Source organism: Arthrobacter sp. Ms25, from assembly GCF_059090365.1.
The window spans coordinates 229,116-282,264 of the sequence record NZ_JBNHFP010000001.1; the positions used below are offsets into that span (position 1 = coordinate 229,116).

General features: G+C 64.8%; 62 protein-coding genes, 7 tRNA genes, 3 pseudogenes and 1 riboswitch (2 of these 73 only partly in view). Of the genes and pseudogenes, 42 read left to right on the top strand and 30 right to left on the bottom strand.

The features are described from left to right. Window positions 1–1,027 carry the 3' portion of a cell division protein ZapE gene (gene zapE, locus AC5RT8_RS01035; protein WP_494093855.1) on the top strand. Its footprint begins 11 nt before the window's first position, so only the last 1,027 of its 1,038 coding nucleotides appear in the window; its start codon lies beyond the left edge, outside the window; it ends in the stop codon at window positions 1,025–1,027. A gap of 77 nt (window positions 1,028–1,104) precedes the next feature. Here the strand turns inward: zapE and AC5RT8_RS01040 are convergent, their stop codons facing one another. Together AC5RT8_RS01040 and AC5RT8_RS01045 are read right to left on the bottom strand one after the other, a co-directional pair. Beyond that, window positions 1,105–1,359, bottom strand: coding sequence for an antitoxin (locus tag AC5RT8_RS01040; RefSeq protein WP_494093856.1), 255 nt, complete (start codon window positions 1,357–1,359; stop codon window positions 1,105–1,107). Between the two features lie 106 nt (window positions 1,360–1,465). Then, window positions 1,466–2,731: a ScyD/ScyE family protein gene (locus AC5RT8_RS01045; protein ID WP_494093857.1), complete on the bottom strand. Its 1,266-nt coding sequence runs from the start codon at window positions 2,729–2,731 to the stop codon at window positions 1,466–1,468. A gap of 252 nt (window positions 2,732–2,983) precedes the next feature. Here AC5RT8_RS01045 and AC5RT8_RS01050 point away from each other — a divergent pair, with 252 nt between their 5' ends. From AC5RT8_RS01050 to AC5RT8_RS01065, 4 genes are all read left to right on the top strand, one after another. Continuing rightward, window positions 2,984–4,291, top strand: coding sequence for an MFS transporter (locus AC5RT8_RS01050; protein WP_494093858.1), 1,308 nt, complete (start codon window positions 2,984–2,986; stop codon window positions 4,289–4,291). 4 nt (window positions 4,292–4,295) lie between these two features. After that, on the top strand, window positions 4,296–4,874 hold the full coding sequence (locus AC5RT8_RS01055) for a CGNR zinc finger domain-containing protein (RefSeq protein ID WP_494093859.1): 579 nt from the start codon (window positions 4,296–4,298) through the stop codon (window positions 4,872–4,874). Then, entirely contained in the window at window positions 4,871–5,473 is a 603-nt protein-coding gene (locus AC5RT8_RS01060) for an NAD(P)H-dependent oxidoreductase (protein WP_494093860.1), read from the top strand. The genes AC5RT8_RS01055 and AC5RT8_RS01060 overlap by 4 nt, the downstream gene beginning before the upstream one ends. A 76-nt stretch (window positions 5,474–5,549) precedes the next feature. Further along, window positions 5,550–6,482 carry a CPBP family intramembrane glutamate endopeptidase gene (locus AC5RT8_RS01065; RefSeq protein WP_494093861.1) on the top strand — a complete coding sequence of 311 codons (933 nt, stop codon included), beginning with the start codon at window positions 5,550–5,552 and terminating at the stop codon, window positions 6,480–6,482. Here AC5RT8_RS01065 and AC5RT8_RS01070 read toward each other — a convergent pair. After that, window positions 6,363–7,709 (bottom strand): S41 family peptidase, encoded by a 1,347-nt coding sequence (locus tag AC5RT8_RS01070; protein WP_494093862.1) that lies wholly within the window; start codon window positions 7,707–7,709, stop codon window positions 6,363–6,365. The two genes, AC5RT8_RS01065 and AC5RT8_RS01070, sit on opposite strands and share 120 nt — an antisense overlap. A 102-nt stretch (window positions 7,710–7,811) precedes the next feature. On the opposite strand from AC5RT8_RS01070, the gene AC5RT8_RS01075 reads away from it, so the two are divergent. Both AC5RT8_RS01075 and AC5RT8_RS01080 read left to right on the top strand, forming a co-directional pair. Beyond that, complete coding sequence (locus AC5RT8_RS01075) at window positions 7,812–8,696, top strand: DUF2268 domain-containing putative Zn-dependent protease (RefSeq protein ID WP_494093863.1); 885 nt, start codon at window positions 7,812–7,814, stop codon at window positions 8,694–8,696. Window positions 8,697–8,816: 120 nt separating this feature from the next. Continuing rightward, the gene (locus tag AC5RT8_RS01080) at window positions 8,817–9,008 is read left to right on the top strand and encodes a hypothetical protein (RefSeq protein WP_494093864.1); all 192 of its coding nucleotides are present in this window, start codon (window positions 8,817–8,819) and stop codon (window positions 9,006–9,008) included. Between the two features lie 8 nt (window positions 9,009–9,016). Here AC5RT8_RS01080 and AC5RT8_RS01085 read toward each other — a convergent pair whose 3' ends face one another. Together AC5RT8_RS01085 and AC5RT8_RS01090 are read right to left on the bottom strand one after the other, a co-directional pair. After that, entirely contained in the window at window positions 9,017–9,874 is an 858-nt protein-coding gene (locus tag AC5RT8_RS01085; protein WP_494093865.1) for an SDR family oxidoreductase, read from the bottom strand. 109 nt (window positions 9,875–9,983) lie between these two features. Next, window positions 9,984–10,442: a hypothetical protein gene (locus AC5RT8_RS01090; protein WP_494093866.1), complete on the bottom strand. Its 459-nt coding sequence runs from the start codon at window positions 10,440–10,442 to the stop codon at window positions 9,984–9,986. 232 nt (window positions 10,443–10,674) lie between these two features. Here AC5RT8_RS01090 and AC5RT8_RS01095 point away from each other — a divergent pair, with 232 nt between their 5' ends. Continuing rightward, window positions 10,675–10,947 (top strand): hypothetical protein, encoded by a 273-nt coding sequence (locus AC5RT8_RS01095; RefSeq protein WP_494093867.1) that lies wholly within the window; start codon window positions 10,675–10,677, stop codon window positions 10,945–10,947. Then, window positions 10,940–11,203 (top strand): annotated as a pseudogene (locus AC5RT8_RS01100) (hypothetical protein); the annotation flags it as partial. The gene AC5RT8_RS01095 and the pseudogene AC5RT8_RS01100, both read left to right, overlap by 8 nt. Here the strand turns inward: AC5RT8_RS01100 and AC5RT8_RS01105 are convergent. From AC5RT8_RS01105 to AC5RT8_RS01115, 3 genes and pseudogenes are all read right to left on the bottom strand, one after another. Next, the gene (locus AC5RT8_RS01105; protein WP_494094509.1) at window positions 11,193–11,831 is read right to left on the bottom strand and encodes a GNAT family N-acetyltransferase; all 639 of its coding nucleotides are present in this window, start codon (window positions 11,829–11,831) and stop codon (window positions 11,193–11,195) included. The pseudogene AC5RT8_RS01100 and the gene AC5RT8_RS01105 sit on opposite strands and share 11 nt — an antisense overlap. Window positions 11,832–11,861: 30 nt before the next feature. After that, a pseudogene (locus tag AC5RT8_RS01110) lies at window positions 11,862–12,170 on the bottom strand (GNAT family N-acetyltransferase); the annotation flags it as partial. A 160-nt stretch (window positions 12,171–12,330) separates the two neighbouring features. After that, on the bottom strand, window positions 12,331–12,615 hold the full coding sequence (locus AC5RT8_RS01115; RefSeq protein WP_227922227.1) for a hypothetical protein: 285 nt from the start codon (window positions 12,613–12,615) through the stop codon (window positions 12,331–12,333). Between the two features lie 172 nt (window positions 12,616–12,787). Between AC5RT8_RS01115 and AC5RT8_RS01120 the strand changes: the two genes are divergently transcribed. Beyond that, entirely contained in the window at window positions 12,788–13,513 is a 726-nt protein-coding gene (locus AC5RT8_RS01120; RefSeq protein ID WP_494093868.1) for a TetR/AcrR family transcriptional regulator C-terminal domain-containing protein, read from the top strand. Between the two features lie 96 nt (window positions 13,514–13,609). Here the strand turns inward: AC5RT8_RS01120 and AC5RT8_RS01125 are convergent. The 6 genes from AC5RT8_RS01125 to AC5RT8_RS01150 form a co-directional block, all read right to left on the bottom strand. Continuing rightward, window positions 13,610–13,683, bottom strand: a tRNA-Gly gene (locus tag AC5RT8_RS01125). Between the two features lie 25 nt (window positions 13,684–13,708). After that, window positions 13,709–13,780, bottom strand: a tRNA-Val gene (locus AC5RT8_RS01130). Window positions 13,781–13,836: 56 nt separating this feature from the next. Beyond that, window positions 13,837–13,910 (bottom strand) — tRNA-Gly (locus AC5RT8_RS01135). A gap of 28 nt (window positions 13,911–13,938) precedes the next feature. Beyond that, window positions 13,939–14,010 (bottom strand) — tRNA-Val (locus AC5RT8_RS01140). Between the two features lie 28 nt (window positions 14,011–14,038). Further along, a tRNA-Cys gene (locus AC5RT8_RS01145) sits at window positions 14,039–14,112 on the bottom strand. Between the two features lie 69 nt (window positions 14,113–14,181). Further along, a tRNA-Gly gene (locus AC5RT8_RS01150) sits at window positions 14,182–14,255 on the bottom strand. Between the two features lie 211 nt (window positions 14,256–14,466). Between AC5RT8_RS01150 and AC5RT8_RS01155 the strand changes: the two genes are divergently transcribed. From AC5RT8_RS01155 to AC5RT8_RS01195, 9 genes are all read left to right on the top strand, one after another. Beyond that, window positions 14,467–14,538, top strand: a tRNA-Val gene (locus AC5RT8_RS01155). Window positions 14,539–14,638: 100 nt separating this feature from the next. After that, window positions 14,639–15,631: a cytochrome gene (locus tag AC5RT8_RS01160; protein ID WP_494093869.1), complete on the top strand. Its 993-nt coding sequence runs from the start codon at window positions 14,639–14,641 to the stop codon at window positions 15,629–15,631. A 74-nt stretch (window positions 15,632–15,705) separates the two neighbouring features. Next, window positions 15,706–16,302: a peptide deformylase gene (gene def / locus AC5RT8_RS01165; protein ID WP_494093870.1), complete on the top strand. Its 597-nt coding sequence runs from the start codon at window positions 15,706–15,708 to the stop codon at window positions 16,300–16,302. Window positions 16,303–16,313: 11 nt separating this feature from the next. Further along, window positions 16,314–17,243: a methionyl-tRNA formyltransferase gene (gene fmt, locus AC5RT8_RS01170; protein WP_494094510.1), complete on the top strand. Its 930-nt coding sequence runs from the start codon at window positions 16,314–16,316 to the stop codon at window positions 17,241–17,243. Continuing rightward, window positions 17,240–18,742, top strand: a complete 1,503-nt coding sequence (locus tag AC5RT8_RS01175; protein WP_494093871.1) for an RsmB/NOP family class I SAM-dependent RNA methyltransferase — start codon at window positions 17,240–17,242, stop codon at window positions 18,740–18,742. The genes fmt and AC5RT8_RS01175 overlap by 4 nt, the downstream gene beginning before the upstream one ends. Before the next feature lie 11 nt (window positions 18,743–18,753). Next, window positions 18,754–19,422, top strand: a complete 669-nt coding sequence (gene rpe, locus AC5RT8_RS01180) for a ribulose-phosphate 3-epimerase (RefSeq protein WP_494093872.1) — start codon at window positions 18,754–18,756, stop codon at window positions 19,420–19,422. A gap of 9 nt (window positions 19,423–19,431) precedes the next feature. Next, window positions 19,432–19,577: riboswitch (FMN riboswitch) on the top strand. A 132-nt stretch (window positions 19,578–19,709) separates the two neighbouring features. Next, window positions 19,710–20,393: a nicotinamide riboside transporter PnuC gene (pnuC, locus tag AC5RT8_RS01185; RefSeq protein WP_494093873.1), complete on the top strand. Its 684-nt coding sequence runs from the start codon at window positions 19,710–19,712 to the stop codon at window positions 20,391–20,393. A 70-nt stretch (window positions 20,394–20,463) separates the two neighbouring features. Beyond that, window positions 20,464–21,111, top strand: a complete 648-nt coding sequence (locus AC5RT8_RS01190) for a hypothetical protein (protein WP_494093874.1) — start codon at window positions 20,464–20,466, stop codon at window positions 21,109–21,111. Further along, on the top strand, window positions 21,108–21,491 hold the full coding sequence (locus tag AC5RT8_RS01195) for a YhaZ family DNA alkylation repair protein (protein WP_494093875.1): 384 nt from the start codon (window positions 21,108–21,110) through the stop codon (window positions 21,489–21,491). Before AC5RT8_RS01190 ends, AC5RT8_RS01195 begins: the two co-directional genes overlap by 4 nt. Here the strand turns inward: AC5RT8_RS01195 and AC5RT8_RS01200 are convergent. Continuing rightward, a complete protein-coding gene (locus AC5RT8_RS01200) occupies window positions 21,488–21,862 on the bottom strand; it encodes a helix-turn-helix transcriptional regulator (RefSeq protein WP_494093876.1) in 375 nt (124 codons plus the stop codon). The genes AC5RT8_RS01195 and AC5RT8_RS01200 overlap by 4 nt on opposite strands. A 2-nt stretch (window positions 21,863–21,864) precedes the next feature. Then, the gene (locus AC5RT8_RS01205; protein ID WP_494093877.1) at window positions 21,865–22,305 is read right to left on the bottom strand and encodes a hypothetical protein; all 441 of its coding nucleotides are present in this window, start codon (window positions 22,303–22,305) and stop codon (window positions 21,865–21,867) included. 100 nt (window positions 22,306–22,405) lie between these two features. On the opposite strand from AC5RT8_RS01205, the gene AC5RT8_RS01210 reads away from it, so the two are divergent. Beyond that, the gene (locus tag AC5RT8_RS01210) at window positions 22,406–23,659 is read left to right on the top strand and encodes an MFS transporter (protein WP_494093878.1); all 1,254 of its coding nucleotides are present in this window, start codon (window positions 22,406–22,408) and stop codon (window positions 23,657–23,659) included. Here AC5RT8_RS01210 and AC5RT8_RS01215 read toward each other — a convergent pair. Genes AC5RT8_RS01215 through AC5RT8_RS01225 form a run of 3 tightly spaced genes read right to left on the bottom strand, consistent with a single transcriptional unit; the run spans window position 23,656 to window position 25,015 of the window. After that, window positions 23,656–24,078 carry a RidA family protein gene (locus AC5RT8_RS01215; RefSeq protein ID WP_494093879.1) on the bottom strand — a complete coding sequence of 141 codons (423 nt, stop codon included), beginning with the start codon at window positions 24,076–24,078 and terminating at the stop codon, window positions 23,656–23,658. The two genes, AC5RT8_RS01210 and AC5RT8_RS01215, sit on opposite strands and share 4 nt — an antisense overlap. Window positions 24,079–24,125: 47 nt before the next feature. Beyond that, complete coding sequence (locus tag AC5RT8_RS01220) at window positions 24,126–24,668, bottom strand: GNAT family N-acetyltransferase (RefSeq protein WP_494093880.1); 543 nt, start codon at window positions 24,666–24,668, stop codon at window positions 24,126–24,128. Then, window positions 24,665–25,015 carry an ArsR/SmtB family transcription factor gene (locus AC5RT8_RS01225; RefSeq protein WP_255792453.1) on the bottom strand — a complete coding sequence of 117 codons (351 nt, stop codon included), beginning with the start codon at window positions 25,013–25,015 and terminating at the stop codon, window positions 24,665–24,667. Before AC5RT8_RS01225 ends, AC5RT8_RS01220 begins: the two co-directional genes overlap by 4 nt. Window positions 25,016–25,122: 107 nt before the next feature. Between AC5RT8_RS01225 and arsB the strand changes: the two genes are divergently transcribed. Genes arsB through AC5RT8_RS01240 form a run of 3 tightly spaced genes read left to right on the top strand, consistent with a single transcriptional unit; the run spans window position 25,123 to window position 28,209 of the window. Next, the gene (gene arsB, locus AC5RT8_RS01230; protein WP_494093881.1) at window positions 25,123–26,253 is read left to right on the top strand and encodes an ACR3 family arsenite efflux transporter; all 1,131 of its coding nucleotides are present in this window, start codon (window positions 25,123–25,125) and stop codon (window positions 26,251–26,253) included. Continuing rightward, on the top strand, window positions 26,250–26,669 hold the full coding sequence (locus tag AC5RT8_RS01235) for an arsenate reductase ArsC (RefSeq protein WP_494093882.1): 420 nt from the start codon (window positions 26,250–26,252) through the stop codon (window positions 26,667–26,669). Before arsB ends, AC5RT8_RS01235 begins: the two co-directional genes overlap by 4 nt. Before the next feature lie 31 nt (window positions 26,670–26,700). Next, complete coding sequence (locus AC5RT8_RS01240; RefSeq protein ID WP_494093883.1) at window positions 26,701–28,209, top strand: FAD-dependent oxidoreductase; 1,509 nt, start codon at window positions 26,701–26,703, stop codon at window positions 28,207–28,209. 34 nt (window positions 28,210–28,243) lie between these two features. Here AC5RT8_RS01240 and AC5RT8_RS01245 read toward each other — a convergent pair whose 3' ends face one another. Beyond that, complete coding sequence (locus AC5RT8_RS01245; RefSeq protein ID WP_494093884.1) at window positions 28,244–28,906, bottom strand: DUF998 domain-containing protein; 663 nt, start codon at window positions 28,904–28,906, stop codon at window positions 28,244–28,246. A 487-nt stretch (window positions 28,907–29,393) separates the two neighbouring features. Between AC5RT8_RS01245 and AC5RT8_RS01250 the strand changes: the two genes are divergently transcribed. Continuing rightward, window positions 29,394–29,882, top strand: a complete 489-nt coding sequence (locus AC5RT8_RS01250; protein WP_494093885.1) for a HEPN domain-containing protein — start codon at window positions 29,394–29,396, stop codon at window positions 29,880–29,882. Window positions 29,883–30,005: 123 nt separating this feature from the next. Here AC5RT8_RS01250 and AC5RT8_RS01255 read toward each other — a convergent pair whose 3' ends face one another. Continuing rightward, window positions 30,006–30,557 carry a hypothetical protein gene (locus tag AC5RT8_RS01255; RefSeq protein WP_494093886.1) on the bottom strand — a complete coding sequence of 184 codons (552 nt, stop codon included), beginning with the start codon at window positions 30,555–30,557 and terminating at the stop codon, window positions 30,006–30,008. Window positions 30,558–30,842: 285 nt separating this feature from the next. On the opposite strand from AC5RT8_RS01255, the gene AC5RT8_RS01260 reads away from it, so the two are divergent. Beyond that, window positions 30,843–31,085, top strand: coding sequence for a sigma factor-like helix-turn-helix DNA-binding protein (locus AC5RT8_RS01260; RefSeq protein ID WP_494094511.1), 243 nt, complete (start codon window positions 30,843–30,845; stop codon window positions 31,083–31,085). Between the two features lie 353 nt (window positions 31,086–31,438). Further along, window positions 31,439–31,918, top strand: coding sequence for a hypothetical protein (locus tag AC5RT8_RS01265; RefSeq protein ID WP_494093887.1), 480 nt, complete (start codon window positions 31,439–31,441; stop codon window positions 31,916–31,918). Between the two features lie 117 nt (window positions 31,919–32,035). On the opposite strand, the gene AC5RT8_RS01270 is transcribed toward AC5RT8_RS01265, so the two are convergent. Further along, window positions 32,036–32,584 (bottom strand): MFS transporter, encoded by a 549-nt coding sequence (locus AC5RT8_RS01270; protein ID WP_494093888.1) that lies wholly within the window; start codon window positions 32,582–32,584, stop codon window positions 32,036–32,038. Between the two features lie 42 nt (window positions 32,585–32,626). Here AC5RT8_RS01270 and AC5RT8_RS01275 point away from each other — a divergent pair, with 42 nt between their 5' ends. Continuing rightward, a complete protein-coding gene (locus AC5RT8_RS01275; protein ID WP_494093889.1) occupies window positions 32,627–33,190 on the top strand; it encodes a DUF1349 domain-containing protein in 564 nt (187 codons plus the stop codon). On the opposite strand, the gene AC5RT8_RS01280 is transcribed toward AC5RT8_RS01275, so the two are convergent. Then, the gene (locus AC5RT8_RS01280) at window positions 33,147–33,674 is read right to left on the bottom strand and encodes a GNAT family N-acetyltransferase (protein WP_494093890.1); all 528 of its coding nucleotides are present in this window, start codon (window positions 33,672–33,674) and stop codon (window positions 33,147–33,149) included. The genes AC5RT8_RS01275 and AC5RT8_RS01280 overlap by 44 nt on opposite strands. A 171-nt stretch (window positions 33,675–33,845) precedes the next feature. Here AC5RT8_RS01280 and AC5RT8_RS01285 point away from each other — a divergent pair, with 171 nt between their 5' ends. Beyond that, on the top strand, window positions 33,846–34,469 hold the full coding sequence (locus tag AC5RT8_RS01285) for a shikimate kinase (protein ID WP_494093891.1): 624 nt from the start codon (window positions 33,846–33,848) through the stop codon (window positions 34,467–34,469). On the opposite strand, the gene yczE is transcribed toward AC5RT8_RS01285, so the two are convergent. Then, on the bottom strand, window positions 34,470–35,081 hold the full coding sequence (gene yczE, locus AC5RT8_RS01290; RefSeq protein ID WP_494093892.1) for a membrane protein YczE: 612 nt from the start codon (window positions 35,079–35,081) through the stop codon (window positions 34,470–34,472). Between the two features lie 233 nt (window positions 35,082–35,314). On the opposite strand from yczE, the gene AC5RT8_RS01295 reads away from it, so the two are divergent. Continuing rightward, complete coding sequence (locus tag AC5RT8_RS01295) at window positions 35,315–36,385, top strand: alpha-hydroxy acid oxidase (RefSeq protein ID WP_494093893.1); 1,071 nt, start codon at window positions 35,315–35,317, stop codon at window positions 36,383–36,385. Window positions 36,386–36,809: 424 nt separating this feature from the next. On the opposite strand, the gene AC5RT8_RS01300 is transcribed toward AC5RT8_RS01295, so the two are convergent. Both AC5RT8_RS01300 and AC5RT8_RS01305 read right to left on the bottom strand, forming a co-directional pair. Then, window positions 36,810–38,195, bottom strand: coding sequence for an MFS transporter (locus AC5RT8_RS01300; protein WP_494093894.1), 1,386 nt, complete (start codon window positions 38,193–38,195; stop codon window positions 36,810–36,812). 9 nt (window positions 38,196–38,204) lie between these two features. Next, window positions 38,205–39,824: a carboxylesterase/lipase family protein gene (locus AC5RT8_RS01305; protein WP_494093895.1), complete on the bottom strand. Its 1,620-nt coding sequence runs from the start codon at window positions 39,822–39,824 to the stop codon at window positions 38,205–38,207. Between the two features lie 237 nt (window positions 39,825–40,061). On the opposite strand from AC5RT8_RS01305, the pseudogene AC5RT8_RS01310 reads away from it, so the two are divergent. From AC5RT8_RS01310 to AC5RT8_RS01365, 12 genes and pseudogenes are all read left to right on the top strand, one after another. Continuing rightward, window positions 40,062–40,442: pseudogene (locus AC5RT8_RS01310) on the top strand (oxidoreductase dimerization domain-containing protein); the annotation flags it as partial. 65 nt (window positions 40,443–40,507) lie between these two features. Next, window positions 40,508–40,813: an EthD family reductase gene (locus tag AC5RT8_RS01315; RefSeq protein ID WP_494093896.1), complete on the top strand. Its 306-nt coding sequence runs from the start codon at window positions 40,508–40,510 to the stop codon at window positions 40,811–40,813. Window positions 40,814–41,101: 288 nt separating this feature from the next. Beyond that, window positions 41,102–43,651, top strand: a complete 2,550-nt coding sequence (locus AC5RT8_RS01320; RefSeq protein WP_494093897.1) for an excinuclease ABC subunit UvrA — start codon at window positions 41,102–41,104, stop codon at window positions 43,649–43,651. 89 nt (window positions 43,652–43,740) lie between these two features. Then, on the top strand, window positions 43,741–44,208 hold the full coding sequence (locus tag AC5RT8_RS01325) for a nuclear transport factor 2 family protein (RefSeq protein WP_494093898.1): 468 nt from the start codon (window positions 43,741–43,743) through the stop codon (window positions 44,206–44,208). Window positions 44,209–44,272: 64 nt separating this feature from the next. After that, a complete protein-coding gene (locus tag AC5RT8_RS01330; RefSeq protein WP_494093899.1) occupies window positions 44,273–44,821 on the top strand; it encodes a TetR/AcrR family transcriptional regulator in 549 nt (182 codons plus the stop codon). Between the two features lie 89 nt (window positions 44,822–44,910). Beyond that, a complete protein-coding gene (locus AC5RT8_RS01335; RefSeq protein WP_494093900.1) occupies window positions 44,911–45,378 on the top strand; it encodes a hypothetical protein in 468 nt (155 codons plus the stop codon). A 185-nt stretch (window positions 45,379–45,563) separates the two neighbouring features. Next, on the top strand, window positions 45,564–46,175 hold the full coding sequence (locus AC5RT8_RS01340) for an aminotransferase class IV (RefSeq protein ID WP_494093901.1): 612 nt from the start codon (window positions 45,564–45,566) through the stop codon (window positions 46,173–46,175). A 254-nt stretch (window positions 46,176–46,429) separates the two neighbouring features. Next, window positions 46,430–46,840, top strand: coding sequence for an RNA polymerase sigma factor (locus AC5RT8_RS01345; protein WP_494093902.1), 411 nt, complete (start codon window positions 46,430–46,432; stop codon window positions 46,838–46,840). Window positions 46,841–47,441: 601 nt separating this feature from the next. After that, window positions 47,442–48,194 carry an SDR family oxidoreductase gene (locus AC5RT8_RS01350; protein WP_494093903.1) on the top strand — a complete coding sequence of 251 codons (753 nt, stop codon included), beginning with the start codon at window positions 47,442–47,444 and terminating at the stop codon, window positions 48,192–48,194. A gap of 611 nt (window positions 48,195–48,805) precedes the next feature. Then, the gene (locus AC5RT8_RS01355) at window positions 48,806–49,432 is read left to right on the top strand and encodes a hypothetical protein (RefSeq protein ID WP_494093904.1); all 627 of its coding nucleotides are present in this window, start codon (window positions 48,806–48,808) and stop codon (window positions 49,430–49,432) included. Then, window positions 49,432–49,659 (top strand): helix-turn-helix domain-containing protein, encoded by a 228-nt coding sequence (locus AC5RT8_RS01360; protein ID WP_494093905.1) that lies wholly within the window; start codon window positions 49,432–49,434, stop codon window positions 49,657–49,659. Before AC5RT8_RS01355 ends, AC5RT8_RS01360 begins: the two co-directional genes overlap by 1 nt. A 185-nt stretch (window positions 49,660–49,844) precedes the next feature. After that, entirely contained in the window at window positions 49,845–50,270 is a 426-nt protein-coding gene (locus tag AC5RT8_RS01365) for a hypothetical protein (RefSeq protein ID WP_494093906.1), read from the top strand. A 26-nt stretch (window positions 50,271–50,296) separates the two neighbouring features. Here AC5RT8_RS01365 and AC5RT8_RS01370 read toward each other — a convergent pair whose 3' ends face one another. The 4 genes from AC5RT8_RS01370 to AC5RT8_RS01385 form a co-directional block, all read right to left on the bottom strand. Continuing rightward, window positions 50,297–50,869: a hypothetical protein gene (locus tag AC5RT8_RS01370; RefSeq protein WP_494093907.1), complete on the bottom strand. Its 573-nt coding sequence runs from the start codon at window positions 50,867–50,869 to the stop codon at window positions 50,297–50,299. A 102-nt stretch (window positions 50,870–50,971) separates the two neighbouring features. Continuing rightward, window positions 50,972–52,120, bottom strand: coding sequence for an RNA polymerase sigma factor (locus tag AC5RT8_RS01375; RefSeq protein ID WP_494093908.1), 1,149 nt, complete (start codon window positions 52,118–52,120; stop codon window positions 50,972–50,974). Between the two features lie 7 nt (window positions 52,121–52,127). Then, the gene (locus AC5RT8_RS01380) at window positions 52,128–52,268 is read right to left on the bottom strand and encodes a hypothetical protein (protein ID WP_494093909.1); all 141 of its coding nucleotides are present in this window, start codon (window positions 52,266–52,268) and stop codon (window positions 52,128–52,130) included. A 174-nt stretch (window positions 52,269–52,442) separates the two neighbouring features. Continuing rightward, window positions 52,443–53,063: a TetR/AcrR family transcriptional regulator gene (locus tag AC5RT8_RS01385; protein ID WP_494093910.1), complete on the bottom strand. Its 621-nt coding sequence runs from the start codon at window positions 53,061–53,063 to the stop codon at window positions 52,443–52,445. Window positions 53,064–53,144: 81 nt separating this feature from the next. Between AC5RT8_RS01385 and AC5RT8_RS01390 the strand changes: the two genes are divergently transcribed. Continuing rightward, window positions 53,145–53,149: the start of an FAD-dependent oxidoreductase gene (locus tag AC5RT8_RS01390; protein WP_494093911.1), read on the top strand. 1,525 nt of this gene lie beyond the right edge of the window; 5 of the gene's 1,530 nt are visible here — the first part of the coding sequence; it begins with the start codon at window positions 53,145–53,147; the stop codon falls past the right edge of the window.

Sequence of the window (53,149 nt, forward strand, 5' to 3'; positions counted from 1 at the left end):
CGAGCACCTGACAGAACGGACTCCCCAGGTATCGGTGGATGAACTGCTGCAGGGATTCTTCCCCTCGCCCCGGTTCGGCAGCGTGTCCTTTGATTCCTACCGCCCCGATCCGGACCAGCCCTCCCAGGCCAAAGCCGTGGGTGCGATGCGTTCGTTCGCGGCCGACGTCGACACCCCCGAGCCGAGCGGCCTGCGGAAGTTCTTCGGCGGCAAGAAACCCGAGAGCAAAGCAGGGTTCTACCTGGACGGCGGATTCGGCGTCGGCAAGACCCACCTGCTCGCCTCGCTCTGGCACGCAGTGGAAGGCCCCAAGGCCTTCGGCACCTTCGTGGAGTACACCAACCTCGTGGGCGCCCTGACCTTCCGTAAGACCGTGGACGCGCTCAGCACCTACAAGCTGGTCTGCATTGACGAATTCGAGCTCGACGATCCGGGCGACACCGTGCTGATGTCCCGCCTGATGCGGGAACTCGCCGACGCCGGCGTGAAGCTCGCAGCCACCTCCAACACCCTGCCCGGTTCCCTGGGCGAGGGCCGCTTTGCCGCCGTCGACTTCCAGCGGGAGATCCAGGTCCTGGCGGACCAGTTCGACGTCGTCCGCATCGACGGTGAGGACTACCGCCACCGCGGACTGCCCGAGTCGCCCCAGCCGCTGCAGGACGGTGAGCTGGAAGCGCGGATGGAAACCGAATTCTCCGGTAAAACCGTAGCGGTGGACGACTTCTCGGAACTCATCAACCATCTCTCCCAGGTCCATCCGAGCCGGTACCGCCAGCTGCTGGACGGCGTGGAAGCCGTGGCCTGGCACAACGTCCAGACCATCACCGAACAATCTGTGGCCCTGCGCTTCGTGGTCCTTGCCGACCGCCTGTACGACAAGGATGTGCCGATCCTGGCCAGCGGTGTCCCGTTCGACCAGCTGTTCACCAAGGAGATGATGGGCGGCGGCTACATGAAGAAGTACTTCCGGGCGGTCTCCCGCCTCACCGCACTGGCCCGCGAGGGCCAAACCGGAGAAGCGTCATAACAGGACCTCTTTAACGGCGGAAGCGCCGGTGCCGCCTCTCGGCGGGACCGGCGCTTCTTTGCGTGCTCTCGGGGTCTTTAGGCCGGAGGCGTCTGGCCGGGACCGTTGCCGGTCCCCGGCTCCCGGTTGCGGTTGGTCTTGTCAACCGCCTCGGAGGCCTTGCTCTGGAAACCGTCGATCTTGCTGGAGTACTTGCCGCCGGTTTTCTGGTCGACGAAGTTCCCTGCCTGATCGATGCCGCCCTTGATCTTGTCGGCATTCTGCCCGACAAACCCGGTGGCCTTTTCCTTCAGCTCACCGGCCCTGCCCTTGAGCTCGTCAAATACAGACACGGATCACCTCCTTTCACAGGGGAAACCCGCTCGTTTCCCGTTCCCCTCCATGGTAGGACCGTCACGCAGCGGAGGAAAGGACTTTCCTCTCCGGGCATACCCTGCGCTATTCGTCGGACCCGTCGTCGCGGGCACCGTCACCGGCATGCCCGCCGGGTCCGCCGCGGTGGTGATGGTAGCCGTCGCAGTTGTTGTCCAGCTCAATCCGGATGATGCTGCTGGAGGGTGGAGCCGGTTCGGCAGGAGGCTCCGCGGCCGGCGGCTCTTCTGTTCCGGGTTCGGGCGGCGTCCCGCCGGCAAGGGCATCGACTGATGCATAGAGCGCCGAGCCGCGAAGCTCCAGGGCGGCCGGCTGGTTGACCTCCAGAAACAGCTGGGGGGTGTCTGATCCGGCCGGCACTACCGAAATCCGGTTGCCGAACAGTTCAGCCACGAAGATGTCTCCGTTGTCGTTCACCGCCAGGCCGGTGGCCCCGGCAAAGCCCGTGGCCACGAGTTCCGTAGCTCCGGTGGATCCTTCTACCCGGAACACGGATCCCGGAGATCCTCCCTCAGGCCCGCCCGGCAGCGAGGTCACGTACAGGGCGCCGTCAGGTCCGCGTTCGACGTCGGTCGGCACCGGTTCCAGATTGTAGGTGAGTCCCACGGTGCAGGCCGGCAGGCCCAGACCCAAAACGTTCTCGGCGGTTATGTCGAGTGGAATCGGCGGCAGCACGGCGACGGTCTGGATTTCGCCGTCGTCGTTCACCTGGATGAGGGCGTTCATGCCCGCGTCGGCCACGATGGTTCCGCCGTACCGGCCGGGAAGGGAGGCTACTGGGTTGGAATCCGGCAGGCCGGTGTAGGGAGCAGGGGCAACGCCGGGCGGCAGCTGTGCCGCGCATTCGGCGGGGAGTGCATCCTCGAAGCCGTAGGTGTTGATGCTGTCCGGATTCTCAGCGAATTCATACGCGGAAATATCCCCGACCGTTTCGACTGTGCCCTCGCGGTCAACTGACTGCAGCAGGGAAATATTCTGGGCCGGATCGTTGGTCGCCGCGCCGACACTCACCGTGTAATAGGTGGTGCCGCGTTCACGGGAGACGGAAGCGGTCGCATAACCTTCGGGCGCCGTCGCGAGGGTCTCGGGTTCGCCGTCGTCCGTGATGCGGGACAGGAGTCCGATAAAGGATTGGGCGACGTCGAGGGTGCCTCCTCGCCCGACGGCGAAGCTCAGGGGACTAACCAGTCCGTCGGCGACAGTGGTCACCTCCCCGGCAACAGGTACGGGTGATGGCGGGTGGTGCCGGCCGCCGGCGGTCGCAGGTGCGGCTGCCAGCCCCACAGCTGCGGTTGCGGCAAGGACGGCGAGGGCAGGTGATGATTTCTTCACGGTGATCTCCTCAGCATTGGTGCGGTGCAATGCGAGACTCGCCTCTTAGCCTCCCGTGGTTCCCGGCCACGCCCCCGGCCAAGGCATTCAAAGCCTAGGGGCGGCCGGGCTCGGCGAACACGTAGCTTTTCCACATGCAGCGGGATAGCGTGCAGAAAAACCAAGTAGTTGGTGGGGCTCCCGAACGAGTATTTTCACCCACTATCCGAAGTGTCTACGGTTTTCTCGGTGTTAACCGTAGAGTGTGGTGGCATGAGGAACGTCCGCGTCTTCGTCCTGTGTCTGCTGCAGTTCCTCGACGTCATGGGGGCGACCATGGTGGTCACCCTCCTCCCGCTCATGCTGGCCGAGGTCGACGCCGGACCTGCGGGCGCCACGCTGCTCTCGACCGGATACGCCGTGGCGTTCGGCGGGTGCCTGATTCTCGGAGCCCGCCTGGGTGACAGGTTCGGGCACGTACGCATGATTGCGGTTTCGTCCCTGGTGTTTGCGGGCGCGGGTGTCCTGGTCGCCGTCGCTCCGTCCCTGGAGCTCCTGTCCCTAGCGCGAATGCTGCAAGGTCTGGCCGCCGCGGTGACCGTTCCTGCGGCCTTGTTCCTCATCACCCAGTCCACGGCCGAGGGGCCGGCCCGACAACGGGCGGTTGCCGCATGGAGCGCCGCCGGTGCAGCAGCAGGGGCTACGGGCTTCATTGTTGGCGGACTGGCGTCAGCGCTGGACCAGTGGAGGACCGCATTCCTGCTCACGGGAATCCTGGCCGGAGGCCTGGGCCTGCTGGCCCGTCTGTTGTTCCGCAGCAAAGCCGTACCCGCTAGACCGCTGGACATAGCTGGCGGCCTGCTCCTGACCCTGACAGTGGGCCTGGTCGTCGCCGGTACGGCCCTGGCGCAGGAACATCCGTCATCCGCACTGCGGCTGGGAGCAGTGGCGTTGCTAGCCGGAAGCGTTCTGGTGGCTATCGAGAGGGCAAGCGGCAACCCGATCCTGCCCCGGGAGATGCTTCGATCGTCCCAGGTCCGGCGCGGCTCCGGTGTTTCCTTTGTCAATACGGCGACGACGAGTGCGGCAGCTGCCATGATCACCCTGTCACTGCAGGATGAGTATGGCCGGTCGGGACTGGCCACTGCGGCGGTCCTGTTGCCGTTCAGTGGAGCTGTCATAGCCGGATCCGCCTTGGCGCCACGGTTGATGGACCGGAAGGGAGAAAACGCCGTCATGGCACGGGGCCTGGCGGGCATCGGGATAGGAACGGCAATTCTTCCCTTGGTGCCGGGGCAGTTGGTGGGTATCGGAGTGGCGGTGGCCGTGTCGGGGGCAGGAATCGGGCTGTCCTCCGCCGCTGCGACACATACCGGCACCAAGGTCGCCGAAGATATCCGTGCCGCCGCCGCGGCCGTAGTGAACACAGCAGCGCAGCTTGGTACGGCCCTCGGTATCGCCCTTGCGTTGGCTGTGGCCGTGCAATGGGGTTTTGGGGCCGCGTGGTTGCTGTTGGCTGCCTTCGCCGGTGTCGCCGCCTGCGTTGTCGCTCGCCTAAAATCCGGTACGACCGTACGGTGAAGACGTGAATGAAAGATCCTGGAGCTGGCTGAGCGAACCACTCGCCCTGGACTTCGCCAACACTATGCACTGGCACGGGACGGACGACGTCGACCACCTCGACACACCCGACGGTGTGCGGGATTGGCTTGCCCATGAACCGCATCCCCTTCCGGGCCTTGATGTATTTGATGACGCCGCCCACCGCGAGCTGCTCGCCCTTCGGGACTCCTCCCGGCGCACCTTTCGTGCGCTGTCCGCCGGCGACCCGTTTCCGGCAGATGACCTGGACACAATCAACCAGGCAGCACGCCGCCACCCGACCGTCCGCAGCCTGGACCCGGTGACGCTGGACGGTGTCATTGAACCTGCTGCGCCTGGAACAAACGCACTGATCGGTTTCCTCGCCACCACCGTGATCGGTCTGCTTGCCGAGCGCGAGGAGGTGGCGAGACTGGCGTTCTGTACCGCTCCCAACTGCGGGGGACTCTTCCGCCAGTCCCGTCCCAACCAAAAGTGGTGCCATCCCGACTGCGGTGCCCGCGCTCGGGCGGACCGGCAATACCGACGCCGCAAAGAGTTGCCTGGGACTCAGCAGCCATGAGCACCATGATCGTTACCGCGCATCCGGATCCGGGGTCGCTGACGCATGCCACCGCTGCGCACCTTCACCGCCTGTTGGGGGACGAGTCAACCCGCCTCGTCCACCTAGCGCAGGAGGGTTTTGACCCCCGCTTTACGCCCAATGACCGCCGCGTCTACACCGACGGCGGGACAGCGGATCCCGACGTCGTTGCAGAACAGCAACGGCTGGATGGTGTTTCCCACCTGGTGCTGGTGTTTCCCATGTACTGGTGGTCACTGCCTGCGCTCCTCAAAGGCTGGATCGACCGAGTGTTCGTGGCCGGCTGGGCCTTCGACTACGACGACGGCGGGCACGTGGTTCCGCTGCTCGGCAGGTTGACCATGCATCTGTTGCCGCTGTCCGGCACCGCCCGGGAATCTCTTGCCAGGCACGGCTACACACAGTCCTTCAGCACCTCGGTGGAACACGGCATCATCGACTTCTGCGGAATGAAACGCGGCACAACATCTTTCATCCACGAGTCCGAGTCGACAGACAAGGACGCCGTCACTGTCCGGATGGAAGCTGCCGCCGCCGCAGTCGCCGCGGCAATCATTGAATCGGGCGTGGCTTCCTAGCTTGGGCGGACCTCCGTGGTGGACTGGCGTCGTTCCTGCACAGCTGCCCCGACCCCGATGGACGAGGACCAACCTAATGCCTGCACGCACGCTGCCTGACGCAACGCTGCCTCCGGTCCCGGACCAGATCCGCCAGCCGATCCCGCGGGGACGGGCACTTCAGACTGCGGTCCTTGGATGGGCGTTCCTCGGCATCGCCCTTGGCGGATCCATAGGGATCTCCGAAACCCTGAGCCGGGTTTTCGGTTGGGGACGGCTGGCTGAAGTCCTACTGCAGGCGGTCTTGATGTCCGCCGTCGTGGTGCCGGGAATCGTGTTGCTGCGTCGACGGCTGGACCGGCGCCGTCTGGAGGGACTCGGCCTCAGTAGCTCAGCCGCCCAGCCGCTGGCCCTTGGCGCAGCCGTCGGTGCACTCACCGGCCTTCTCGTCTGGGTGCCCGCCGGCCTGGCCGGCTGGATACGAGTGGAAGAGGTCGACGTCGCCGCTTTCCTGGGTTTCCTGCTCCTGAACGGCGTGGTGCTGGCCCTCTACGAGGCGCTCCCGGAGGAACTTGCCCTGCGCGGGTATGTCTGGACGAACTTGAGGGACGGCTGGGGTTTGGCGGCTGCGACGCTGGTGACGACGGCACTGTTCCCATTCGTTGGAGTGGTGGTGGGACCGGTGCGGTGGGCTATCACCACGGTGCTCGGCGGTGACGGAGGAGGAATCGAGGTGTTCCCGGCAGGTAACGACCCGATTGTCTACATCGTGCAGCTGGTGCTGTTCGGGCTTGCCCTGGTGGTGGCTCGGCGCGTCCCGCTGCCCGGGGCGCTGTTGGTGGCGGTCGCGTTCCACTGGTCGCAGCTGACCGTCACCCGCACGATTCTGGGCGGAACGGGATGGCTCGAATCAGGATGGACCATCACCTGGGTTGAACCGGATGCGATCGCCCTGGTCCTGGTGCACATCATCCTTGCCGGCGTTGTCTTCATAGCCGTACGCCGGCGGCTGCAGCGCCGGGCCGGCTGACGAGGCCCAGTTTGCCCGAACGCTTTCCGACAAGTCCGGCCGCCCTGAACCGGCGGCATGGAATTCGTCGAACCGGGCGACGACGGTTTTGATTCCGATTCCCGCGGGGACGGCAATGTCCGGCTGGATGCCCGCGAAGTCCACTGCAGTTCCCCAGTTGTTGGCCTGCGACGGCAAATGGATTTCCATCCCGCTGACCGGTAAGTAGTAGGGCGCCGAATTCCCGTAGTCGATGACGCCGTAGCTGGGGGTGCCGACCAGTACGGCGTTGAAGGCTGATTTCAGCAGCAGGGCGGCTGACTCGGCCGAGGAGCCGGTGCCGCCGTCGATCACCACGATCAGGCGGCCTGTCCAAGGAGTACGGGCTTTGACTGGCGCGGCCTGGGCTGGGACGACGACGGCGCCGGGCCGGGTGCAGGTCACGATCCGGTCCGTCGGCTGTGGTTTGTGCTGTTGGAATGCGTCCGGCACCGTGTGGTGGTTGAGCCCGAGCCACGCTGCGTAGTTCCAGAAAGCTATTGATGAGCCGGAGGACGCCAGGGTCATGCTTGTTTCTTCACAAGGCGGCACCCAGTGTTCGGAAACGTGCTGGGAAAACCAGGAGGTGACATAGGAGTCGTCCCCTCCGCCGTTGCCGCGCAGGTCGACGATCAGTTTCGAAAAGCTGAAATCCGCAGCATTGTTATCCGACCCGGCCCGGAGCCAGGTGTCGCGGCCGTCGGATCCGTCCAGGGACCGGATCCGCACAACCCGGGTCTCGGCGTAGGTTGCTGCTTCCCAAGGGGGTCCGGGGTCTACTGCGGCAACTTCTTTGGCTGGCCGGTGGTGCTGACCGTGGCGCACATGGAGGTGCCCGTCGGCCAGAGCCAGCCCCAGGTCTTTCCCCAGGCTGCCTGCACATTCTGCTGCCGTGCCGGGCTTGCGGCGGAGCAGGTCCAGGGCCCACCGGTCGACGACGGCATCGGTGGTGTCTGCACGCCGGGGATCCAGTACCGCTGCAACATGGCGGTACCGCAGGAGATGTTTCAAGGCCTCGGCGTCGGCGATGTAGTCCATATAGTCGGCTGGGCTGTCTGGTCCGGCGGCCTGCCTCGCGGCATGGCCTTTGAGTACCGCGTGCGTTGGATCGAGCATCCAGGAAACGCCGGACTCGCCAGGCGTGAGATACCCGGGTCCCCGTTGGATGGGTTCTTCAGCCGTATACATGGCCACATCCTGCATGGTCATGGCGGGAAAAGTTCAATGCCGCGCCGCGAGCCGGGCCGGATATGCCAGAAGGCTTCCGGCAACGAGCAAGCCAGGCATGGCTACAGGCGCTAGGGTGCCGGTATGACAATCAACGTGCTGGACACTGCCGCGGGAATGGAAGCGGTGCTCCAGGCCGCCGAGGGGGAGCGCAGCGGGTTGCTGCGCTCGATGCTTGCTCCGATGGAAGGCATGTACCGGTACTTTCCCGGGCAGGTGGACCTGGTGGCAATGCACGGAATGAGTTTTGGTTTCCCCCTGGACCGCGACAGCGAAAGCTGCCGTGAGGGGCTCGCCCGGTTGACGACGGCGAATGCTTGGAGGCGGATCGAAAACGCACTGGCGAACGCAGTTGCGGTGCAGGTTCAGGCCGTTCCCGAAGTCAAGACGCCGGACATCACCGTCCTGCTGGTCCTTGGCGACCCGGCCGGCGAGTACTTCATGGGTCCGGCCAGGGGGCTCAGCGGAAACGGCAGTGCCACGGGTTTCATCTCGCTGACCCTGTGGCCCACCGACGAAAACCTGGAGCGTCTCGAGGCCGCCGCCGTGCACGAGTTGAACCACAACCTGCGCTACGCACCGGGAGGAGTGGTCTGGGATCCGGCTACGGCCACGGTGGGGGAGCAGATTGTTTCCGAAGGGTTGGCGGATGCCTTTGCCCGTCAGCTCTACGGGGACCGGTTGGGCTATACGCCGATGGGGGTTCCCCACCTTCACGACGACTCCCTGTTCGAGAAGGTTCTATCCGGGCTGGACATCGGCGGGATGCAGAACTTCACCGCATGGGTGCACGGCGATGAAGCGGCCGCGCGCTTCGGTGCCGAACCAGTCGGCCTTCCAGCGGGGGCAGGCTACGCCGCCGGCAACCGTCTTGTTGACCGTTTCCTGGCTGCCACCGAGTTCAACGCGGCGGAAGCATTACACCTGCCAAGCCGAGAGATTATCGACACTGCGCTAAACCATTCCTGACACCGCAGCCGCCTGTAGGGCTTGACGGTATTCGCGGCCTCACGAAATAGTTTCACTAATGTGTGAGGCCGACAGCCCGGGCATTACCGGATAGTCGAAGGTGATTGAGGGGGAGCAGTGATGGAAAAGGCTAAGTGGTCGTTCGCGGAAGCCGTGATTTTTGGTGTAGCGGCTTTTTGCTTGATTCTGGCACTCGTGGTTGCGCCCGTTTTTTCTCCCGGTATTGCGTCGGCACAATGGGTTCCGTTGGGGATCGGCGCTTTTCTCGCTTTCGAATTCGTGAATGTCAGGCGCCGCCGCACGTCAGCGTAAGACGCTGCTCAGCGGACCCAGGAACGCATGGTCTCGATCAGCGGCTCTGTAGGCCTGCCGATCAGTTTGGCCAGCTCACCGGACGCCGGGGCCAACGCGCCGTCGCGCATATTGGCGTTGATCGTGCCCAGGAATCCTGCGGTCGCCTCATCGAGTCCGAGGCCGATTAGCCGTTCCTGTTCCTCCTCCGGCGTCAGGACCTCGTAACGGACCGGGCTTCCCAGCACTTCCTGGGCAGCGGCCGCGAAGTCCGTGTAGGTCCATGCGGTATCACCGGATAACTCATAGGCCCTCCCTTCATGGCCCGAAGTGCTGAGTACGACGGCGGCCGCGTCGGCATAGTCCCGGCGCGGAGCGCTGGCAATGCGCCCCGGACCCACACTGTTCGCGACGACGCCGGTTTGCCGCGCGGCGTCGAACTCCTGCCGGTGGTTTTCGGTGTACCAGCCGTGGCGCAGGAAAGTCGCCGGAAGGCCGGACGCGGTGATGAGTTCCTCGGTAGCCCGATGCTCCGGAGCGAGGGCAAGAACCGTCGTCGGGGCCTCAAGGGCCGAGGTGTAGACCACATGTCGGACGCCGGCGTTCTGTGCTGCCTCGATTGCGTTTGCATGCTGAGCAACGCGGCGTCCCGGTTCGCTCATGGAAATGAGCAGGACCTTTTCTACGCCGTCCAGCACACCGGCTACGGTGGCGGCGTCGTCAAGGTCAACCCGCGCGGTGCGCAGGCCGCGTTCCGCGAGCTCAACCAGGCGATCCTGGTTCCGGCCCATGGCGAGGATGCCGCCGGGGGCAACGCCGCGTTCGATCAGGGAATCGAGGGTGAGGCCGCCGAGGCGTCCGGTGGCACCGAAGATAGCAATGGTCATGAAGGTTCCTTTCAAATGGCCCGCGGGAGTGGTGAAAGACTATGGCCAGACGGGCTTCGTCGCCAGCGAGAGGGCGACGCGGCCGACGCCGGATGAGGGTGGGAGCGGGTCAAAGCCAGGGGTAGCCGTCCGGGTCTTTCAGTGCTTTCGCGTCGACTTCCGCTGCGTCGTGCTTCCGTACCTTCGCCAAGAAGGGAAAATCCGCCGGTGCGACGGCGACTTTGGCGACGGGCCGCACAGCAGACGGTGATGCCCAGTGGGGTTCCTCGATGACATGCCGTCCGAGACGTTCAGACGGCTGACGGGTAAAGTCCTCCCGGGGCAGAACATATACCGTTCCGTCCCGCCACAAGGGAGCCGCCGTGTTTTCGCGGGATACCGAAAAGAAATAGTGCATCCCGCTGATGCCTCCGTGGGGCAGGAAGACCCAGACAGGGAGCCCCCGCGGCGGCAGGAGCCATCCGCCGTCGACGGTGTCAACGAAGCCTGCCGCTGCCTCAAGATCCGATGTCGCGACGCCACCTCCCAGCGGTGGCCGCGGCAACCAGTACTGCTCGATGTCCTCCATGGCGCCACCCTAGACCGATACCGATGTGCGCAGCCGGAATGTCTGCTGCCCGCGAGTTCCTGGCTGAACTGGAAGAGCGGCTGCGGTAGGCTGCCGCCTCTCGGTCCAGGGGTATGAGGTAGCGTTCCCTCATCAGGACCGCCCGCGCAGACGAAGAGGGGGAAGGCCATGGCGCCGCAGGCACCGGCAAGCAGTGTCATGGTGGTGTTTCCTTGCGCGGATTACGGTCGCAGTGGACCAGCAAACCGTCACCCTGGGAGGGCCCCTGTGGAAGCGCTCCATTCAGCGCCAAAACGTGCAGGACCTCACGGTGACCAAAGACAACGGTTTGAACACCGGACTGGTGAACTGGCCGGTGACGCGGCATGGACACGGTTCCCTGACCAGGTTGAACATGGGCGGTGCCGGCGCCGTAAGTTTCTCGGACGCCGGCGGCCACCGCTACCAGGTGGTGCTGGCCGACCTCGCGACCGCCGAACAGATGGCACAGGCCATCGGAAATTGATTGGTGCTGCAAGCGCCGCGGCGTCGACCACAGCGGAGGTTACCTGTCCCGGAGTCTCATCACTGACATGGACGAACCGCACCAGCTAGCCATGAGCTGGGAGTTTCTCGAGGAACCCGTATCCCGGATCCACGTCCGGCTGCATGCCGCGGAGGAGGGGACCCTGATGGATTTCATGCACCACGGGCTCGGGGCCTCGTCGATTTTCGAGACGTTGTATGCCGCCTCTGTGGCAGCAGACCCCATCACACGCTGACTGTCTCCTTCTGCAGGATGATCTCCGTCTCCACAGGCATGAACCCGAGCCGGGTGTTGATGGAGCGCATCCATACATTCCCGTCATCGCTGCTGGTCCTGACCCTCCGAACGCTTCCCAGTTCGACGGCGCGGCGCAGGGAAGCCACCTTGACGGCTGCTCCCAGACCGTGGCCGCGATGGTTGGAGACCACAAGGGTCCCTTCGATGTGCGCGGGCCGTTCGGCATCGGCATCGGCTACCAGGCAGGTCCACGCCGCAACGTTGCCGGCCGTATCCACGGCGACGGACTCCAACACCGTGGACCCCTGGGCGACCCAGAGGTTCATTTCGTCGGCATATTCAGCGGGGGACACCGGGGTCTCACCCCAGCCGAGCTCACCGTTGGGCGCCTCGGCATCGACCAGGCCCTTGATCTGCCCTACCTGTTCGCGGAACCGCTCCGGGACGCCATTGACATAGGTGGAGATTTCGTAACCGGGCGCCGTCGTCGGGCCGGCAAGCTGCGTGTTGCGAAGATCAAGTTCCACGACGGTTTCGGCGGTTGCCGGGTAATAGCCCAAAGGAGAAGCGAAGTTCCGTGTAAGCGCTTCGATCTCGGTCGTGGTGGACCTGTAAGCGCTTGCCACGAACCTCGTAGTCGACGCAGGACTGGCGTCTTCCGCTGCACGGGCCAATGCCGAACCAATGCCTGCCTTTTGGTGGGCAGGGTCGACCCAAACGAATATCCACGTGGTATCCGGGGTATCTGCCGAAGTCATGCCGGCGGCGAAGGCAACCAGCGTGCTCCCGTTCCAAGCGCCGACCAAATGGTTTCGCCATCCGTTAGGCGTACGCCATCCAAGAATGCGCGCTTCTCTGCTGAGGGAAACCCAGCCGGGCCTTACGCTTTGGTTTGCCGCGCATTCAACGCGGTAAGCCTCGAACATAGCTCGGTCATCAGTGAGGTCCAGCGGGCGGATTTCCATGGCCACACTCTAAGGGATTCAGGGTTGTTTGCCGGCGCTGCACCGCGGGGAAACTGCCTGGGCGAAACGCAGAAACAACTGAGCTTAAAACAAATCCGGCGCGGAGCTCCAAGAGCGCCGCGCCGGAATAAGTGTCCGGCGCAAGGCCGGAAAACGCGTGTTACGCGTTGTGGTTGTTGTTGCCGCGGTGGCCGGACTTGGCCAGGCCGCGGGCAACCATCAGACCGACCGTGAGGAAGGTGATGTACTGCATTGCCTGCGAGGCGTTGAACGCGTCAAGGCCGTTTTCGCTGGCGTTGTCGCCGACAACAGCTGCCGTGATGATCGTGGCGATAACGGCCAGGACGTAGACGGCGAATTCGAGGGTCCGCGTGGACACCTTGATGTCATTGGCGTTGCGAACGGTGGTGTTTGTGTGATCGTTGTGAGTCTGCGTATTAGCCATGTGGTTCTCCTTATGTAGTGGTATGAGTGGCCTGATGGCCATGCAACTTTGATTCCGCTACTGAACCAGTCGACTTATTCTCTACGCTGTAGACTTTATATGTAGACTTACTAATAAGCAAGCTTGCTTATAATCGGTAAGCCTGACGCACAACCCACAAGAATGGACCTTTATGGTTTCCTTCCAGAAACCGCTCCGCCGGATCGCTCCAGGAAAGACTCGCCTCAGCCGCGATCTTGTGCTGCAGACCGCCCTGGAGATAGTGGACTCCGAAGGCCTGGAATCCTTGACCATGCGTCGCCTGGGCAAGGTATTGAAGTGCGATCCCATGAGCCTCTACCGGTACGCAGCAAACCGGGCGGCCCTGCTGGATGGCGTCTCCGAGGTTGTCCTGGAAGAACTTGAAGTCTTTCCGGACCCGGACCCCGCCGCGGACGATTCGGATGGACCGGATTGGCAGGCACGGCTGTGCCGGATTGCCCATGACCTCCGGCTGACGGCGCTGCGCCATCCGAATGCAGTGCCGCTGCTGGTCACACGGCCCCTGTCCACCCCGTTGGGCACGCGCCCGCTGGGGACCCTTCGCCCGCTGGAGCAGATCCTCGCGCTCCTCGTCGAAGCCGGTTTCGCCCCGGCGGATGCGCTGCATGTCTACCGGGCTTACTACGGTTTCCTGTACGGACACATCCTGAACGAGCTGCAGGAGCTCGTTGTGGACCCGGAGGAAACTGAAGCCGTGCTGCGCCTGGGCCTGCACCGCTTGCCGGCGAAAGACTTTCCGCATCTGAGGGCGCTGGGTCCGGTCCTCGCCGATTATGACGGCGCCGCGGAGCTGGATCAGGGACTGAACATCCTCCTGACCGGCCTTGCCGCACAGCTGCAGTCACCGAGCCCCTAGGTATGCCGGAGACCTGACCGCTGCGCCCGGGTTAAACAAAAGAAGGAACAGGCGCAAACCTGTTCCTTCTAAGTCCGGTAACCAGGACCGGGGGAGAGCGGACGACGGGATTCGAACCCGCGACATCCACCTTGGCAAGGTGGTGCTCTAGCCAGCTGAGCTACGTCCGCAAACATCAACAGTCGAAACTGTCCGTGCGCGATACTGGGATCGAACCAGTGACCTCTTCCGTGTCAGGGAAGCGCGCTACCGCTGCGCCAATCGCGCCCTAAACTGCTCGGCCCGTTCAGGATTACTCCTGGAAAACCATAAGCAGAAGGGAGAGCGGACGACGGGATTCGAACCCGCGACATCCACCTTGGCAAGGTGGTGCTCTAGCCAGCTGAGCTACGTCCGCAAGAAAAGCACTGAAACAGTACTGTTCGTGCGCGATACTGGGATCGAACCAGTGACCTCTTCCGTGTCAGGGAAGCGCGCTACCGCTGCGCCAATCGCGCCCATAAATGGGTTTTCTACAATCCACTGTGGAGGTGGGGACGGGATTCGAACCCGCGTATACGGCTTTGCAGGCCGCTGCCTCGCCTCTCGGCCACCCCACCGTAACCGCCGCATAAAGCTTTGGTGAACCAATCCCGGCGAACCAGGAGCGGCCTGTACAGTGACTTGCGAGCGGACGACGGGATTCGAACCCGCGACATCCACCTTGGCAAGGTGGTGCTCTAGCCAGCTGAGCTACGTCCGCATGTTGAAGAAGTTAGGGGTCATTGCCCTGGATCGCTTGCGCTTTCCGCGGCGAACCCCCGCTTTCCAACGAAGAAAAACTCTATAGGACGTTTGCGGGTTCGTCCAATCGGCCCCGGAATCAGCTCTGGTTTGGAGTCCTGCAGGATCTGGGCTAGCATCTTTACACGTTGGAGTGCTTCCGGGCGCACCAACGCGAATGCAGCACAGAAGGGCGATTGGCGCAGTGGTAGCGCGCTTCGTTCACACCGAAGAGGTCACTGGTTCGAACCCAGTATCGCCCACCCTTTGAAGCCGCCGCTTTCCTTCGGGAAGGCGGCGGCTTTTTTCGTGCACGCGGGTGGCCGAAAGCAGACTGTCACCGCCGGGTGGCAGACTGTAAGCATGACTGAACCAGCACTCGCACACGCCACGGAATACGGACGCATGTATTCACGGTCGCTTTCCGAGCCTCCCACAGTCCCGTCCATCACCACGGTGATTTCCCAGGGCTCCACGTCCCTGGACGGCTGGCACAGCTACATGGCGGCCTCCGCTGTGGTCAAGGATCCCAAACTGCCTGCCGCCCTCGGCAACCCCTCCCACCTGCGTTCCGTCGTCAAGGAAGCCTCGTCCGCCTCGGAACGCTACCGCGACGCCGCGGCCGAACGGGGCACCCGTGTCCACTTCTACTGCGAGCAGGTGGCACTGCGTGCCCTGGACCGGCCGCACGAGCTTGAACGCGCACGGGAGGAACTGGCCGCCCGCGGCGAGCACCAGTTCGCTGACCGGTTCGACGAATGGTGGAAGCTGTACGACGTCCAGCCCATCGCCCCGGAAATCACCGTGTGGAATGCCGAGCTCGGGTATGCCGGCACGCTGGACCTGGTGGCTCGGATTGGCGGGAGGCTGTGCCTGATCGACTACAAAACCAAGAACACTGACCGCGACGGGCAGGTCAAACCGCTCGATGACAAGGTGGTGATGCAGCTCGTCGCCGGAATGAAGGCGCAGGAATCGCTGGTCGACGCCGGTGCGGGCAGCTGGGAGCCGTGGGCCTACGGCCAGGACCCCCTGCTGCTGGGAGTCGCCGTGGGACAGACCGAGGTGCGTCCCATGCGCGCCAACCCAGAGGTGCTGCCCCAGCACTGGTTCAAGTTCTGCGCTCTGCGCCGCGTCTGGCAGACCAATATCGACGCCGTTGCTGCCGGCCGTGCCCTGCTCCCCGTTCCGCCGCCGCCGGTGGGGGCACACGCGGCCCCGGCGCCGCAGGCCTCGCCGCCGCAGGGAACCGCCCCGCAGGCAAACGTGCCACTGCCCGATGCGGCTTCAGCAGCACAGGCTCCCGAGGCCGCATCCCCGCAGAGTTCCGTCCCTGCAGGCGCTCCCCGGTCTTGAGCGTCCCGGTGGGCGGCGGAGCCAACTAGACTGGAGTGCGATCCCCTGCAGCAAGAGTAAGGAACAAACCCCCGATGGCCATCCTGACTATCCGCACGCTCGGCGACCCGGTCCTGCGGACCCGCGCCGAAGACGTGACCGACTTCGGCCCCGAACTGGCGAAGCTGGTAGCGGACATGGAGGAAACCATGGAGGATGTCGAAGGCGCCGGACTTGCAGCACCCCAGGTGGGCGTTAGCCTGCGGGTGTTCACGTACCGTGTGGACGGCCAGGCTGGACATGTAGTCAATCCCGTCCTGGAACTGAGCGAAGACCTGCAGCCGGACCATCTGGAGGGCTGCCTGTCCATCCCGGGACTTGGCTACCAGACACCGCGCTTCCGCTGGGCCCGCGTCAGCGGCCAGGACGTGCACGGCAACCCCATCAGCATTGAGGGGGAAGGCATGCTCGCCCGCTGCTTCCAGCACGAAACGGACCACCTGAACGGCTCCCTCTATATAGACCGGCTGGAAGGCGAGCCCCGCAAGGAAGCACTGCGGGCCATCCGGCAGCGCGAGTACGACGCCGTCGCGAACCGTACCGCAGCCCAGCGTGCCCAGAGCGTGGGCTCCAGTTTCGGTACCTTCGGCCAGGGGGCCAAGGGCACCTTCGGCACGCAGGCCGGGGCCTGACCCGCGTGGCACTGCGAGTCCTGTTTGCCGGCACCCCCGCGGTGGCCGTACCGTCCCTGGACACACTGATCGACGCCGGGTTCGACGTCGTCGGCGTCCTCACCCGCCCCGACGCCCCGCTGGGCCGCAAGAAGATCCTGACGCCTTCGCCCGTGGCCGCCCGTGCAGAGGAACTGGGCCTGCCGGTGATCCGCGCCGCCAAGGTGGATGACGAAGCCATCGCGGCCATCGCCGCGCTGGAGCCCGACGTCGCCGCGATCGTTGCGTACGGTGCCCTCGTTCCGGCGCGTGCCCTCACCGTCCCGAAGCACGGCTGGATCAACCTGCACTTCTCGCTGCTGCCCGCCTGGCGCGGAGCCGCGCCCGTGCAGCATGCCGTGATTGCCGGCGACGACGTCACCGGCGCCTCCACGTTCCTGCTCGAGACCGGGCTGGATACCGGTCCGGTCTACGGCACACTCACCGAAACGGTGCATCCCGCAGACACCAGCGGGGAACTGCTCGAGCGCCTCTCGCATTCCGGTGCCGTGCTGCTTGCGCAGACCCTGAGTGCCGTTGACGCCGGGGCTGCCGTGCCGGTTCCCCAGCAGGGCGATATCACCCTGGCGCCCAAGCTGACCATCGACGATGCCCGCATGGACTGGCAGCAGCCCGCCCTGGCTCTCCGGCGCCGCATCAACGGCGTCACTCCCGAACCCGGCGCCTGGACCACCTGGGACGGCGCCCGATTCAAGATCGGTGCCGCCAAGCTGCGCTCCGATGTCACCGACCTGCGCCCCGGCCAGGTCCGCTTCACCGGCGGCGGGGACGCCGCCGCCGTCGTGGGCACCGGCTCACACGGACTCGAACTGCTGCGTGTCCAACCCGCAGGCAAGAAAATGATGCCGGGGGCCGACTGGGCCCGCGGCCTCGCCAACCGTGAGGACGTGGTCTTCGAATGACCCCCCAGCCCGACCAGCCCAACAAACACCGCAACGACAAGGGCCACGAACGCCGCCGCGCAGCCGTTAAGACCCGCACCGCCGCCGCCCCCGGCCAGCGCACCCGCGCAGCCGACCCCGCGCGCCTGGTCGCCTTTGAAGTGCTCCGCGCCGTCTCCGGCGAAGACGCGTACGCCAACCTCGTACTGCCCAAGAGCATCCGCAAGCACCGGCTGGACAAGCGCGACGCAGGGTTCGCCACGGAATTGGCCTACGGTGCCCTGCGCGGCCAGGGAACCTATGACGCCATCCTCGCCAAGTGCGTGGACCGGCCGCTGGAACGCCTGGACCCCGCCGTGCTGGATGCACTGCGTATCGGCACGCACCAGCTGCTGGCCATGCGCGTACCCGCCCATGCGGCACTGGACCAGACCGTCGGCCTGGCCCGCGCCGTGATCGGCGCCGGACCCTCGGCCCTGATCAATGCAGTGCTGCGCAAGGTCGCCGCCCGGAGCCTGGACGAGTGGGTTCAGATCCTCACGGAGGGTGAATCCGACGCGGTGAAGCGTTCCGCCATTGAGTACTCGCATCCCGAGTGGATTGTCCGGGCGCTGCGCCAGTCACTGGTTGCCCACGGACGCAGCGTCGACGAAATCACCGACCTGCTGCGCGCCGACAATGACGCGCCCGTGGTCAACCTCGTAGCCCTGCCCGGGCTCGGGAACCTCGACGAGGCACGCGCCGCCGGGGCAACCGACGGCGAACTGGTGAAGGACTCCGCACTGTTCTCCGCCGGCGACGTCGGCCGGCTGGACTCCGTCCGCGCCGGAACCACCCGCGTCCAGGACGCCGGCTCGCAGCTGGTGGCCCGCGCCCTGGCCGAACTGAAACTCGACGGCGCCTCGATCGATGAGGACGGCGTGGAAAAGTGGCTGGACATGTGCGCCGGCCCCGGCGGCAAGGCCACCCTGCTGGCCGCCCTCGCCCACGAATCCGGAGCCGTGCTGCTGGCCAACGAACCGGCCCCGCACCGTGCACAGCTGGTCCGCCAGGCCCTGGAAGCGGTCCCCGGGGAAACCTGGAACGTGCGCACCGGCGACGGCCGCACCATCGCCGAGGACTACCCGGAAACCTTCGACCGGATCCTGGTGGATGCACCCTGCACCGGACTGGGGGCCCTGCGCCGCCGGCCCGAGTCCCGCTGGCGCCGCCAGCCGTCCGACGTCGGCGAACTCGGCATCCTGCAGCGTCAACTGCTGACCACGGCGGTGGACGCGGTCAAGCCCGGGGGAGTGGTGGCCTACGTGACGTGCTCCCCGCACCCCGCCGAGACCACCGCCGTCGTCGCCGATGTGATGCGCAAACGCAACGACCTGGAACTGCTCGACGCCGGCGCCGCCCTGGACGCGGTCAGCTTGCCCGGCGCGCTGGAAGCCGGCCACGAATCCACCGCCCAGCTCTGGCCGCATGTCCACGCCACCGACGCCATGTTCCTGGCGCTGATCCGCCGCAAAATCTAGGAGAACCCTTCGTGAGCAAGTGCTGCATCAACCCGAGCATCCTCTCGGCCGACTTCGTGAACCTCGAAGCCGAGCTGCAGCGGATCAGCGCCGCGGACGCCGTGCACGTGGATGTCATGGACAACCACTTCGTCCCCAACCTGACCATCGGGCTGCCCGTGGTGGAACGCATCCAGCAGGTGTCCGCGCTGCCCTTGGACGCGCACCTGATGATCGCCGACGTCGACCGCTGGGCACCGCTCTACGCGGAGGCCGGCCTCGCATCCGTCACCTTCCACGTAGAGGCGTCGACGGCGCCCATCAAGCTCGCCCGCGACCTGCGGGACCGCGGCGCCAAGGCGGGCATGGCCCTGCGCCCGGCCACGCCGGTGGAACCGTACCTGGACATGCTGTCCGAACTGGACATGCTGCTGATCATGACGGTGGAGCCAGGCTTCGGCGGACAGAAATTCCTGGACGTCACGCTGCCCAAGATCCGGCGGGCCGCCGAGGCCGTTCGCGGCTCCGGGCTGCCGCTGGCCATCCAGGTGGACGGCGGAATCTCCCCGGAGACCATTGAACGGGCGGCCGAAGCCGGCGCGAATGTGTTCGTGGCCGGTTCGGCGGTGTACGGCGCTGGTGATCCCAATGACGCTATCCGCAAATTGCGCGCTTCCGCCGAAGCAGCTGTGCAAGAATAGCTAACAACAAACGTGCTCCGGGGTCGGTGTAATTCCGAACCGGCGGTTATAGTCCGCGACCCGCACTGCTGATCCGAGAACCTCGGGGAGGCGGTTCGGTTGAATCGGTGAAATTCCGATACCGACAGTTAAAGTCTGGATGGGAGAAGCACGTGCAGTTTGTTGTTCCGCCGGCTTTGCTGACCCTTCGAGGTCCCCTTTTGCAGGGGTGACCCCTCGAACCGTCCAGGCCCGGCGATGCATCCTACTGTCGTACCCCCGGAGCACCCGCTCAGGGATAGGACGACATGGATTTTCTACGATGGCTCTTCGAGGCACAGATTCCGGTGGGCTCCAGCTCGCTGCTGGCCCGCGAACTTGTGGGCAACATTTTCGGGCTCCTCAGCGCCTTCGGCGGTATGCGCCGTAAAGTCTGGGCCTGGCCCGTGGGTATCCTGGGCAACCTGCTCCTGCTGACCGTCTTCCTCGGCTCCATGTTCGGCGGGGCGGACACAGCTACCCTGCTCGGCCAGGCCGGCCGGCAGATCATGTTCATTGCCGTATCCATCTACGGCTGGCGGCGCTGGCAGCAGAGCAAGTCCCACGGCGAAAGTGCGGTGACCCCGCAGTGGGCCTCCGGCCGGGAACGGATCGGGCTGGTGACCATCATGCTGCTGGGCACCGTCGCCCTGACCCCCGTCTTTGCCCGGCTCGGTTCCTACGAGCCGGTGTGGGCAGACGCCTGGACCTTCGTCGGATCGCTGCTGGCCACCTACGGAATGGCCAAGGGTTGGGTCGAGTTCTGGCTCATCTGGGTGGCCGTGGACATAGTGGGCGTCCCGCTGCTCTTCAGCGCCGGCTACTACGCCACCGCCTTTATGTACCTCTTCTACGGCGGCTTCACACTGGCCGGCTTCTTCGTCTGGTGGAAGGCCAAACGGGATGAGAAGCCGCAGGTGGAAGTGATGATGCCGGACCCGCGGACCCGGTAGGTACGGTTCAGGCAGGCCTCAGGCCGGGTAGGTCTCAAGACACACAACGAGGGGGAACACCATGGGCGCGATGGACGACTTACTGGGACCGAACGAGGTCAAGACGCTGCACGATGCGCTGGCCGTTGCCGCGCCCGGTGTCAATTGGGACAAGGTGCTGGACGCCCGGACCCGGCTGGAACCGTTGTCGCTGCGCGGCCGGACCGACGCCGTCGCGCACGCCCTCGTGAACGCGTTGGGCACCTATCCGGCTGCCGCCGCAGCGTTCCGCGCTGCGCTGGATGATCCGACCTTCACCGGCTGGGCGTTGTGGCCGGTCACCGAGGCTGCCGTGACTTTGGCACTGCACGACGGCGGCACCCCGGCCTTCGACGATGCCCTGGCCCTGCTCGCGGAACTGACCCCGCGGCTGACCAGCGAGTTCGCCATCCGGCGGCTGTTGCAGGCCGATCACGAGCGGGCGCTGGACATCATCCGGACCTGGACGGACCACCCCAACGAACACGTACGCCGGCTGGCCAGCGAGGGAACCCGGCCCTACCTGCCGTGGGCCGTCCGCGTCCCGCTGCCGAGTATGTGCGCCGGTCCGTCGCCAACCACACCAATGACCTCGCGCGGCACGCGCCCGAGCTGGTGCTTGAGACGGCCGCGCGCTGGCAGCAGACCGGCACGCCCGGCGCCGCCTGGGTGGTGCGGCGCAGCCTGCGCACCCTGGTGAAGAAGGGGAATCCCGGTGCGCTTGAGCTGATGGGTTTCACTCCGGCGCAGGTAAGTATCACCGGGCTGCAGGCGGGGACGGCCATTGTGGAGCTGCCGGGCGAGCTCGCTTTCGACTTTGTCCTGGCCAATACCGGTGATGCTCCGGCCCGCCTGTCAGTTGATTACGCGGTGCACTACGTCAAAGCGAACGGGGCTACGGCGGAAAAGGTCTTCAAATTGGCCACCGTGTCGTTGGAACCGGGGGAGTCCCGGCAGCTGCGCGGGCGCCATGGCTTCCGGCAGATGACCACGCGGCGGCATTATGCGGGCACTCATGCCCTGGAGGTGCAGGTCAACGGTGTCCGGCACGGGCGACTGGAGTTTGATCTGGTGCTCTAGGCGCCGGCACCCTCCCCGCTGCGCGGCGGGGAGAAACCGACGAGGCTGTCGTTGATGCCGGCCAGGAATCGTGCGCCCACCGCGGTCAGCGAAATCTCCTTGCGCTTAGCTCCGGTCCGGGGTGCGGCAACCTCTGCGCTCTGTAGGAAGCCGGAATCCTGAAGCCGCTTCAGGCTCCGGTACATGCTCCGTTCGGTGATCGTCCATCCGGTGGCCGACGCGACGCCGGCTGCAATCCGGGCGACCGTCACCGGTTGCGCAGCTTCAACGACCCGAAGGATCACCGGCGTCAGCATCGATTTCTTATAGGTCTCCACCCAGGACTCGATCCGGGCTTCCACCCATTCCTCATCCTCTGTCGGGCGGGGCATGCTCAGTCCTCCCAGCCGCGGCCCAGGACCGCACCGGTGAGGTGGATCAGCAGACCGATCCCCCAGGCCGCGCTCATCACCAGGGTTGCCCCGAACCATGGCGTTCCCAGAAGTTCGGCGGCTGCGGCTCCGTCGCCCCCGGCGGTGAACGCCCGCAGCACCGCGTGCGCATTGAACGAGGTTGTCACGGAGACGAAGGCGATCGCATGCGCGACGGCGAAACCGAAGCGGACCCGGGTGAGTTTCCGGGCGTTGCGCCACATCCAGACGGCAATCCCGGCGGCGACGACGCCGGTCAGGACTCCGGCGAGGACGGTGACTGTGCCTCCGGTCAAGGCAATCAGCGCCTGGATGAGCACCATGCCCGCAACCAGGGTGAGTGTGTACGGCAGCAGGATCGAGCGGGCATTGACGGTGGCCTGAGGCAGGGTGTTGGTGTCCATGCCAGGCACTGTACCAGTGGCACAGTGCCTTCGGTAGGGGTAACTGGCGCGGCACATTAAGTGCTGGGATGCCCGCGTTGGTACGGGCTATTCTCGGGGGATGCAGACCATCGTGCTGGATGAGGCGCGCCGTGCCGCAGTGCAGCGGCGTACCCTCACCGTGGTTGTCCTCAGCCAGGTCCTCGGCGGGGCGGGGCTGGCCGCAGGTGTCACGGTGGGGGCACTGATGGCGCAGGACATGCTTGGGTCGGAGGGGTTGGCCGGCCTGCCGGCGGGGCTGATTACCCTGGGTTCCGCGCTGGCGGCCTACCTCGTGGGAAGGGTTACCCAGCGGGCCGGACGGCGCATCGGACTTGGGTCCGGGTTCATGGTCGGCGGTCTCGGTGCGCTGGGTGTGGTCCTGGCTGCTGTGGTGGACAGCCCTGTTCTGCTGTTTGCGGCGCTGGTTCTTTACGGGGCGGGAACGGCCACCAATTTGCAGGCTCGATATGCCGGAACGGACCTTGCGCTGCCGGACCGCAGGGGACAGGCCATCAGCATTGCGATGGTCTCGACGACGTTCGGGGCGGTCGCCGGACCGAACCTGGTCACTCCCATGGGCCGCTTCGCCGAGGGCCTCGGCATCCCCGCTCTGGCCGGCCCCTTCCTTCTTGCCGGAACTGCGTTCCTGGCCGCCGGCGTCGTACTGCTGGTGCTTTTGCGCCCGGACCCGTTCTTACTGGCACGCCGGTTCCGGAACCAGACAGCGGATACGGTGCCGAGCACCGTCGACGCGGCAGCGGCACGTCCGGGGACCGGAGTCTACGTGGGTGCCGCCGTGATGGTGCTGACCCAAATTGCGATGGTGGCGATCATGACCATGACGCCGGTCCATATGCGGGCCCATCACCATGACCTTGCTGCAGTCGGTGTGGTCATCGGCGTGCACATCGGCGCGATGTATCTGCCGTCGCTTGTCACGGGTGTATTGGTGGACAAAATCGGGCGTACTCCAATGGCTATCGCCTCCGGGGTGACCTTGCTCTTGGCCGGAGTCACCGCAGCCTTCGCGCCGGGGGGATCCCTGGGCCTGCTGATCCTGGCCCTCGCCCTGCTCGGCATTGGCTGGAACTTCGGTCTTATTGCCGGCACGGCGCTGGTGGTTGATAACACGGCTCCGGAGATCCGGCCCCGCGTCCAAGGCAAGATCGATGTGCTTGTGGCCTTGGCCGGGGCCGGCGGGGGAACCCTGTCCGGCGTGGTGATGGCCGGCACCAGCTATGCCACACTCGCTCTTTCGGGCGGCGTCCTGGCCGTGCTGCTGATCCCGGTGCTTTTCTGGGCCCGGCGCAGCAAGGCAGCGGAAGGGTACTAGTCGCGGACGGCGGCTACCGCTTCGATCTCGACGAGCTGGTAGTCGTAGCCGAGGACCGTCACACCCATCAGGGTGCTGGGAGCATCGTGGCTGCCGAAGGCATCCCGGACTGTTTCCCAGGCGGTGACCAGGTCGGCCTGGGACCTGGACGCAACCAGCACCCGGGTGCTGAGCACGTCCTGCAGCGTCGCCCCGGCGGCCTTCAGCGCAAGCTCTAGGTTCACCATGCACTTGGCTGCCTGGCCGGCATAGTCGCCGATGGCCGCCGTCGAGCCGTCTTCCTCGAGCGGGCAGGAGCCAGCGAGGAAGATCAGCCGGGTGTCGGCAGGTGCAGTGGCGGCGTAGGCGTACTCCGCGGCGTCGGACAGCTGGGTGGAGCGGATGAGGGATACCGGGGAAACGTGCGGGGAAGCTGACATGGATGCAGTCTAAGCGGGCCGGTTCCCCTCCCGTGGCCGGAATCGATTCAGCCCGTGCCGGCGATGCCGCTGCGCCGCTCCAGGAAAACGGTGTCCCGCCAGTGGCCGGCCTGCGGTCCGTGGGTCATTTTCGCCACACGTTCGCGCCTGCCGACCACGCGGAAACCCTCGGCCTTGTGCAGTGCAAGGCTGGCTCCGTTCTCCGGAAAGATGCTGCTCTGAAGCGTCCAGATTCCCATGTTCTCCGCGGATGCCACGAGGGAACGCAGCAGGAGCCTTCCGATTCCGCGGCCCTGGGCGGCGGGGGCGACATAGACGGAGTGTTCGACGACGCCCCGGTACGCGGGACGGGAAGAAACGGGGGAGACCGCCGCCCACCCGAGGATTTCGTTTCCTGCGTCGGCGACCAGCCGGAGTTCGGCCAGATGGGCGGAATCAAAGGCTTCCCACTCAGGCACCTTGCTCTCGAAGGTGGCCTGGCCCGTTGCGATGCCGGCCGCATAGATGCTGCGGACCGCGGGCCAATCGGCCGCGAGCAGGGAACGGACGAGGACAGCGCCGCCCGGTCCGGCGGCAGGCGTGCTGGTCACCGGGGCGACAGGACGGCGGCGGCACGTTCCAGCGCCCCCGGAACAATGGAGTAATAGGCCCAGACGCCGCGTTTTTCACGGTGCAGGATGCCGGCGTCGACCAGAATCTTTAGGTGGTGCGACACCGTCGGCTGCCCCAGACCGATCGGCTCAGTGAGGTCGCACACGCACGCTTCTTTGTTCTCCTGCGCGGCGATCAGCGAGACCAGGCGCAGCCGGGTCGGCTCGGCCACGGCCTTGAGCAGCTGGGCAAACCGCTGGGCATCTTCGACGCTCAGCGCTTCGGAAGTCAGCGGGGTGCAGCAGGCCTCGACGGCCGGAGCGGGGACTGTCAGTGCAGTGGTCACCAGCCCATTATGCACAGATTGACAGGTATCGATATATCCCGGGATACTCAACATCGAAGGATATCGATGTTCTTCAATGTAGGCCGCCCTGTCGATGTCCCGTACCGATGTCCCCGCCGAGGAGCTTTGTGAGCACGTCCGCACCACCCCAGACCGGTCAGGTCACCGCCCGGCTCTCGACTCTGGACCGTTTCCTCCCGCTCTGGATCCTCGCCGCGATGACCGCTGGACTGCTGCTGGGTCGCCTGGTTCCGGGCATTGGTCCCGCGCTGGACTCGGTGAAGGTGTCCAATGTGTCGCTGCCCATCGCCGTCGGCCTCCTGGTGATGATGTACCCGGTGCTGGCCAAGGTCCGCTACGACGAAACGTCGCGCGTGATTGCCGACCGGAAGCTGATGATCACCTCGCTGGTGTTGAACTGGGTTGCCGCACCGGCGTTTATGTTCGCGCTGGCCTGGATCTTCCTGCCGGACCTGCCCGAATACCGCACCGGGCTGATCATCGTGGGGCTGGCCCGCTGCATCGCCATGGTGATGATCTGGAATGACCTCGCCTGCGGTGACCGCGAAGCCGCCGCCGTGCTCGTCGCCATTAACTCCGTGTTCCAGGTCCTGGCCTTCGGCGCGCTCGGCTGGTTCTACCTGCAGGTCCTGCCCGGCTGGCTCGGCCTGGAAACCACCAGCGCTGGCTTCTCCTTCTGGGCCATCACCGTCAGTGTGCTGGTTTTCCTGGGCATCCCGTTGCTGGCCGGCTTCCTCACCCGCACCCTCGGTGAAAAGGCGAAGGGCCGCGACTGGTACGAGGGCACGTTCCTGCCGAGGATTGGCCCGTGGGCGCTCTACGGCCTGCTTTTCACCATCGTGCTGCTGTTCGCGCTGCAGGGGGATGAAATCACCTCGAACCCGCTCGACGTCGCCCGCATCGCCCTGCCGCTGCTGGTCTACTTCCTCGTGGTGTTCTGTGCCGGCATGCTGCTGGGCAAACTCCTGGACCTGGGCTACGCCCGCACCACCACGCTGGCCTTCACCGCCGCCGGCAACAACTTCGAACTCGCCATCGCCGTGGCGATCGGCACCTACGGCGTGACCTCCGGGCAGGCCCTTGCCGGCGTCGTCGGACCCCTGATCGAAGTCCCCGTCCTGGTCGCGTTGGTCTATGTCGCCCTTTGGGCACAGAAGAAATACTGGCCCGCCGCCACCCCTGCCCTTGCAACCTCTCCAGAAAAGATGAACCGATGAGCACCACCGAAAGCGCAGCCAAGCCCTCCGTCCTGTTCGTCTGCGTGCACAACGCCGGGCGTTCCCAGATGGCCGCCGCGTACCTGCGACACCTCGGCGAGGGGCGGATCGAAGTCCGGTCCGCCGGATCCGCGCCCGCCGACTCGGTCAACCCCGCCGCCGTCGAAGCCATGGCGGAAGAGGGCATCGACATGTCCGGCGAGCTGCCCAAGGTGCTGACCACCGAGGCCGTGAAGGAGTCCGACGTCGTGATCACCATGGGCTGCGGCGACGCCTGCCCGATCTTCCCCGGCAAGCGCTACGAGGACTGGAAGCTCGACGACCCGGCCGGCCAGGGCGTGGACGCGGTCCGCCCCATCCGCGACGACATCAAGATCCGCATCACCGCACTCATCGCCGACCTTCTGCCGGCTTAGTAATACCTTCGTACTCTTTGAGGAAAGCACAATGAACACCGAAATCTCCCAGCTTCCCGTCGCCGTCATCGGCTCCGGCCCCGTAGGGCTGGCTGCCGCCGCCCACCTGCTCGAACGCGGGCTGACGCCGGTCATCTTCGAAGCCGGCGACATGCCCGCCGCTGCCGTCCGCAGCTGGGGACACATCCGGCTGTTCTCGCCGTGGCAGTACGACGTCGACGCCGCCGCCCGCCGACTGCTCGCCGGTACCGGCTGGCAGGAACCGGACGCCGAAACACTGCCGACCGGGGCTGAACTCCTCGAACAGTACCTGCTGCCCCTGGCCGCCGTTCCTGCCATCCAGCGCGCCCTGCACACGAACAGCGAAGTTGTTGCCGTCAGCCGCGAAGGCCTGGACAAGACCCGCACCGGCGGACGCGACACCACCCCGTTCCTGGTGCGCGTCCGGAATGCTGGCGGCACAACCGCCGATCACCGCGTCCGCGCCGTCATCGACGCTTCGGGCACCTGGAACTCTCCAAACCCGCTGGGCTCGGCCGGACTTGCAGCACCGGGGGAGTCCGCAGCCTACGCGGAGGGTTTCATCACCGCCCCGCTGCCAAATGTCACCGGCCGGGACCGCGACCGCTTCGCCGGAAAGCACATCCTGGTGGTCGGCGCCGGCCATTCGGCGGCCAACACGCTGCTGGCACTGGGGGAGCTGGCCGAGCAGGCACCGGACACCCGGATCAGCTGGGCCATCCGCCGGTCCTCGGCGGCAAGCGTGTACGGCGGCGGCGACCTTGACGGCCTGCCCGCCCGCGGTGCATTGGGCAGCCGGCTGCGGACCCTGGTCGAGGAAGGCCGCATCGAACTCCACACCTCGTTCACCATTACCGGGTTCAAGAGTGCGGACTCGCTGACCGTCGTCGGGTCCTCGCCGTTTGGGGAGACGCAGCTGGACGTGGACCTGCTGGTTCCGGCCACCGGCTTCCGCCCGAATCTGGACATGCTGCGCGAACTCCAGCTCGATCTGGATCCCGCCGTGGAAGCTCCGCGGGCGCTCGGGCCGCTGATCGATCCGGAATTCCACAGCTGCGGCACCGTGATGCCGCACGGCGCCCGGCTGCTCTCGCACCCGGAAAAGGACTTCTACATCACCGGGATGAAATCCTACGGCCGGGCACCGACGTTCCTGATGGCCACCGGCTACGAGCAGGTCCGGTCCATTGCCGCGGCCCTTGCCGGGGACCAGAAGGCGGCCGACGACGTCGAACTCGTCCTGCCCGAAACCGGGGTGTGCTCCACAGACTTGGGCGGCAGCTGCGATACTGTGGCGGCCGGCTGCGACAGTGCTGTCGCCGTTGATCAGGGTGAAGCTTCCTGCTGTGCGGCTCCGGAACCGACGGCTGCTGCCCCTGCTGCCGAGTCCTGCTGCTCGGCACCACCGGAACCTGCAGCGGCGCCTGCTGCCGAGTCCTGCTGCTCGGCACCTGTTCCTGCGTTCCTCGGTATTCCTACCGGTCTGGAACACGGCCGGTCGGGGGAGTCCGGGAACTAGTTCCGGATACCTTCCTATTCCGGCGGTGTCTTGCTCATGGAACTCCGCGCCGTCCACTAACCGACAGCAGGATCAGACCGAGGATCACGCTCCAAAGGGTGAGGGTATCGAAGGACAGGCGTTCGGTGAGTCCGACGCCGACTGCTGCGGAGGGGCCGCCGCCGATCGCGTCGATGAACATCACGAAGCCGGCGATTGAGATGACGACGCAGAGAATAGTCAGCACGGAGGCCCAACGCAGGGCGCTGCTGCCCCGCAGCGCGAATACCAGAACAATCATCCCAACCCATTGAACCGGTGCCTGGACAAGGGCGGCGACGTTATGGGCCTCGGGCTGCAGATCCCAGGGAAGGAATCCGACCAGCATCAGGAGGACCCCGCTAGCCGCAATGAGCGCCATTGCGATCCGACCGGTCCGTTGTCGGGGCCACGCGGACCACAAAAGGACAGCTCCAACCGCTAAGAGCAGTCCGTTGAGGACCGTGCCGCCGTTGGCCAGTACGTTTGCGGGCGAACAGATGTAGCGCTCCACCCGGGTTCCCTCGTCGAACGTTCCGCAGCTGGTCACGCCGAGGTCGCTGATGGTGTTGGACCGCAACGAGTACGCCTGCGGCCATTGCGCCACTGCGATCAACTGGGCGGGATACGTCAGGACGCAGAGAATCCACAGCGTGGCACCCCAGCGGGTTCGTGTCATGCTCTGAGAAGGTACAGCCCGAGCTCCCCGTTGGCTTCGGAGTCGGGCGTAAACATGCTTCCGGTGGTGAAAAAACTTGCAGAATCAGCCGGTTGCCGTGCGGGTTGGAAAGGCACGTGAGGGGTTGCTGCGGAGGGTGCGCTGGAGTTCGTGGAAAATGGCGGCATGTCCAGCGGTGTCGGGGTGGAGTCCGTCAGTGAGTCGTTCAGGAGCTTCAGCGAATAGATCCCAGAGGGGAACCCGGGGGACATCCAAGCTGTGGCAGGTTTCAGCGAGTCGCGTTTCCACTTCGAGTGCCGGTCCAATGTCGAGCGCGTCTTGGCTCGCACGGCCGAACGACAGGCCAAACGTGCCCGAGTTCGCTCACTTGGTTCGGTCCCGTGACTCAGGCCATGATCTTGAAGAGATGCTTTCACGCTGGATTGACCTCCAGGAGCGAGCCTCAGAGCCCCTAACCGATTACTTCTCCACCTTGATGTGGACTTCTATGACTTTCGAGGAGAGCTTCGCGCACATCGTTAGGGCGCTCGAGGTTCTTCACTCGATCGTCGAACCGGGCCCTCGCATTCCGAAGCAGGATTTTCGAGCAGCCCGAACAAAGATAAAGGAAGCACTGGACGGCGACTCTCACCGCGAACTGATCCTTTCTCGCTTGAGGCATGCTGACGCATTCAGCCTCCTTGACCGTCTGAAGGCGCTACTGGGGAGTGTCGGCTACCGGCTTCAACGCTTCGCAGGAGACATTGATCAGTTCGCGCGAATGGTTCGTGATGCACGCGACAGTTTCACCCATACCTCATCCCTCAGTGGCATTGAGACTGGGGAGCTGAGGCGCGCTCACGTCATCTTGGATCTCGTCATGCGGTCTGTCATCTTGGGTCATCTGGGTGTTCCACAGACAGAACTAGATGACCGAGTCTTCGCGACTGATGCGGCACGCTATTTGTTGTATCCCGTGAACACCAAAGCGAAATGAGCACTCCTGCGCTCGGAAGTATCCCGCTGAAGGATCCCAGATCGGACGCCAGAGCGTCCGAGGAACCACCCCTCGCCGTACGCTTCATCTTCAGGCCCAGGTTGTTTCGCCGGACGTGCTTGTTTAGTACCTCAGGCGTTTCGGAAACTGCGCGATGAGCTGATGGTAGACGGCAGTCCGTTCCTCGTGAGCTGCACCGACCTGCACCGCGGGAGCGACGCTTACGTGCGCATACAACTCGATGACGGTCCCTTGAACCCACCAGACAGCAGACCGGTTGCCGTGTCGATCAGTACGCTCGTCCGGCGAAGGGCCGAACACAGCAGAGATGCCGTCCCAGACGGCGTCATAGCCGGCAATGACGTCCGCCGAGGAAAAATTCTCCGAACCCTCATAAACAAAAAGGTTCAGGGAGAAGAGGTCATCGTTCAACGCGTCCCAGGAGGCGTTCTTCACTTCGCAACCAGGCACCTCAAACCGCCCCTGAGTCACACCCGGGGACGCCTCGTCGTCGGGTTCCGTCGGCGAGCCCAATACGCAACCAAGACGTGCGAAATAGCTACTGAATCTCTCTAACCCTGAGGGCCACTGCTCGCCCACGATCCGCTCTATCAGCCGCACAACCATTTCAGGAGGTGGGTCAAGGGAATCATCGGACAGGGACGACGCGCTCATGGTTGAACGATAACGCCGCAATCCTTGTCGAAACGACTTCCAATCAAAACCAGTAGTCCAGGCAAAGGAATCGTTCTACGGGACTGAATGATCCTGGCAAATCTTTTGCGCACTATGCGAGCCGGGGTGCCGCAGAATCACGACGATGCCCGAGCATGGGCGTTTGGAATCACCCGGAACATCATGTTGAACGCGCATCGAGGTGAGCAGCGCCGGCAAGCCCTCGGGGTCCGGCTCAATGACATAGGCCCCGAGCCTCACAGCAGCTCCCACGAGGATGTGGTGATGGGGCGGGTTGACCTGAGCCGCGCGTGGCATCTTTTGTCCGAGGTCCATCAAGAAGCACTTGGCTTGGCGATCTTCGAGGGCCTTTCCGCACCTCGAGCGGCCGTGGTGCTCGGCATATCCCCGGTCGCGTTCCGGCTTCGATTAAGCCGTGCCCGGCGTGCCCTGCGACTACTCCTTGATCACCTTCCCCCTCCCTCCAGCATGTCCGCAGCATCAACCGAAAGGACGGCAACGCCATGACACGTCAACAGGACATAGACACGCTTCTGCGAAGCATGGATGCAGCCAGCCAAGCACCGACAGTCCGTCCCTAACGAGCACAGGCGGACCTTGAGAGCATCCTGTCTCACAACCCTGCACCGACAGCATCGGAGCGAGCCAAAGTAAGAAGCGATTATTCAACGCTCGGGAAGAAGCCCGGGGCTCCCGTCCGCCGTCGACGTGCCGTCGTGCTGGGCGGCATGGTGGCCGCCACGACTGCCGGGCTGCTCGTCCTACCAGCGCTCACCGGCGGCGATCCAGCCTTCGCTACATGGACAGCCAACCCGGCAACCCTGAGCGGCCCGGACCGCGATGATGCAGTGGCGGAATGCTTGGCATCCAAGAAGAACGTCGGCAACGGCATGTACACGGATGACCTTGCCGCCGCGGAAGTGGCTATCGCTGAGCGCCGCGGTGCCTGGATGACCGTCGTCCTGACAGGTCCCGACGGCTTTGAGGCGACGTGCATCACGGATGCCTCCGCGCCATGGTTCGGCAGGGGCATGATCGGTTCCATCGGGAAGCTCGGCGCCGAAACCGACCCTGCTCCTCGGTCCCTCAAAGCAACACAACTGGGAACCGGGACAATCATGAACGAACCAATCTCGATAGCATCAGGCCGAGCCGGCAACGATGTCGTGGGCGTGACGTACACCAGCATCACCGGCGAGGAAGTGAGCGCGACCGTGTCCAAAGGCCAATTCGCTCTCTGGCTACCCGGAGACGAACTCCAAGAGGCATCTGACGGTGGCACTACTGTCGACCTAACTTTCCTCGACGGAACCACCGGGACTCAGGAACTCAGCTTCTAGACTCACCTCGGCGTGCTGCGGTGCCGCGCTGAGGGATCCCTCACTGCTATCCGCAGCGCATCGCTGGTGGTACCAGTGCACCTGCGTCGCATGCTGATGCGGAATGGTTCGTGAAGATCAGTGCACTGCGCCTTTCGGGCGCTCCATGTGGTGCCATATCCCGCCGGACAGCGGACTGAGCGTGACGAGGGTGTAAAGGACGGCGATGATGCCGAATGAGAGCCCAAGCCCGATCTTGTCGGCTGCAAAGCCACCCAAAAGTGCGCCAAAGGGCATAGCCGCCCAGGCGCCGGCGTTAACCAGCCCGAAGACACGACCGCGCATGTGTGCGGGCACTCGTTCAAACTGGACCGCACCAAGGATGGGGTTGATCGATCCTGCGGCGAGTCCTTGAAGTGCGGTCACCGCGACGAGTACAGGCAATGGTGCGCCGAGGGCGAAGGCTGCAGCCGAGGGTCCACCGACTAGGACGAAGCAGACCGCAAACGTCACACGTCGCGGTACCCGGTGAGCCACGAACCCGAACGCCACGTTGCCCAGCAAGGCGCAGCCGCCCATGACTGCGACGAGCACACCGAGTGCGGCGGCCCCTCCCAGCCGGTCGTGTGCATATAAGGGCATGAGGGAGGAGGTGCGGGCAGCATCGAACATGTTTGTAATGAGCACTAGACCAATGATCAGTTTCATCAGAGGGTCTCGGAGAAGCCAATGGAATCCCTCGGCCATGTCGGTCCAGTACGAAGCACGGGGTGGGCTACGCCTACCACTGTTGTCATCCGGTCTCTGATCGACCACCTGAAACTGCGTTCCAGGGATGAATACCCAGGTCAGCACGGCGGAGACAGCGAAAGTTGCAGCGTTGATGAAAAGGGAAGCCATCGGTCCGACATGCTCCGCATTGATGAGCGAAGGTGGCTGAAGACAGGAGTCGAGTACAGCGACGGCGCACTGCAGCCAAGCACGGTGATTACCAACGGCACATCGGACTGGCCTCTCCGACCTCTCGGAAAAGCCCAGGACGAGATCACCCTGCGGCTGTCCCGCGAGGCCGCCGCGGTTCGTGTGCAGTACCTGGAATCCGACGGCGCGGCCGGGCAGTGGACCAGTCTGCGGCTGGGCTATCTTCCATCGAAGGCTTTCTGCCAGGTCGGGGTGATGGCCTGCTCTCCGCAGCGCGGAGGCTTGAACGTCGGTTTCACGGACTTCAGCATTGCCCCCTCGAACGGGATCAACCTTCATCCCGCAATGAAGAGCGGTAGCGAACTTCCGTAGCCGTGAACCCCCCTATCGACTGTTCCTTAGTAGCCCCGTCCGGGGTCATCCCCCTTCGTTCATAGAAATTTCTTCCGCGCTGATTCGACTCCAGCACCCACACTGAAAAAGCGGTGTGTCCGCTCTCGCGTAACTGGGTGAGAGCTGCCTCCCACAGACGGCGTCCGACTCCCATGCCGACATATTCCTCCAGGAGGTAGATGGCAGTGACCTCTCCGGTCCGGGCGTCAGCGTCCCCGTCGCTGCTGATGTCTGCATGGGAGAAGCCCGCAACGTTCGAGTCGACCACGGCCAGATGCGGTTGAGGTGCCCGTTCCTCCTGGATCATCCGCTTCCAACCCGCTGCTCTCCGCTCAACGTCGAGTGCATCAAGAAGGGGATCCGGCATCAGTCCGCGGTAGGCCCATTGCCATGCCTGCACGTGGACCAGTGCGAGGGACCAGGCGTCGTTTTCGCTGGCTCGGCGGATTTCAACAGTCGGCATGTGTATGAGTCAACAATGAGGAAGACATATGCGCCAGAGAATTTCGGTAACAAACATCAATATTGTTTGGGTAGAACATTGAATTTGAGACGGTTTTCATTAAGGCATCTCTGGTGCACGCATTGTGCCGCTAGTCCTCTGCGGGTTTCCTGAACGTGGCAGGATAAGCACATGGCGGATTCACCTGCTCTCCTCATTGTTGGCCCGGCGGCCGCCGGTAAGTCGACGGTAGGGGAGTTGACGGCAGGCATGCTGGGCGTTCCTTTTGTTGACCTCGACGAAATCGGCGCCGGTTACTACGCGGAGGCCGGCTGGAGCATGGAACTGCTGGGACGGCGTATCGCCCGGGTGGGACGGGTTGCCGCCGAAAGAGAATGGGAGCCGGCACGCGCCCACGCGGTGTGCCGGGCGGTGGAGGAACACCCAGGTACGGTACTGGCAGTGGGCGCAGGCCACACCTCTTACACCGACCCGAGCTGTCGGGAGCAGGTGCAGTCAGCCGTGGCGCGGATTCCCACGGTCGTGTTACTGCTCCCGTCGGGGGACCGGATGTCCGACCTCGCGGAGTTGAGAATGAGGTCCCTGGCGGCAAAGGGGACAGACTGGGTCAGCTCCGGACATGACTTCCTTGCGGAATGGCTGGACGACGTCGGTACCCGCTTGTTGGCCACGGACACGGTCCTCACCCAGGGGGACCGCCCCGAGGTGACCGCCCGGCGGGTCGCCCTGCTGGTCCGTTCCAATCTGCCTCACCGCGGCGGTCCGGGACGGAAAGGTCCGGCTCCGGTCCCCTGACTAGTGCCCGGTACGGGGGTGCCGACGCCGAGGGACGTCAAGCCACGGCAGGGTGCGGTTGACCATGGGGCCGATGAGGAGGGCGAAGGCCACCGTGCCGACGCCCACGGTGCCGCCCAGGAACCAGCCGATCACCAGGACGGTCACTTCAATGCCGGTGCGGACTATCCAGACCGGCCACCCGAGGCGCTTGTGCAGCCCTGTCATCAGTCCGTCGCGGGGTCCGGGGCCCATCCGCGCCCCGATGTACAGCCCGGTGGCGATGGCCAGGAGCACCAGACCGCCGGTAAACAGCAGCACCCTTCCCGGCATATTAGTCTGCGGGTCCAGCAGCATCAGGCCCACCTCAGCGCTGGGACCGACAGCCAGTGTGTTCACTACGGTCCCCACCCCCGGACGCTGGCGCAGGGGTATCCACAGCAGCAGCACCCCTATTCCGATGAGGTTGGTGACAAGGCCGAAGGCAATGCCGGACTGCAGCGACGTGCCCTGGCTCAGTACATCCCAGGGGGAGACACCCAAGCCCGCCCGGATCATCATGCTGATGGAAAAGCCATAGCAGAAAACACCCACTATCAACTGCAGCACGCGGCGTACAAAGATCCAGGACATAGACGAAAGCGAACCCTAAAAACTCCGCCGGGACAAACCGGCCGCCACGGCGCGTCTTGCGGCAACTGCGTCTGAGCCCAGACGCCTTCAGGGACTGCTTGGTGCGGCGTTCAGGGGACACTCTTCTCGGCCTGCAGGACTCGGGGACCATTACGGAGGGTAAGTGTGATTGGATTCCGGGACACGGGAAGAGTGCAGGATTCCAAACGACGACCCAGACGACGAGGAGCACCATGCAGTGGCGTGCCGGACAGCCGTTGAATGATTTGGAATGCGCAGCAAAGGCCGCGCTTCCGGATTACGTGTACGGCTACTTTGCCGGCACGGCCGGCGGCGGTGAATCCGTACAGGATGCGGCTGCGCAGTGGGATGGGGTGAGGTTCCGCCCGCGGGCCTTTACCCGGACGTCCTCAGGGGGAACCGGGACAACCGTATTGGGGGTGCCGCTGCAGACTCCGGTCCTGGCAGCGCCGATGGCGCAGCAGAACGCTGCGACGCCCCAGGCGGAACTCGCCACCGCGCGTGCGGTGCGCCGCACAGGATCGCTGCTCGGTGTCTCCACCAATACCTCAGTACCGTTCGCGAAGATTGCGGCGGAAGGCGTGCCGTGGTGGTTCCAGGTGTACGTCATGAAAGACCGGGGCCTGTCCGATGCCCTTGTTGAACGCGCTGCGGCCGCCGGCGCGAGGGCGTTGATCCTCACTGTGGACACAACACGGCTGTCCTCGAGCGGGTTGGTCATTGACCCGCTGCTGTGGCCCGAGACGCCGGGCAAGATGAGGCTCGCCAACCTGCTTCAAGAGGATCTGACGGGACTTCCCGCGGACGCCACATACGCAGCAGGGAACCTGACACTCGACGTTATTGCCGAGTTACGTGAACGCTCGGGTCTTGAGGTGGTGGTCAAGGGCATCCTGCGCGGTGATGATGCCCGCAGGGCCGTGGACGCGGGGGCCGCCGGTGTGCTGGTATCGACGCATGGCGGCCGCCGGCTCGGGAAATCGGTGACGTCCGTCCAGGCATTGCCCGAGGTGGTTCAGGCTGTCGGCGGTGACTGCGAGGTGTACGTCGACAGCGGTATCCGTACCGGAGACCACATCGCGGCGGCATTGGCCATGGGTGCACGGGCCGTTTTCGTCGGACGGCCCGTGATGTGGGGACTGGCCGCCGGGGGAGAGGAAGGTGCAGCGGCTGTGCTGGGCGGCCTGACCGCGGAGCTGCGCGCTGCGATGGCCGCTATCGGCGCGGACCGCATTGAGGACATGACCGCGGATCTGCTGTCGGCTCCCTCGGCAACCTGCTGAGTACACCTCTTACGGGCGCTCCGCTGCCTCCCTGGCGGCCGGCGTGCGTGCGGGCCTGCATCCGGTTGCCGCAGACTGCCATGGAAACACCACTTGGCCGTGAAGCGGTTGAGTGGCAGTACGCATTCTTCGGCGGTTACCACACCAACCGGGCACTGTATCCGGCGCTCCACCGATGGCTGCGTTCCACCCAGGTTCCGGTACTCGCCGTGTGTGTGGGGGGGGGGATGACGAAATCTTCGGTCCGGCAGGAGCGGAAGCGTTCCTTTCAGATGTCCCAAAGGCACGCGTGGAACTGCTCGACGGCGGCCACTTCCTCTTGGAGTTCCACCTCGACGAGGTTGCGGACATCATCCTTGACCGGCGTTCCCGGTTCTAGCCGGAGCGCTAAGGGCACAACGACGACGGCGCACCCGCCTGCACGTCACCCGTCAGCGGAGGGCCGGGACGTCGTCGTCGGATTCCGGATCCCCAGGAACGCGACCGTCCCGGCTGCAAGGAAGAGGCAGGCGGTCACCAGCACCGTCTGCCGGAATCCCGGAAAGTCCAAGGCGCCGCCGGATACCGCGCCGGCCAGCGCGATCGCGACCAGTCCGGCCACCCGCGACACGGCATTGTTGACCGCTGACCCGATGCCGGCCTCGTCCTCGTTCAGCGCGCCGAGCACCGCAGCGGTCAGCGGCGCCACCATCAGGGCCAAACCCAGTCCGCACAGCAGCAGTCCCGGCAGCAGCTCGGTGAGGAAGTCCAGCGGCGGCCGGACCGTGAGCATCAGGAGGAACCCGGCACCGCAGGTCACCGGCCCGGCCGTCATAAACAACCGCGGCCCGTAGGTCCCGGCGAGCCTGCCGACACGCGCGGACAAGAGCAGCATGGCCACCGGCAGCGGCAGGGCCGTGAAGCCGGCCGCGGTAGCGGAGAATCCGGCGGTCTCCTGCACGAAAACGGTCACGGCGAACGTTCCAAGGGAAATCCCGGCATAGGCACCTGCCGTGACCACGTTGCCGTAGCGGAAATTCCGTGCCCGGAACAGGGACAGCGGCATCATCGGGGCCGGCGCCTGTCCCTCGCGCAGCAGGAACAGTGCCAGTGCCGACAGTCCTGCGGCGAGGGGAACGACGACGGCGGGATGCCCCCAGCCCAACCGCTCCTGTTCGATCAGCGCATAGACGGGACCGGCAAGGCCGAGAACTGCCAGCACCACGCCGGGCAGATCAAACTCGGCCCGCCTCCGCCCGCCGTTCTCCTGCAGACCAGTCATCAAGAGCAGGCAGGCGGCCACCGGCAAAACGTTCACGGCGAAGATCAGCCGCCAGCTGACCACGTCCACGAGCACTCCGCCCAGCAGCGGGCCAATGATCGCGGCCGTGCCGGTCCATGCCGTCCACCTGCCGATCGCGGCGGCCCGCGCGGCGTCGTGGTACGCCGTCGTAATCAGTGCCAGGGAACCCGGCACCAGCAGTGCCGCGGTGATGCCCTGGATTCCGCGGGCGAGGATCAGGACGCCGGGATCCCATGCCAACGCACAGGCGAGCGAGGCCACCCCGAAGCAGAGAATGCCGATCCGCAGGATGCGCAGCCGTCCGAAAGAGTCGGAGAGCGAACCGGCCAGTAGGATGAACGCGCCCAGGGTGAGCAGGTAGGCGTTCACCGTCCACTGCTGGGTGGGCAGGCCCCCGCCAAGCTCCCCGCTGATCGCCGGCAGTGCCACGGTGACGATGGACCCGTCGAGGAACGCAACGAAGGTAGCGAGAATAGCGACGGCCAGCAGCCGGGTGTTTCCGGAGGGGCTGCTGGCCGTGCTGGTCATGAACGAATACTAAGGTGCCGGGCTCACCCGGTCCCACAGTTCACACCCGTGCTCGGCATCGACCGTTGCGTGACTCACCACTTGGGCGCTCGGGGCAACGAGTTGCAGCATCTCTCCCTGGGGGCGGTAGCGCGGCCACTCCGGAGCGAAGCTCGCATCCGGGCGACCTTCGTCGGCAAAGCTGGACCAGTAGCTGATCATCTGGTCCGAGAGCTGTACCTGTTCGGTGCTGAACGGCAGCGCGGTGCCCAGATAGTCCCACAGGTAGCCAAGGTCATTGACGTGGGTGGCGCCGAACGGGTAATCAGTGCCGAGCCGCCAGATGGAGGTGAATGCCGGCCCGTCCTTTTCTGCGAACTCGTAGGCGTACGTCCTGGTATCGGCGGCCATCCGGTCGCGCAGGGTCTGGTCACGGCAGGCACGCTGATCGCTCTGCACATCTCCCCACGCCACCGTTGGGGACGGATAGTTGGCGGCAGGGTAGGCCGCCGCCACCTGTGCAGCATCGTTCGGATACGTGGTGGCGATCAGATCGGCGAGCATTCCTTCGGTGATCGGGTTGCCGACGTAGTCGTACGCGCCGAAAACGCTTTGCTGCGACTCATCCGCCGTCCCGCCCACTATCACCGGAAGCCTGGTGAGCCGGCCGGCCTTCAACAGCTCGAGCGGGTCTGAGGGGAGGACGGCGTTGCCGGCAACCGCGCCGCTCTGCCGTACCACGGTCTGGGCGGCAAGCACCTCGGCCGGAGACTTCGCCCGAAGGCAGGCGAGCTCGGTTGCCGGATCAGGGCAGCCGATCTCCGCCGCGAACTGGGTGCCGGACGCACGTGCCGCTTCGGGGGTGCGGGCGGAGCATCCGCCGCTTTGCAGGATCGCCTGATCGAACAGGCCACGGGCTCCGGGCGAGGCGAGCTGTGCGCAGGTATTCGACGCCCCGGCTGACTGGCCGGCGAGGGTGACGTTCCGTGCGTCGCCGCCGAACCTTCCAATGTTCTCCTGGATCCAGGTGAGAGCGGCCTGCTGGTCGAGCAGGCCGAAGTTGCCTGCCGCACCGTCCGGGTTGTCCGCTTCCAGCCCGGTGGTGTCGAGCCAGCCCATCGCACCCACGCGGTAGTTGATGGTGACGAACACCGCCTCGCTCTTGGTGATGAACTTATTCGGATCGGTGTCGCGGCCTGCTCCGGCGACATTGCCTCCACCGTGGTTCCACACGAATACCGGCAGCTTTTTCGACGACGGCTCGCTCGGACGGTACACGTTGAGGTACAGACAGTCCTCGTTCAGTGTGGGCTGGTCATAGCCCGGGTCCCATCCGGTGCCCTGGGTGCATGAGCCCCCGAACTTCGTGGCGTCCAGCACACCCTCCCACGGTTCGGCCGCTGCCGGGGCCTTCCAGCGCAGGTCCCCGACTGGGGGAGCAGCATAGGGGATCCCTTTGAAGGAGGTGACCATCGACGTCGCTTCCCCCTGGACCTCGCCCTTGTCCGTTGAAACGACCGGGTAGTGGTCCCGGTAACCTTCGTTGGGATCGTGCACGGCGGGGGAGCTGGCAAATGCCGCGCCGGTCACGGTCAGGCCGACCGCTATTCCGGCCGCTGACCATGCGCGCACTCTTTTGGTATTCATCATGGGGTACCTCACTCATCGGCGAATGTCCGGCCGAGTATTGGGTGTTGAAGTGCGCGGATCAAGCGTTTTATCCAGTTACACATGTACTTCCGGGATAAGGGCCTTTACCTGTTGTGGAATGGGCAAAAGCGTGGACCTGTAGGCAAAGGGGGCCCTGCCAGTGCTCCGCCCGCGGGGGCACTGGCTAACACTCTGAGGGCTAAGTAGATTCACGACCCTGCCCTATCCGAACGGCGTGTTCGAACGGCGACCGCCGACCTCCGGGCCGTTCCGCAGGTCATCTTCACCGACCCCGAGATTGCCTCCGCCGGTCTCACCCTGTCCGGCGCCCTCGACGCCGGACTCCGGGTCCGTTCCGTGGAATACGACCTTGGATCCGTTGCCGGTGCCTCCCTGCATGCCGACGGCTACACCGGCCGCGCAGGCATCGTCATCAATGAGGACACCAACACGATTGTCGGGTTCACCGCCGTCGGACCTGACGTGACCGAGCTGGTGCACGCCGCAACCATCGCGATCGCCGGGGAAGTACCCATCGACCGGCTTTGGCATGCGGTTCCGGCCTATCCCACCATCAGTGAAATCTGGCTCCGGCTCCTGGAGACCGCCGCACGGTAGACAACCGCCCCACGTGCCCGGAAACTTCAACCATCCCCACCGCAAACCCCGAAGGAAAGAACACCATGCCCACCAAGATCACCTTCGTCATCGACAACCCCGCCGACCCCCACGCGTTTGAGACCGCCTACAAAGGCATCGCCGACAGCGCCAAGCAGCTTCCGAAGCTGCGCCGATACGAGGCCGGCAAGGTCTGGCCGAAGGAAAACGGCTCACCCACCCCTGCCCACCGGACGCTTGACCTGTACTTCGACAGCTATGAGGACGCCTCGGCTGCCGTGACAGCACCTGTTGCCGCGGATCTCTTCGGTCAGCTGAAGGCCACCGAGACCACCTTCATCGCACTGTTCTCGGAGGTGGAAGAGGGCTAGGCGGCGCACGGTTTGCCCGCCTTGAATCCTTTCCGCGTGGTGCCGATGCCCGTGTTCCCTCACCGGAATACGGGCATCGGCTTCTTAGCCGTTAGTCCGGCATCCTTGATGGTTTGGGTCCCGGCCGAGGTGGAATTTGCGGGGTAAAGACTGTGCTCGCACTGGGTGACGCTGAGACAGTTGTAGGGATGGATACTACGGGACGATCCTCTCCTTCTTCCCGATCCTCCCGGCAGCGATGCCCGTGTTCCATCACCGGACACCCGCTAGAGCCAGTAGGGAGAATCCATGGTTGAGCAGGCCCCCGTGCCCAGCAAAGCCCCCGCCCCCGCGCCCGGCACGGTCCCGCCGTCGGCCGCGGTCCAGATCCGCGGCGCCCGGGTCCACAACCTGAAGAACGTCGACGTCGACATCCCGTTGGACCGGTTGGTGGCCGTTGCGGGCGTCTCGGGCTCGGGGAAATCCTCGCTCGCTATGGGGGTGCTGTACGCGGAGGGGTCTCGGCGGTACATCGAGGCACTGTCCACGTATACCCGGCGGCGGATGTCGCACGCCGCGCGCGCCGTCGTCGACTCCGTGCGCCACGTTCCCGCCGCGCTGGCCCTGCGCCAGCGGCCCGGCGTGCCCGGGGTCCGTTCGACCTTCGGGACTTCCACCGAACTGCTGAATGTGTTGCGGGTGATGTTCTCCCGGCTCGGTTCCCATCTGTGCCCCAACGGGCACCGCCTGCCCCCGACCATCGACGTCGCCGCAGGCAACGAACTCGTGTGTCCCGAATGCGGGACGGCCTTCCCTCCGCCGGGCGCAGAGTCCCTGGCCTTTAACTCCGCCGGCGCCTGTGCCGCCTGCGAAGGCACCGGCACGGTCCGGGAGGTCAACGACGCCGCCCTGGTCCCGGACCCGTCCAAAACCATCAACGACGGCGCTGTAGCCCCCTGGGGCATGTTCGGCCTGACCATGATGTCGCGCGTAGTGGCCGAGTTCGGTGTGCGCACCGACGTCCCGTACGCCGAACTCACCGAACGCGAGCGGGAGATTGTGCTTGCCGGCCCGGAGGAGAAAAAGCACATCAGTGCAGCGACCAGTAACGGCAAGCTGTTCGAGGTGAACATCACCTACCGCAACGCCCGCCTGGCGGTGCAGGAAGCAATGAGGAACGCCACCAGTGAGACGGGCCTGGCCCGGGTGGCCCGTTTCATCAGCGCGCACACCTGCCCGGTCTGTCAGGGAACGCGCCTGTCCCGGGCAGCGCTGGGAACGGAAGTGGCCGGCATCAACCTCGCTGATGCCTCGGCAAAGACGCTGGAGGAGGCGCTGGCCTGGGTGCCGACCGTCGTCGACCCGCTGCCGGCGGAAATGCACCAGATGGCCCGGATGACCGTGGCGCAGTTCGAGGCGATGGCCCGGCGCCTGGTCCAGCTGGGCCTGGGCTACCTCAGCCTCGACCGCGCCGGTGCCACTCTGTCCACGGGGGAGCGGCAGCGGGTGCAGCTCGCCCGTGCGGTGCGTAACGAAACCACCGGCGTGCTGTACGTCCTCGACGAGCCGTCCATCGGCATGCATCCGGTCAACGTCGAAGGCCTCGTCGGGATCATGCGGGACCTACTGGACGGCGGGAACTCGGTGGTGCTGGTGGACCATGACGTGCAGGTGCTGCGCGAGGCCGACTGGATGATCGAGATGGGCCCAGGGTCCGGCGCCGAGGGCGGGTCCGTGATCGCGCAGGGGCCGATCAGCGGTATTACTGCGGATCCCGCGTCGCTTATTGGGCCCTTCGTTAAGGGCGGCGGGGAGCCGATCGTCCGCCAACGTGCCGCCGCCGATGCAATGTACGACGCCGGCACCGTCCACCTGGCAACCTCGCCGCTGCACACCGTCCATGCGCTCGACGTCGCCATCCCCAAGGGCAGACTCACGGCGGTGACCGGTATGTCCGGGTCCGGAAAAACGACCCTGGTGCTGGAGAGCCTCGTCCCGGCCATCAAGGCCGCAGCAAACGGTACCGCGCTTCCGGAGCACGTGGTGACCGTTGATTTGGCTGGCCTGGCCCGGGCGGACGTGGTGGATGCGACCCCCATCGGCGTGAATATCCGCTCCACCGTCGCCACCTATTCGGGCATTCTCGACAACCTGCGCCGGGCCTACGCCGCCACGGACGCCGCCAAGGAACGCGGGCTGTCGGCAGGGGATTTCTCCTACAACACCGGCTCGCTGCGCTGCCCGCGCTGCGAGGGCACCGGCCAGGTGGTGCTGGATGTCCAGTTCCTGCCCGACGTCGAAATCCCCTGCCCCGACTGCAACGGTTCCCGTTACGCTCCGGCTGCCGACGACGTCGTGCTGGACACGGCCGGCGGCAGGTTTTCGCTGCCTGGGCTCCTGGCCCTGACCGTGCGCGAGGCGTACGACGTCGTCGCCGCCCTGCCCAAGGTGCGCCGGAAGCTGCGGACCCTGAAGGACCTCGGCCTCGGCTATTTGACGCTGGGGGAGGACACTCCGGCACTTTCCGGCGGCGAGGCGCAGCGGCTCAAGCTTGCCGGCGAGCTGGGCCGGGACCAGTCCGGCACCCTGTTCATCCTCGACGAGCCTACCGTCGGGCTGCATCCACTGGACACGCGGGTGCTGATCAAAGTGCTGGACCGGCTCCTTGCCAAGGGCGCGACGATCGTGGTCATCGAACACGACCTGGACCTGATTGCGAACGCGGACCACGTTATTGACCTGGGCCCGGGCGGGGGCGAGGCCGGCGGCCGGATCATTGCCACGGGTACGCCCGACGACGTCGCCGCCGCCCCTGCCAGCAGCACCGGCCGCTACCTCGGGGCGTTGCTGCAGGTGTAAGAACGGCCCGCGGGCTTCAAGGCTTGTGGTTCTTGGGAAAGTGAGTAGGTTAGTGATTGATCGATCAATCACTAACCTAAGGGAGCAACATGCTGAAGACGACCGAGCAACGCCGATCCGCCGCCCAATTCGTGGTCAGGGAACATCTCAGGCTCACGGCGGCAGGGCGGGTCGAGGAGTGGCTTGACCTCTTTGCGCCGAACGGAATCCTGGAATTTCCTTTCGCGCCGAAAGGAATGCCGGCCCTGGTTCAGGGGCGTGAGGCACTGGCCACCCACATGAGCCATTTTCCGGAGAACTTTGATGTGGAATTTGTTGACCTCGTTTTTCATGAAACGTCGGACCCAAGTCAGGTAATCGCCGAGTTCCGATCGGTTGGCCAGGCGGTTCCCACCGGTAAGCCGTACGAGCAAACGTGCATCTCGGTTGTTTACACCGATGATGAGGGCCGGATTACCCGCTACCTCGACTACTGGAATCCGCTGGTGGCAATCGAGGCGCTTACCCCCGACGGGGATCCGGCGGTGGTGGATCTGGCAGCGAACTTCGCTGATTGACCAATGGCCAGGCGGTGCGGGCGCCCGCCCTGCACCGCCGTCGGGCCGTGATTGAATGGCAGACATGCCTGCACTCGGTACCAGTACAAGAAGCGACGCGCGGCGCCTGGCCGTCCTCGACGCCGCCGTGGCCTGTTTTTCGCGTAAGGGGTTCTACGGAACCACCACCCACGAAATAGCCAAACAAGCAGGCATTTCGCAGCCTTACGTCTACCGTTTGTTCGAAAACAAGCAGGAGCTTTTCGCCGGCGCCGTCGGCCACGTGTCCGAGCTGATGGAAAGCGTCCTGTCCAGGTATGTGAGCGCAGCTAACCCGTCCGGTGATCCCGCCGAAGCCCTGCGGATTGCCCGGAAGGCGTACGCGGAGGTCATCGAAGACCGCAGCGTGATGATGTTTCTTATGCATGCAAACTGCGCGGCAGACGAGCCACTCGTCGGTGATGCGGTACGCCAGTGTTACGCCAGGCAGGTTGAACTTGTCCGGCAGCTCCTGGGCTCCGATGAGGAGGCAATCCGCGAGTGGTTCGGAGCCGGCATGCTCCAGAATGTTGTCACCGCCCTCCACCTAACTGATGTAAACGAGCCCTGGGCGCGGACCCTCGCCGGGTCCTAGGGGAGATCTCCGGTCGAGCGCGGGACCGGATGATCAGCAGTTGGCACCGGTCCGTAAAGCCGGGTCCGCGCCATAGTAGGCTTCGGGCCATGGGAAATCGGCGAAGCACCAGTGAATCGGATTACCGGCTCTACTCCCGGCCGGTGCCAGGTGAAAGCGGGGACTGCGTGGAAGTGGTGGACGACGGCGAACCTCAGCAGGCCACCGATCCCGCCACCCCGACGGAAGCGGCGGAGTTCAGTGACGCGGGTGTTGTCAGCGCTGGTGCTGACGGGCGCTTAGGGGCCGCAGCACCCCGGCGCCGGGTCAACCCCTATCTGTGTGCCGCGTGGGCAGTTGTGGCGCTCATGCTTGGCCTCGGACTGATCTGGCTTTTCGGCAACCTCCAGATGATGACGGCCATTTACGGTAGCAGCGGTCCAACCATGAGCCGGCAGGACGTGATGGCGATGAACTTCCAGGGCATGGGCCTGTACCTCCTGCCCTTCGGCCTTGCCGGCGCCCTTGCCCTGCTGATGCTTCAGGCTGCCGGATACCGCGGCGAACGCCGGGACTAATGGATGCACCGGGGGAACAGTGTTTAGGTCAGCGTCAGTGGACGGCAGCCACCCGGAGATGGAAACGCTCATCCGACGGGCGACCGTCAACTATGGTCATTTCACGTCTATGCAGGTGAGAAACCGTGCCGTAAAGGGCTTGGACCTACACATGGCGCGGCTGCGCGCGGCCTCCACGGAACTGCATGATGCGGACCTTCGACATGCAGCGGGTGCATGCTTATTTGAAGGCCGGATTGATGGGCTCCCGCGATGCCTCAGTCAGGATTGATGTCTGGCCTGCCACAGCTCCGGGACCGGCTGAACACATCATGGTGACAGTTTCAGATCCCGAACCTGCACCGGCGGGGCCCTTGGCCTTGAACTCCGTTTCTTATCAATGCCCCGTGCCCCAGATCAAGCACGCAGGAAGCTTCGCTCAGCTCTTCCACATGAAGCAGGCCCAGAAGGCAGGCTTCGATGATGCCCTATTACTGGGACATCGCGGTGAAATAGCTGAAACGGCGATCGCCAACATTGGATTCATTCAGGGCGGGATGATCGTTTGGCCAGAGGCTGAAGCACTGTGCGGTGTCACCTGGCAACTTTTGAACCAGATCAGCACCTCGCAGGGCCTCACGGCTTCACTCCGCCCTCTCCGTCTCCACGAGCTGTCCAGGTTCGATGCCGCTTTCACAGCCAATTCACGCGGCATAACAGGTGTCGGCCGGATTGATGACATGGAGTTCCCCGTTGAAAACGAAATTCTGGAGAAGCTAACGGAATGGTATGGGTCGATCCCTGCGCAGCTCATTTAGCTCGCCACGCAAGTAGGCGTTCCTTGCGCCATTCTTAAATGCACCTTTGCTGTCACAAATCCGGTTCAGGCAACACTTACTAGCTGGAGGTGTGCAACGAGCCCACGAGATACCAAGTCCTCTGTGACAGCCGACAACCACCTGGCAGCCAGCCTGGCCCTAGGAGATGAAGCGGCGTTCGCCGCACTATTCGATAAGTACTCAGCGACCGTATACCGATATGCGTGGGGGGGCTGGCAGATGCTAGGGACGAGGTGCCGGACATTGTCCAGGAGACGTTTCTGCTACTTTGGCGGCGCCGCAAGGACGTCCGCCTGGCCGAAAGCACGATGCTCCCATGGCTGCTTATCTGCTGCCGGAACACCGCATACAACCTCAATAGGACCCGCCGCCGCTCTGAGCCAGTAGAGCTTATCGAGCCCCCGCTAGGTTCCCCCGCCCGGTCCCTGCGGGAGGAACATGATCGGGCTGTGGAGGAACTGGCCTGGATCCTTGAGGAAATCGCGGCTTTGCCCGAAGCCGAACGGCGGCTTTGCGAGCTATGTCTCCTCGAAGGGCGGAGTTACGACGAGGCTGCCGCCATGTTGGGTATAAGCCAGCCCGCTGTACGTAAGCGGATAGAACGAACGCGCCGGAAACTGCGCGCATCAAAGAACGCCAACTAAAGGAGCATCATGCCCATTAGCTATGGACCGCCAGCACATAATCAGATCGCTCAAGAGCTTGCTCCCGTTCGGACCTCGCTCCTCCGCTAAGTCACCCGCCGCCGTGCCGTCAGGCGTGCGTCACTTTCAACAGCTGTGGCCGTCGCGTTATCCATGGGTGGAGTGTCCGTTGCAATCGGAACCAATCAGGACTATCTGGCAAACAGCGAGTTTATGACCAAGCCGCAGTATGTACAGGAGCTTGCAGATTGTATGGAGGCCCGAGGCTGGGAGCCGGTCCCGGGGAGCAACGATCCGCGTTCACCAATGCCAGCGGTACATTTCCGGTATCCCGCCGACCTCAGTGCAGACATCGGCAGTGATGCCGGAGAGTGCCGGGACACCATCTCGGAACGGGTTGGAGAATCGATCATCCCTGACATGTGAGCAGTCCTCGCTCGCTGCAATGCGAAGGTGCGGACAGGTAGAGCCATACGTCGTTCCCCCTCGCGCAACCGGTGCCTGCGAGGGGAAACTTGAGCAGGTGCGCACGGGCGCAGACAGCCGGCGGCCCAGTTCTCGACGCTGACCCGGGGGGCTACCGCGAAACCCAGGAGGACAGATGCAGAATGAGATTTCCGGGAAGGTCGTTGTCATCACCGGAGCGTCATCCGGGATCGGGGAGGCGACGGCGAAGCTGCTCGCCCATCGAGGCGCCAAAGTGGTTCTGGGTGCCCGCCGCGAAGAGAAACTGGAACCGACGGTCAGGCAGATCCGGGACGCCGGGGGCGAAGCAGTCAGCAGGGCCTTGGATGTCACCCTGCAGGCCGAGAACGATGCGATCGTGGCGCTGGCCAAAGACACGTTCGGCGGCCTGGATGCGATTTTCCTCAACGCCGGGCTGATGCCGAACAGCCCGCTGTCCGCACTCAAAACAGACGAATGGCACCGAATGGTGGACGTCAACGTCACCGGCGTGCTCAACGGCGTCGCCGCCGTACTGCCGACGTTCATCGAGCAGAAGTCCGGCCACGTTATCGCCACCTCGTCAGTCGCCGGGCTCAAGGCCTACCCGGGCGGCGCAGTCTATGGCGGAACCAAGTGGTTCCTGCGCGACTTCATGGAGGTGCTGCGCATGGAGTCCGCCACCGAGGGGACCCACATCCGTACGGCCACGATCTATCCTGCCGCCATTAACACGGAGCTGCCGGATTCAATCAGCGACAAGGGCACCGCCGAAGGCATGGAGGCGCTGTACCAGCGGTACGGCATCGCTCCGGAGCGGGTGGCCGACGTCGTCGCCTACGCACTCGATCTTCCTGCGGACACTACGGTCAACGAGTTTACGATCGGGCCGGCCAACCAACCCTGGTAGCCGCCGTTGACGGGGAGGCGGAAGGTACGGGATTCTGCGCCGTACTGATTCTGCTACCGGTGTGGGATTCTGCTGCCGGTGTGGGTAAATCCTCCGCTGCGCAGTGGCAGGGGTTTCCCAAACCGGCAGGATTTTCCCAAAACGGAGCGGATCCGCACGGGAACATCCGGCCTGAAGCCTTCCACCATGTCATGGACGGCCAAAGTGGTGGCCACCATCTGGGAAGAACACCCCACTCCAGCGGCAAACGATCCCTCTGAAGGCACTAGGCCGGGCTGACCGGCGAGCTCATAGTGCGACACGGAAAATCCATGCGCCGAGGGCCGTGGTGCGGTATTCGACGATCCCAGTCTGTTGCACGTATTCGACGTATGCCTCTAGGTCTTGGCTGCGGACAACGCCGCGCCAGGTCCGCACAATGCGCATGCCGATCCTTCCGAAGATGGCGGACTGCCGGACCAGCCGGGCCCAGGGACAGGAGCCTAGCGTCGGCCGGGCCGGGCGGCCAGAGCGAGACGGTTGCCGGGGTGCCATTGACGCCGGCACCGCAGCGGCTTAGGTTATCGACAATCGTTATTACCGAAAGTCGATATGGGGCAACCGTGAAGCTGATGAAAAACACCGGCGCGCTGGCAGGCGAAAAGAGAATCGTTTCACGAACGGACGCGACCGTATTCATGATTGTGGCGGCATTGGCCGCGGTCGTCAGCACTGCCTTTTCAATCTCCGAAATCGTCGGGTACTTCACGGGCCCGGTGACGCTGGAGCTTCCGGTCAGCGCACAGGAGCAGAGTGTGGACGGGCTGACGGCCGGAGCGACAGGGCACTACACAACTCTGATGGCCACGGTTCCCGCTCTACCGTTGGGGCCAGCAGCGCTCCTGGCATGGTCCTCAGCACTGCACCAGACAGGTGTGCTCACCGTGCTGGCGCTGGTGTTCCTGCTGGCCCACCGGCTGCGCAGCGCGGTCCTGTTCACCGCGGTGTCCGTGCGCATCGTCGGCGCCTGCGGTATCGCGCTGCTGCTGGTAGGGACAATCAGCCAGATTCTCAACGGGCTCGCCCTGCCCCGGGTGGCTGACGTAGTGGTCAAGGAACGGCAGACGGGCGAAGAACTGGTCCTCTTTGAAGGCACGATGAGCCCGTGGCCGCTGGTGCTTAGCGTCGTCCTGATGCTGATTGCGGGAGTCTTCCAGTACGGACGCCGGATGCAGCAGGATACGGATGGCTTGGTCTGATGCCGGCGGATTATTCCTCGAACATCCACTGCCGTCTTGATGAACTCCTGGAAGCCCGCGGCATGACACTGACGGAACTGAGCCGGCAGGTTGGAGTGAGTCTGGTGAATCTGTCGGTACTCAAGAATGACCGGGCGAAGGCCATCCGGTTCTCCACGCTGACCGCGATCTGCAATGCGCTGGATTGTGCGGTCGGGGACCTTTTGGTGATTCACGGTCCCGCTTGAACCTGTTGTGGTTTAATCCTTATTCTGTCTGAGCATCCGGAATAGCTACACTGCTACTGCTGAAGTTATTGTTCCGCACGCCCTTTTACCGTTAGGTCTCAAAGTGTCAAAAGCCAAAGAAGCCCCCGGTGTAGAGGCGGGCGAAAGCCTGGTTCCCCAAGGTGCCCGCCCCATGGCTGGCGATCGTGCTGGCGATCGCATCGATCGTGGGAATGATCGTCGCCAGCGAATTCATGGGTGAGCCTAAGGCTGAGGGTTATAAAGACTTGCTGATGCTGGGGATCATCATTCTTCTGGTCGTTTGCATTGTTTCTTTTGCCGTGATCATCAAGGTCGGGGTTGCAGCCAAGAGGAAACTGTCAGCGGCCAAAGGCAGGATCGCGGACGTGCTGCGGCAGGAACACGGCTACACGGTGGATCATCCCAAGACGCTCATCCTGACTGTCCAGAGCAAAACCACGCTGAATCCCTATGACATACCGGCGATGGACCAGTACAGGCGGCCGGTCAATGTTCGGATCCGTCCGGATGAAACGGGCACCAAGGTTGTTGCATCCATCTGCGAGGAACATCCGGACCCCTCTGCAAATAACCGCTACCGAAGGCACTAGGTGAGGGGCGTCCCGCCGCGCCGAAACTAGCCCTCCAGGTCGTACACCATCTCCGGGGCACGCTCAAGGATGCGGTCCCGCATTTCGCGCTTGAGGACTTCCAGGTGGGCGAGCTCGGCAGGGGTCTTCTCCGGCTTCGCGGTGAGCTCAATGAACTCGTCCGCGACGATGCCCTCATCGCGGATCAGGCAGGTGACGGTTGCATCCCCGGCGGTCAGCTCGAAGACGTAGCGGGCAAGGGTGTTGCCGCGCTCGGGCCGGGCCAGTTCCGGCAGCACGGCGTAGCGGTCTCCTGTGACCGCACGGGTCACGAGTTCGAAGGCGTCCCGGGCGCCCGGACCGCCGAAGGGAGTGCGGATCCGGATCTCGCGCCGCTCGACGCGGCCGCCGGGGGTGCGGGCTGCCAGTTCCGGCAGCGCCCGGCCGAGTGCTGCGAAGGCATGCGCGACGCCGCCGGGGAAGCCAGGGCCGTGATACTTCATGCAGTCGGCGAAGGTGAAGTCCAGCTGCACCCCGTCCTCCCACACGGTGAGCGTGCGCTCAGGGTTCGGGATCGGCGTCGGTTCGGGACGTTCGGGGGTGGCTGCGTGCTTGCTCATGTGAGTTTTACTCTCGGTGCTTTGGTGTTGGTGGGGCAGCCGTCTATTCTATCGAACTCCCGGTTGGCCGCGGAAAGGCGGGATCAGTGCCACTGCGCAACGCTAGCTGTCCCGCACGGCAGCATTCAGCCGCGAGGCCTGCAGCGTCAGATGCTCGCGTTCGGCCAGATTCGGTGCCAGCAGCGCCGCCTCCGCATAGAGCCACGCGGCAGTCGCCGGGTCGCCGCCGCGCTCGTGCAGGTACGCCCGCGCCGCGGTGTGCCGGGGGAGCGACGGATCCAGTTCCGCCAGCGCGGCCAGGCCGGCACGCGGCCCGTCCGCTTCCCCGACGGCGACGGCGCGGTTCAGCTTCGCGACCGGGCTGCCCGTGAGCCGGACCAGTTCGTCATACCATTCGACGATCTGCGGCCAGTCGGTCTCCTCGGCCTTCTGCGCGTCCGCGTGCAGGGCAGCGACGGCGGCCTGAGCCTGGTATTCACCCAGCCGGTCGCGCGCCAGGGCCCGCTGCAGGAGAGCCACGCCCTCGCTAATCAGCCGGGTGTCCCAGCGGCTGTGGTCCTGGTGTGCCAAGGGAACGAGCCGGCCGCCGTCGTCGGTCCGTGCGGCCCGGCGGGCGTGGTGCAGCAGCATCAGCGCCAGCAGACCCTGTACCTCCGGGTGATCGACGACGACCGCCAGCTGCCGGGTGAGTCGGATGGCTTCGGCGGCGAGGTCGACGTCGCCCGAGTAGCCCTCGTTGAACACCAGATACAGGACGCGCAGCACGGTGGCCACGTCGCCGGGCGTATCAAAGCGGACGCTTGCGACGGTGCGTTTGGCCCGGCTGATCCGCTGCGCCATGGTCGCCTCGCCCACCAGGTATGCGGCGGCGATCTGCCGGGTGGTCAGCCCGCCCACCGCGCGCAGTGTCAGTGCCACCGCGGAAGCCGGGGACAGCGAAGGGTGGGCGCAGAGGAAATACAGCTGCAGCGTGCCATCGGTGGAGCTCACGACGCCGGGCGGGGGCTCGGCGTCGACCCTTAGTTCACGACGGCGGCGGGAGTCCTCAGCGCGCGTGGCGTCCAGGAACTTCCGCCACGCGGCGGTGACCAGCCAGCCCTTCGGATCCCGGGGTGGATTCTCGGGCCAGGTGCGGAGGGCTTCGAGCAGGGCATCCTGCACCGCGTCCTCGGCCGCCGCGAACTCTGCTCCGCGGCGGACGAGGACGGCGATGACCTGCGGGGTGAGCGCCCGGACCTGGCTGTCGTCCACGGGCAGGTCACTCCGTGATGGTCATCGGCGCGGCAAGGAAGGGGCGCAGCTCCAGCCACTCGTGCAGCGGTTTGCCGCCGTATCCCGGCGCCGCGGACAGCTCGCCGGCCAGTTCGAGGGCGCGGTCATAGCTGTCGACGTCGATCACGGAACGGGGGAGGGAATTTCGACACGCACCAGCGATTATCAGGGTACTCTCCGCTACGCTGCGGTGTTCTTGATGACGGTGTAGGACGCGACGGCGTTCGGTGCGCTCTGTGGGCGGAAGCCGCCAATGCCGGCTGCTTCCCACCATTGGCGTGTCCGGATGCTGCCCGCCGCGTCACTGTCGGGGGGCGTAGGCGCGCATGAAGGCATTGACCCCGTCCACCAGGACGCTGTCGAGCTCCGCTGCACTTGGATGCTGCTCCAACAGCTCCAGCGCTAACAGGAATGTCAAGGCAACGAAGTGTTCCGTCGCCCTCTTGGCGTTGGGCGCCTGAAGAGTCCCGGCGCGGTCGAAGGCCGCAAAACGGTTCACGAGGAGCGTCTCAGGTTTATCTTCGCCGGAGTACGCTGCAGAAGGACCGGCCGCCGCAAGGAGCTTTCGGAACAGGACGTATTCGGAGGACCCGAACGTTTCCGTGGCCACCCGGCGAGCGAAAGCCAGCAATGACGGGCCCGGATCACACCCCTCCGGAAATTCCTCCTCCAGCGCACTTGTCAGGCTTGCGGAGAGTGCCGACGTCGCTCTGGACGTGACTGCTGCGAAGAGCCCTTCCTTGGTGCCGAAGTGGTCGTAGACAGTTCGCTTGGACACCCCGGCCAGCAGGGCGATCGCATCGGTGCTCGTGCGGTCGTACCCGTCTGCCAGGAAGAGCGTCTGCGCCGCGCCCAGGATAGCCGTCCGCTTTGCATCAGAGCGCCCTCGGCGGCCGGGGCTGTACTCGGGGTTTGTTGTCATAAGACCTTTGCCTCCTTTAGCTTGTTAATCACACTATACGGTGTAGTTTACAAATCTTATGCCGGCCAAGGAGAGAAAACTATGAG

Excerpts from the sequence above, each read along its gene's own strand:
- AC5RT8_RS01050 (WP_494093858.1), top strand. The coding sequence starts at position 2,984 with ATGAGGAACGTCCGCGTCTTCGTCCTGTGTCTGCTGCAGTTCCTCGAC.
- AC5RT8_RS01060 (WP_494093860.1), top strand. The coding sequence starts at position 4,871 with ATGAGCACCATGATCGTTACCGCGCATCCGGATCCGGGGTCGCTGACG.
- AC5RT8_RS01065 (WP_494093861.1), top strand. The coding sequence starts at position 5,550 with ATGCCTGCACGCACGCTGCCTGACGCAACGCTGCCTCCGGTCCCGGAC.
- AC5RT8_RS01070 (WP_494093862.1), bottom strand. The coding sequence starts at position 7,709 with ATGACCATGCAGGATGTGGCCATGTATACGGCTGAAGAACCCATCCAA.
- AC5RT8_RS01075 (WP_494093863.1), top strand. The coding sequence starts at position 7,812 with ATGACAATCAACGTGCTGGACACTGCCGCGGGAATGGAAGCGGTGCTC.
- AC5RT8_RS01080 (WP_494093864.1), top strand. The coding sequence starts at position 8,817 with ATGGAAAAGGCTAAGTGGTCGTTCGCGGAAGCCGTGATTTTTGGTGTA.
- AC5RT8_RS01085 (WP_494093865.1), bottom strand. The coding sequence starts at position 9,874 with ATGACCATTGCTATCTTCGGTGCCACCGGACGCCTCGGCGGCCTCACC.
- AC5RT8_RS01090 (WP_494093866.1), bottom strand. The coding sequence starts at position 10,442 with ATGGAGGACATCGAGCAGTACTGGTTGCCGCGGCCACCGCTGGGAGGT.
- AC5RT8_RS01115 (WP_227922227.1), bottom strand. The coding sequence starts at position 12,615 with ATGGCTAATACGCAGACTCACAACGATCACACAAACACCACCGTTCGC.
- AC5RT8_RS01120 (WP_494093868.1), top strand. The coding sequence starts at position 12,788 with ATGGTTTCCTTCCAGAAACCGCTCCGCCGGATCGCTCCAGGAAAGACT.
- AC5RT8_RS01160 (WP_494093869.1), top strand. The coding sequence starts at position 14,639 with ATGACTGAACCAGCACTCGCACACGCCACGGAATACGGACGCATGTAT.
- def (WP_494093870.1), top strand. The coding sequence starts at position 15,706 with ATGGCCATCCTGACTATCCGCACGCTCGGCGACCCGGTCCTGCGGACC.
- AC5RT8_RS01175 (WP_494093871.1), top strand. The coding sequence starts at position 17,240 with ATGACCCCCCAGCCCGACCAGCCCAACAAACACCGCAACGACAAGGGC.
- pnuC (WP_494093873.1), top strand. The coding sequence starts at position 19,710 with ATGGATTTTCTACGATGGCTCTTCGAGGCACAGATTCCGGTGGGCTCC.
- AC5RT8_RS01190 (WP_494093874.1), top strand. The coding sequence starts at position 20,464 with ATGGACGACTTACTGGGACCGAACGAGGTCAAGACGCTGCACGATGCG.
- AC5RT8_RS01200 (WP_494093876.1), bottom strand. The coding sequence starts at position 21,862 with ATGCCCCGCCCGACAGAGGATGAGGAATGGGTGGAAGCCCGGATCGAG.
- AC5RT8_RS01205 (WP_494093877.1), bottom strand. The coding sequence starts at position 22,305 with ATGGACACCAACACCCTGCCTCAGGCCACCGTCAATGCCCGCTCGATC.
- AC5RT8_RS01210 (WP_494093878.1), top strand. The coding sequence starts at position 22,406 with ATGCAGACCATCGTGCTGGATGAGGCGCGCCGTGCCGCAGTGCAGCGG.
- AC5RT8_RS01215 (WP_494093879.1), bottom strand. The coding sequence starts at position 24,078 with ATGTCAGCTTCCCCGCACGTTTCCCCGGTATCCCTCATCCGCTCCACC.
- arsB (WP_494093881.1), top strand. The coding sequence starts at position 25,123 with ATGTCCCCGCCGAGGAGCTTTGTGAGCACGTCCGCACCACCCCAGACC.
- AC5RT8_RS01235 (WP_494093882.1), top strand. The coding sequence starts at position 26,250 with ATGAGCACCACCGAAAGCGCAGCCAAGCCCTCCGTCCTGTTCGTCTGC.
- AC5RT8_RS01240 (WP_494093883.1), top strand. The coding sequence starts at position 26,701 with ATGAACACCGAAATCTCCCAGCTTCCCGTCGCCGTCATCGGCTCCGGC.
- AC5RT8_RS01245 (WP_494093884.1), bottom strand. The coding sequence starts at position 28,906 with ATGACACGAACCCGCTGGGGTGCCACGCTGTGGATTCTCTGCGTCCTG.
- AC5RT8_RS01250 (WP_494093885.1), top strand. The coding sequence starts at position 29,394 with ATGACTTTCGAGGAGAGCTTCGCGCACATCGTTAGGGCGCTCGAGGTT.
- AC5RT8_RS01255 (WP_494093886.1), bottom strand. The coding sequence starts at position 30,557 with ATGAGCGCGTCGTCCCTGTCCGATGATTCCCTTGACCCACCTCCTGAA.
- AC5RT8_RS01260 (WP_494094511.1), top strand. The coding sequence starts at position 30,843 with ATGGGGCGGGTTGACCTGAGCCGCGCGTGGCATCTTTTGTCCGAGGTC.
- AC5RT8_RS01275 (WP_494093889.1), top strand. The coding sequence starts at position 32,627 with ATGGAATCCCTCGGCCATGTCGGTCCAGTACGAAGCACGGGGTGGGCT.
- AC5RT8_RS01280 (WP_494093890.1), bottom strand. The coding sequence starts at position 33,674 with ATGCCGACTGTTGAAATCCGCCGAGCCAGCGAAAACGACGCCTGGTCC.
- AC5RT8_RS01285 (WP_494093891.1), top strand. The coding sequence starts at position 33,846 with ATGGCGGATTCACCTGCTCTCCTCATTGTTGGCCCGGCGGCCGCCGGT.
- yczE (WP_494093892.1), bottom strand. The coding sequence starts at position 35,081 with ATGTCCTGGATCTTTGTACGCCGCGTGCTGCAGTTGATAGTGGGTGTT.
- AC5RT8_RS01295 (WP_494093893.1), top strand. The coding sequence starts at position 35,315 with ATGCAGTGGCGTGCCGGACAGCCGTTGAATGATTTGGAATGCGCAGCA.
- AC5RT8_RS01300 (WP_494093894.1), bottom strand. The coding sequence starts at position 38,195 with ATGACCAGCACGGCCAGCAGCCCCTCCGGAAACACCCGGCTGCTGGCC.
- AC5RT8_RS01305 (WP_494093895.1), bottom strand. The coding sequence starts at position 39,824 with ATGATGAATACCAAAAGAGTGCGCGCATGGTCAGCGGCCGGAATAGCG.
- AC5RT8_RS01315 (WP_494093896.1), top strand. The coding sequence starts at position 40,508 with ATGCCCACCAAGATCACCTTCGTCATCGACAACCCCGCCGACCCCCAC.
- AC5RT8_RS01320 (WP_494093897.1), top strand. The coding sequence starts at position 41,102 with ATGGTTGAGCAGGCCCCCGTGCCCAGCAAAGCCCCCGCCCCCGCGCCC.
- AC5RT8_RS01325 (WP_494093898.1), top strand. The coding sequence starts at position 43,741 with ATGCTGAAGACGACCGAGCAACGCCGATCCGCCGCCCAATTCGTGGTC.
- AC5RT8_RS01330 (WP_494093899.1), top strand. The coding sequence starts at position 44,273 with ATGCCTGCACTCGGTACCAGTACAAGAAGCGACGCGCGGCGCCTGGCC.
- AC5RT8_RS01335 (WP_494093900.1), top strand. The coding sequence starts at position 44,911 with ATGGGAAATCGGCGAAGCACCAGTGAATCGGATTACCGGCTCTACTCC.
- AC5RT8_RS01340 (WP_494093901.1), top strand. The coding sequence starts at position 45,564 with ATGATGCGGACCTTCGACATGCAGCGGGTGCATGCTTATTTGAAGGCC.
- AC5RT8_RS01350 (WP_494093903.1), top strand. The coding sequence starts at position 47,442 with ATGCAGAATGAGATTTCCGGGAAGGTCGTTGTCATCACCGGAGCGTCA.
- AC5RT8_RS01355 (WP_494093904.1), top strand. The coding sequence starts at position 48,806 with ATGAAAAACACCGGCGCGCTGGCAGGCGAAAAGAGAATCGTTTCACGA.
- AC5RT8_RS01360 (WP_494093905.1), top strand. The coding sequence starts at position 49,432 with ATGCCGGCGGATTATTCCTCGAACATCCACTGCCGTCTTGATGAACTC.
- AC5RT8_RS01370 (WP_494093907.1), bottom strand. The coding sequence starts at position 50,869 with ATGAGCAAGCACGCAGCCACCCCCGAACGTCCCGAACCGACGCCGATC.
- AC5RT8_RS01385 (WP_494093910.1), bottom strand. The coding sequence starts at position 53,063 with ATGACAACAAACCCCGAGTACAGCCCCGGCCGCCGAGGGCGCTCTGAT.